This window comes from Nocardia sp. NPDC058519 (assembly GCF_042719755.1).
In the GTDB taxonomy this organism is placed as follows: Bacteria; Actinomycetota; Actinomycetes; order Mycobacteriales; family Mycobacteriaceae; genus Nocardia.
The window spans coordinates 146,750-204,420 of the sequence record NZ_JBHXNK010000001.1 but is presented as its reverse complement, the minus strand read 5'-3'; the positions used below and the strand labels follow the sequence as shown (position 1 = coordinate 204,420).

Here is a 57,671-nt window from a genome sequence, read left to right as displayed (position 1 = left end):
TGCACGGCAGGCTGCCGTCCGACGAAAAAGACCACGTGATGCGCCAATTCAACGACGGCGCGATCGACGTCCTGGTCTGCACCACCGTCGTCGAGGTCGGTGTCGACGTGCCGAACGCGACCGTGATGGTGATCGTCGACGCCGATCGATTCGGCGTGAGTCAGCTGCACCAGTTGCGCGGGCGCATCGGCCGCGGCAAGCATCCCGGCCTGTGCCTGCTGGTCACCGATGCCGCGCCCGGCGGGACGGCGATGGCGCGGCTCGAAGCGGTGGCGGCGACCACCGACGGCTTCGAACTGTCGGTGCTCGACCTGCGGCAGCGTCGCGAAGGTGATGTCCTCGGCTCGGCGCAGTCCGGTACCGCGCGGTCGCTGCGTCTGCTCTCGCTGCTCGACGACCTCGAGGTGATCACCGCCGCACAGGAACTCGCCAGGCAGGTCGTCGCCGAGGACCCGGGTCTGGTGAACCACCCGGGCCTGGCGGGCATGATGCACGCCGCTGTCGACGGCGAACGCATCGAATACCTCGCCAAGTCCTGACCGGCCACGCGACCCGTCAGCGCGGTAGGCGCGGGTACGGCAGGTCGGTGCTGGTGTGTTCGGTCACGGCCAGGGGGCGCCCGATCTGCGGGAACGCGCGCTGTGGGCACCCGGGCCGCTCGCACACCTTGCACCCGGCCCCGATCGGCACCGCCACCTGCGGATCGTCCAGCTGCAGCCCCTGCGAGTACACCAGCCGGTCGGCGTATTCGATATCGCAGCCGAGCCCGATGACGAAGTTCTTCGACGCCGTCCCGAACCCCTGCGCGGCCGCGGGCGTGGTGCGAGCGATCCACAGGTACCGTCGCCCGTCGGGCATCTCCGAGATCTGGGTGAGAATGCGGCCGGGATGCGCGAACGCCTCGTGGGTGACCCACAGCGGGCAACTGCCGCCCACTCGGGAGAAGTGGAACGCGGTGGCGGACTGCCGTTTCGAGATATTGCCCGCCCGGTCGGTGCGTACCAGGAAGAACGGCACACCGCGCTGACCCTGCCGCTGCAGGGTGCTGAGCCGGTGGCAGACCGTCTCGAAACCGACCTCGAAACGCAGCGCGAGCAGGTCGGCGTCGTAGCGCAGTTCCTCGGCCGAGCGCAGGAACCGCCCGTAGGGCAGGATCAGCGCACCGGCGAAGTAGTTGGCCAGCCCGACTCTGGCCAGCGTGCGGGATTCGCCGGTGAGCGCCCGGGACTCGGCGAGCACGTTGTCGATCTCGCGGCCGTAGAGCAGCAGGCCGAGAGTGGTCGCGATCTGGAAGGCGCGCTGCCCGGGACGCAGCCGCCTGGCCAGGGTGAGGGTTCGCGTGTCGGGGTCGTAGTGCCGTTTCGGGATGGCCGGGTCGGCGCCGTCGCCGCGCACCAGCACCGTGACGCCCGCGCGTTCCTCGGCGATCCTGGCCAGCTGACGATCCAGCGAGCCGATGCTCAGACCGGATTCCTCGAACAGCTGCTCGGCGGCGTGGTCGAGGGTCGAGATGTGGTTGCGATGGTCGTAGAAGAAGTCGCGCACATCCTCGTACGGCATGGGTGTGCCCGGGGCGCCGGCGGGCGTGTCGACGCGCGAGGACAGCAGGTCGAGCTGGTCGGTCGCCGCGCGCAGCCGCCGGTGCATCGCGATCACGATGCGCGCCACCTCGGGCAGCCTGGTGGCCAGTTCCTCGACCTCGGTGATCGGTGCGGTATCGCCGCCGCCCGCGGCCTCCACCAGCACCTCGTGCAGGTCCGAGACCAGCCGCGCATCGGAGTCGGCGGCGAAGAACTGCACGTCGAGGTCGAAGGTCGAGTTGAGTTTCAGCAGCACGGGAATGGTCAGTGGACGCTGATCACGTTCGAGCTGATTGAGATAGCTGGGTGAGAGGTCCAGCGATTTCGCGAGCGCTGCCTGGGTCATCCGCCGTTCTTCGCGCAGCCTTCGTAGCCTGGCCCCCGCGTACATCTTCCGCACGCCGCAGATCTTAACGCGACCTGTTCGCAATGTTTGCTGAAAGTGGCGAATGACTCGGGAGAAGTCCAGTCCTGCAAGGGATTTTACCCGTGGCTACCCGTGCGTAACATGCGAAGGAGCAGGCCGGGCCGACCACACTGCCCCGGACGGAATCTCCGTCCGGGGCAGTGGTCTTCATGCTCGGATCCGCTAGGTCAGCGCAGTGCCGCGGCGGCCGTCACCAGATTCCGCAGCGACGCCTCGACCTCCACCGGTCCGCGCGTCTTCAGACCGCAGTCCGGGTTCACCCAGAGTCGTTCGGCCGGAACCGCTTTCAGCGCGGCGGACAGGGAGACGGTGATCTCCTCGACCGACGGCACCCGCGGCGAGTGGATGTCGTAGACGCCAGGCCCGACGCCGAGCGCGAAACCGGCCGCGTTCAGATCGTCGAGGACCTCCATGTGCGAGCGCGCCGCCTCGATCGAGGTGACATCGGCGTCCAGCCCCGCGATCGCCGAGATGACCTCGCCGAACTCCGAGTAGCACAGGTGGGTGTGCACCTGGGTGGTGTCGGCGACGCCCGCGGTGGCCAGGCGGAACGAATCCACTGACCACTGCAGGTACGCGGGCTGTTCGGCGGCACGCAGCGGCAGCAGCTCGCGCAGGGCGGGTTCGTCGACCTGGATGATCCGCGCGCCCTGGGCTTCCAGGTCGACGGTCTCGTCCCGGATGGCGAGCGCGACCTGGCGGGCCGAGTCACCCAGCGGCTGGTCGTCGCGGACGAACGACCACGCCAGGATGGTCACCGGGCCGGTGAGCATGCCCTTGACCGGCTTGGTGGTCAACGACTGGGCGTACCCGATCCAGGACAGCGTCATCGCCTCGGGGCGAGTGACGTCGCCGAACAGGATCGGCGGGCGCACGCAGCGAGTGCCGTAGGACTGCACCCAGCCCGCCTCGGTGACGGCGAAACCGTCGAGCAGTTCGGCGAAGTACTGCACCATGTCGTTGCGTTCGGGTTCGCCGTGCACCAGCACGTCGAGCCCGAGCTTTTCCTGCAGGGTGATCACGTCGGCGATCTCGGCCCGCATCCGCCGCACGTACTCGGCCTGGTCGATCTCGCCCTTGCGCAGCGCGGCGCGGGCCAGCCGGATGGTCGAGGTCTGCGGGTAGGAGCCGATGGTGGTGGTCGGCAGCACCGGCAGGTCGAGGTGATCGCGCTGCAGGGCGCGACGCTCGTCGGCGGGGGAGCGGGTCAGGTCGTTCTCGTCGAGCGCGGCCAATCGGCTCCGGACCTGGTCGTTGTGCAGGCGCGGGTCGGTCCGGCGGGATTCGGCGGCGGCGCGGGCCGCGGCCAGTTCGCCGGCGACGGTGTCGACACCCGCGGTGAGGGCGGTGGCAAGGATTCGTACCTCGGCGACCTTCTCGGTGCCGAAGGCCAGCCACGAGCGCAGCCGCTCGTCCAGGCCGGTCTCGGGGGTCAGCGAATACGGCACGTGCAGCAGCGAGCACGAACTCGACACCGCCACCGCGTCGGCGCTGCCGAGCAGGGTGCCCAGGGTGCCGAGGGCAGCGTCGAGGTCGGCGCGCCAGATATTGCGGCCGTCGACCACGCCCGCCACCAGCAGTTTGCGAGCAAGGGCGGGCAGCGCCGCGACCGCCGAGATATCGGAGCCCGCGGTGAAATCGAGCGCGACACCCTCGATCGCGGTCTCGGCCAGCGCCGCCAGAGCGGCGTCGGGGTGCCCGAAGTAGGTGGCGACCAGGATCGCGGGCCGGTTCTGCGCGGCAGACAGCGCGCTGTAGGTCTGGCCGACCAGGGCGATCTCCGCCTCGGTCAGGTCGGTGACCAGCACCGGTTCATCGATCTGCACCCATTGCGCGCCCGCATCCGCCAGCTGGGCCAGCAGGTCGAGGTACAGCGGCAGCAGTTCGGGCAGCCGCTCCAGCGCGGCGCCGTCGGCGGCCTTGGCCAGCTTCAGGAAGGTGATCGGACCGATCACCACCGGACGTGCGGGGACACCGAGTTCGATCGCCTCGTCGAGTTCGGTCAGCAGCTTGCCGGGATGCAGCGAAAAGGTGGTGGCCGCGTCGATTTCGGGCACCAGGTAGTGGTAGTTGGTGTCGAACCACTTGGTCATCTCCAGCGGAGCGACCGTGTCGGTGCCACGCGCGGCCGCGAAATAGCGGTCGAGCGGGTCGGCGATCCCGGCCACCCGCGGCGGCAGTGCGCCGAGCAGTTCAGCGGCATCGAGCATCTGGTCGTAGTAGGAGAAGGTGCCCACCGGCACCGAATCCAGTCCCGCCGCGGCCAGTTCGGTGAGCTGGGCGCGACGAAGCTGACGGCCGACCGCGTGCAGGTGCGCGGCATCGGCACGGCCGGCCCAGTAGGACTCGGTGGCGCGCTTGAGTTCCCGGTTCGGGCCCACTCGCGGAAGGCCGAGAACCGTTGCGGTGAACGGTGTGTGTGAAACAGTCACGGAGATTCTCCAGTGTCGTGCAGGGAGAGCCGTCGCCTTTTCGCGGGCACACGCCACCCGGCCGGACCATGTCGCGAACGGTACGACGGGTCGGCATCGGTGGTCCGCGCGCCCGATCCACGAGGCGGTGGCCGCCGGATACGGCGTATCCGGCACAGTCGGCAGGTCTTCGGACTCGCGGGCACCGGTCGTGTGATCGACCGACCTACTGGCCGTCGCTTCCCAGGCATGATGCCCAGTGCTGATGACGGCGGTCGTTCCTGCTCACCGCTGCGGGACAGTCCCGGATTCTCACCGGGTTCCCTCTCACCCGGTGCGGAACATGATCCGCACCCGGGTTTCGACGCCTACGCGGGAGGTCGGGGCTCCGACTCTTCCACCGCGCAGGCGAACCAGCTGCGCCCCCAGCATAGGCCCTCAACGGGGGCCCGGGGCACCGCCCGGTGGCGAACAGTGCCGTGACCTGCGGTTGCGCCCACATTGTCCACGCGCACCGCTGACCGCTCCTCGCGGTGAGATGTGACGGCCTGATGAACGCAACTTCGCAGGTAGGCGGGTGTGCGGTGTGAAGAATGCTGCGAAGCCACCTTGCGTGTCCGGCCCCGGCTCGCGGCCGGGTACCGTAGGCCAATGTTCTCGAAAGTCTTGGTCGCAAATCGTGGTGAGATCGCTATCCGTGCCTTCCGCGCGGCCTACGAACTCGGCATCGGAACGGTCGCGGTGTTCCCGTACGAGGATCGCAATTCCGTCCATCGCCTGAAGGCGGCCGAGTCATATCAGATCGGTGAAGAGGGTCACCCGGTTCGGGCGTATCTGTCGATCGAGGCGATCATCGACGCCGCGGTGGCCGCCGGCGCCGACGCGATCTACCCCGGCTACGGATTCCTGTCGGAGAACCCCGACCTCGCCGCGGCCTGTGCCGCCGCGGGCATCACCTTCATCGGACCCACCGCCAAGATCCTCGAGATGGCGGGCAACAAGGCCACGGCGATCGCCGCGGCCAAGGCGGCCGGGCTGCCGACGCTGAAGTCCAGCGAGCCCTCGGCCGATATCGACGAATTGCTCACCGCCTCGGCCGAACTCGAATATCCGATCTTCGTCAAGGCTGTCGCCGGTGGTGGTGGTCGTGGCATGCGCCGGGTCGCTACGCCCGAGCAGTTGCGTGAGTCGATCGAGGCGGCGTCGCGTGAGGCGGAGTCGGCGTTCGGTGATCCGACGGTGTTCCTCGAGCAGGCGGTGGTGAACCCGCGCCACATCGAGGTGCAGATCCTGGCTGATCAGCACGGCAATATGATGCATTTGTTCGAGCGGGATTGTTCGCTGCAGCGTCGTCATCAGAAGGTGATCGAGCTCGCGCCCGCCCCGAATCTGTCTCCTGAACTGCGCGAGCGGATCTGCGCCGACGCGGTGGCGTTCGCCCGCCAGATCGGCTACATCAACGCGGGCACTGTGGAGTTCCTGCTCGACGAGCGCGGCAACCACGTGTTCATCGAGATGAACCCGCGTATCCAGGTGGAGCACACGGTCACCGAGGAGATCACCGATGTCGACCTGGTGCAGTCGCAGCTACGGATCGCTGCCGGTGAGAGCCTCGCGGACCTGGGCCTGAGTCAGGAGACGGTGCAGATCCGTGGCGCCGCGCTGCAGTGCCGCATCACCACCGAGGACCCGGCCAACGGGTTCCGCCCCGACACCGGCCGCATCACCGCCTACCGCACGCCGGGCGGCGCGGGCATCCGTCTCGACGGCGGCGCGAACCTGGGCGCGGAGATCGGCGCCTACTTCGACTCGATGCTGGTCAAGCTCACCTGCCGTGGTCGCGATCTACCCGCCGCCGCCGCGCGCGCCCAGCGCGCGCTGGCCGAATTCCGTATTCGTGGCGTGACGACCAACATCCCGTTCCTGCTCTCGGTGCTCGACGATCCCGATTTCCAGGCGGGCCGGGTGACCACCTCGTTCATCGACGAGCGTCCCGAGCTGCTCACCTCGCGCGGCTCGGCCGACCGTGGCACCAAGATCCTGACCTATCTGGCCGACGTCACCGTCAACAAGCCCAACGGCGACCGCCCGACCACGGTGTACCCCTACGACAAGCTGCCCGCCGTCGACCTGACGCTGCCGCCGCCGGACGGTTCGCGCCAGCGACTGCTCACCCTCGGGCCGGAGGGTTTCGCGCGGGCCCTGCGCGAACAGAAGGCGCTCGGCGTCACCGACACCACCTTCCGTGACGCGCACCAGTCGCTGCTGGCCACCCGCGTGCGCACCAACGGTCTGCTCGGCGTGGCGGGCCACGTCGCGCGGCTGACCCCGGAGCTGCTCTCGATCGAGGCATGGGGCGGCGCGACTTACGATGTGGCACTGCGGTTCCTGCACGAGGACCCGTGGGAACGCTTGGCGGCCTTGCGTGAAGCCGTGCCGAACATCTGCCTGCAGATGCTGCTGCGCGGCCGCAACACCGTCGGCTACACGCCCTACCCCGAACAGGTCACCCGCGCTTTCGTTTCCGAAGCCGCCACGACCGGTATCGATATCTTCCGTATCTTCGACGCCCTCAACAATGTCGACCAGATGCGTCCGGCGATCGACGCGGTCCGCGAAACCGGTACTGCCATAGCCGAAGTCGCCCTGTCCTACACCGGTGACCTGCTCGACCCGAACGAGTCGCTCTACACCCTCGACTACTACCTGAAGCTGGCCGAACAGATCGTCGACGCGGGCGCGCATGTTCTCGCGATCAAGGACATGGCCGGTCTGCTGCGTGCACCCGCGGCCGCGAAACTCGTTACCGCACTGCGTAGTAACTTCGATCTGCCGGTGCACGTGCACACCCACGACACCCCCGGCGGCCAGCTGGCCACCTACTTGGCGGCCTGGCAGGCCGGTGCCGACGCGGTCGACGGCGCGTCGGCGGCCATGGCGGGCACCACGAGCCAGCCCGCGCTGTCGGCGATCGTGGCCGCCACCGCGCACACCGAGCACGACACCGGTCTGAACCTGCAGAACGTGTGCGATCTGGAGCCGTACTGGGAGGCGCTGCGCAAGGTCTACGCGCCGTTCGAGTCGGGTCTGCCCGCGCCGACCGGTCGCGTGTACACCCACGAGATCCCGGGTGGTCAGCTGTCGAACCTGCGTCAGCAGGCGATCGCGCTCGGCTTGGGCGACCGGTTCGAAGAGGTCGAGGCCAAGTACGCGGCCGCCGACCGGCTGCTGGGCCGCCTGGTCAAGGTGACCCCGTCGTCGAAGGTCGTCGGTGACCTCGCGCTCGCCCTGGTCGGCACCGGTGTCGACATCGAGGACTTCGCCGCCGATCCGGGCCGCTACGACATCCCCGATTCGGTGATCGGCTTCCTGCGTGGCGAACTCGGCACCCCCGCGGGCGGCTGGCCGGAGCCGTTCCGCAGCAAGGCACTGGCCGGGCGCAACGAACCCAAGCCCGAGACCCCGCTGAACCCGGCCGACCAGAAGGCACTCGACGGCTCGTCCGCGCAGCGCCGCGAAACGCTGAACCGGCTGCTGTTCCCCGGCCCGACCGCCGAGTTCAACTCCCATCGCGAGAAGTACGGCGACACCACCGGCCTGTCGGAGAACCAGTTCTTCTACGGCCTTCGCCGCGGCGAGGAACACCGCGTGCAGCTGGAGAAGGGTGTCACCCTGCTCATCGGCCTCGAGGCGATCTCCGAGCCCGACGAGAAGGGCATGCGCACGGTGATGTGCATCATGAACGGGCAGTTGCGCCCGGTCGCGGTGCGTGACCGGTCCGTCGCCTCCGAGGTGCCGGCGGCCGAGAAGGCCGACAAGAACAACGCCGGTCACATCGCGGCACCGTTCGCCGGTGTGGTCACTCTCGCGGTGTCCGAAGGCGACGAGATCCACGCCGGTGACACCGTCGGCACCATCGAGGCGATGAAGATGGAAGCGGCCATCACCGCGCCGCGCGGTGGCGTGGTCGGCCGGATCGCGACCACCAAGGTGGCCCAGGTCGAGGGCGGCGACCTGCTGGTGGAACTGGTCGCGCGCGAGTCGGAATGACACGCATCGTCGCGGGTGTGGCGGGCGGGCGGCGCTTGAAGGTGCCGCCCGCCGGCACCCGGCCTACCTCCGATCGGGTGCGTGAAGCCCTGTTCAGCGCGATCGACGCGCGCCTCGATCTGGACGGGACGCTGGTCCTCGACCTGTACGCGGGCTCGGGTGCGCTGGGCTTGGAAGCGCTCTCGCGCGGAGCCGAGCGCGCGTTGCTGGTCGAATCCGACCGCAAGGCGGCCGAGGTGGTGCGCGCCAATATCGCCGAGCTGGGTCTGCCCGGCGCGGAACTGCGGCTCGGCAGTGTGTCCTCGCTGCTGAAGCACGCCGCGCCGCGGGCCTACGACGTGGTGTTCTCGGATCCGCCCTACGAGGTGAGCACCGAGGACGTGATCGCCGACCTCACCGCCCTGGCGAGCAACGGCTGGCTCGCCCCGGAGGCGCTGGTGGTGGTGGAGCGGTCGAGTCGTTCACCCGAAATCACCTGGCCCGCTGGCTTTGTGGCGCTGAAGGCGCGCAAGTACGGGGAGACCAGAGTCGAGTTCGCCGAGTTCGGTGCTAGCGTCTGAGCTATGGCTGCAGCACTGTGCCCCGGCTCCTTCGACCCGGTCACCAACGGTCACCTCGACGTGTTCGCTCGCGCGGCCGCGCAGTTCGACGAGGTGATCATCACCGTCAATGTGAACCCCAAGAAGCAGGGGATGTTCACCGTCGAGGAGCGCATGGAGCTCCTGCGCGAGTCGGTCTCGCACCTGCCGAACGTGCGCGTCGCGTCCTGGCAGGGTCTGACGGTCGATTTCGCCAAGCAGGAAGGCATCAGCGCGATCGTCAAGGGTCTGCGTGACGCGGGCGACTTCGGCTACGAGCTCCAAATGGCCCAGATGAACCACAAACTGGCCGGCGTCGACACCTTCTTCATCGCGACCAACCCGTCGCTGAGCTTCCTGTCCAGTTCCTTGGTCAAAGAAGTCGCGGCCTACGGCGGCGACGTGAGCGACATGCTCCCGCCTGCGGTCCACAAGCGTCTGCTGGACCGCCTCGCCGAACGAAAGGGCTAGCTGGTCGCGGGGAGGCGGAACAAGCCTCTCAGTGCGAGGAAGCGCATGCCGCCGACTGCGGCGGTGATGGCGAGGACCGTCAGCGCCTGCGTGATGTCACCCAAACCGGGCGCCCAGAAATCCAGTCCGGCCAAGCACGCGGTCGTGATCGCGAGTCCGATCAACGCGATCCCGCCACCTTCCCACTGCGCGGTGAACCAGGTGACCCGGTCGGTGGCATGGAAGGTGAGCTGACGGTGGAATTCGTTGGCGATGACGGTGCTGACCACCGATCCGGCCACATTGGCGACCAGCGGGCCGATGCCGTGCATCGCGAAGAACAGCAGCACATAGGCGATATTGCTCGACCCGCCGACGAGGGCGAATCGGAAGAGCTGGGGCAGGGCGCGGTCGCCGCGCAGGTAGGTGAGCGCGCCCTCGAGCTGCGGGCGCAGCGCGGGTGCGACTTCACTCGGCGTCACCACGGGGAACGGACCGGTCCAAGGAGTGAACATGCCCGCCACGTGCGACACCGGACTCCTAGGAGTTTCCAGGAGGGTCATGTTCGACTCCGATCCCAAATGAACAGACGTCGAGGAGTACAACAGCGAAAAGGTTGCGGTGCTTCCCGGCGGACGGCGTTGTCGTGCCTACCGATGGTAGCCGAAGTGGAGGGCCGCACTCCACTTGATATCTGTGCGATCTAGGACACTGTCGCGACACACCGCGACGACATTCGGCACAGCTGCCGACGACAGGCACACTGGGCGTCGGCGGTAGTGGTTTCGCCGTGAGTCCGCAGGAGGGTAGTGAGCATGTATCGCGTATTCGAAGCACTCGACGAACTGGTCGCCATCGTCGAAGAGGCGCGCGGCATCCCGCCGACCCGCAGCTGCATCGTGCCGCGCGGCGATGTCCTCGAACTTCTCGACGACGTCCGCGACGCACTGCCCGGTGAACTCGACGATGCCCAGGACGTGCTCGATCACCGCGACAAGATCGTCGGCGATGCCCGCAGCGGCGCCGAAACGACGGTCACCACGGCCAACGAGCAGGCGCGCACCACCATCGACAAGGCCCGCGCCGAGGCCGATCGCATCCTCGCCGACGCCAAGGACCACGCCGACCGGATGGTCGCCGAGGCCACCGCCCATGCCGACCGCCTGGTGACTTCGGCCCAGGCCGAGGCCGATCAGGTCGTGGCCGAGGGCAACGCCGAATACGACGAGCTCACCGGCCGCGCCCAGATCGACGCCGACCGGGCCATCGACGCGGGCAAGGCCTCGTACGAGCGCTCGGTCGCCGACGGCAAGGCCGAACAGGCCAGGCTGGTCGCGCAGACCGAGGTGGTGCGGGTCGCGCACGCCGAATCCGCCCGCCTGATCGACGAGGCGCACGCCGAGTCCGACCGGGTGCGCACCGAATGCGACGACTATGTCGACGAGCAGATGGCCGATTTCGGCGGCAAGCTCGCCGCCGTGGAGGAGACGCTCAACACCACCCGGCGCTCGATCACCCGTGGCCGCCAGCAGATGCGCGGCGGACCGGCCGCCGAATACCCCGAATACGCTGCCGACCACCGCCGCTGAGGCGAGTGCGCGTTTTGAGTTCGGGCGGGGTCCTGCCGTACTGTTGAGTGGTTGCCCATTATCCCCTCAACGGTAAGTGAGTCCGCGATGTCGGCCGGTTCCGGTTCGCCTGCGCGTCCACGCAAGACCAGTGGTCCTGTGTCCGACGCGGGTTTTGTGCTGGATGTCCGCAATCTCGGCCGCAGGCCGGGAACCATGCGGGAGCTGCGTCGCACGGTCACCGACCACGAGCGGCTGGGTCTGGACCTGATCGCCATCCCGGCCGACGCCGCGGTGGAACTCGACCTGCAACTGCAGGCGGTCTCGGAGGGTGTGCTGGTTACCGGCACGGCGTCCGGTCCGACGGCCGGGGAGTGCTCGCGCTGCCTCGAACCGTTCGACGACCAGGTGCAGATTCGTCTGACGGAGTTGTTCGCGTATCCGGACAGCACCACCGAGCAGACGACCGAGGACGCCGAGGTCTACCGCATGGAAGACGACCTCGTCGACCTCGAGCCGGTGATCCTCGACGCCATCGGGCTGGAGCTTCCGCTGCAGCCGCTGTGCTCGCCGGACTGCGCGGGCCTGTGCCCCGAGTGCGGTGTGCGGATGGCGATTGCGGGTCCTGATCATGGGCATGAGATACTGGACCCTCGCTGGGCGAAGTTGGCGAAGTTCGCCACTGATGAGCCCGGTAACGGCGACCCCGCCTGAGGGTTCCACCACCAAGACCAAACCGCTGCCGCGGCATCTGATGCCGGTGTAGTCAGCGAAAACCAAGAGGAGAAGTAGCCGTGGCTGTTCCCAAGCGTCGGATGTCGCGTTCCAACACCCGGTCGCGGCGCAGCCAGTGGAAGGCCACCGCGCCGACCCTGGTCACCTGCCCGAACCGCGCGTGTGGTGAGAAGACCCTCCCGCACATCGCGTGCCCGTCCTGCGGTACCTACAAGGGCCGCCAGGTCACCTCTGCAGTCTGATCGTTGTAGATCATTCCTAGCAACGTGACAGCCAGTAAAGACAATGTAGGCGCGGCGGATCACGCCAGCCTGCTCACCGCCCTCGGTGTCGACGTACGACCGGAGCTTCTGCGCCTAGCGCTGACGCACCGGTCGTACGCGTACGAGAACGGCGGTTTGCCGACCAACGAGCGCCTGGAATTCCTCGGCGACTCGGTACTCGGCCTCAGCATCACCGAGCGCCTGTATACCGAGCATCCGGAGAAGTCCGAGGGTGAACTCGCGAAACTGCGCGCCAGCGTGGTGAACATGCACGCGCTCGCCGAGGTGGCGCGTGGTCTCGGCGACGGCGGACTCGGTCAGTATCTGCTGCTCGGTAAGGGCGAAGAGCTCACCGGCGGCCGCGACAAGCCGAGCATCCTGGCCGACGGCATGGAGTCGCTGCTCGGTGCGGTGCACCTCGAGCACGGCATCGAAACCGCGCGCGGCGTGGTGCTCCGGCTGTTCGCCGAACTGCTCGAGCGTGGGCCCCGCATGGGCGCAGGCCTCGACTGGAAGACCAGCCTCCAGGAACTCACCGCCGAACGCGGTCTCGGCGTGCCCGCCTACGAGATCACTTCCACCGGGCCGGACCACAACAAGGAGTTCACCGCCACCACGGTGATCGCCGGGCGTCCGTACGGTTCGGGTATGGGCCGTTCCAAGAAGGAAGCCGAGCAGAAGGCAGCCGGTACGGCTTACAAGGCCTTGACCGACGAATCCGCGGCAAAAGCCTGATCTGTGCCCGAGCTGCCGGAGGTCGAAGTTGTTCGGCGCGGTCTTGTCGACCACGCGGTCGGCCGGGCGATCGAAACTGTCACCGTCACCCACCCGCGTGCCGTGCGCAGGCATGCCGCGGGTGGCGCTGATCTGGCCGCGAGACTCAAAGGGTTGCGGATCGACTCCGCACAGCGGCGCGGGAAGTATCTCTGGCTCACTTTCGACGAGCCCGATACCGCACTGATCGTGCACCTGGGTATGAGCGGTCAGATGCTCGTGCAACCCGCCGGCGCGCCCGTCGAGAAACACGCGCACATCCGGGCCGTGCTCGGTGACGGTGCCGAATTGCGATTCGTCGATCAACGCACCTTCGGTGGCTGGGCACTGGGCGAACTCGTCGAGGTGGACGGAACCGTGGTGCCCGATTCCGTGGCCCATATCGCGCGTGATCCGCTCGACCCGCTGTTCGACCGCGAGGCCGTGGTCGCGGCCATCCGCGCCAAGAACACCGAGATCAAGCGCGTACTGCTCGATCAGACGGTGATCTCCGGCATCGGCAATATCTACGCCGACGAGGCGCTGTGGCGGGCCGGTCTGCACGGCACCCGCGTCGCCGCCGAACTCACCCGCCCGGTCCTGCGCACCCTGCTCGACGGGGTTACCGCGGTCATGACCGAGGCGCTGGCCGTCGGCGGTACCTCCTTCGACGCCCTGTATGTGAATGTGAACGGCGAATCCGGCTATTTCGCCAGGTCATTGGCCGCGTACGGGCGCGAGGACGAACCGTGCGATCGGTGCGCGACGCTGCTGGTACGGGAACAATTCATGAATCGGTCGTCGTTTTCCTGTCCGAAGTGTCAACGGAAGCCGCGCCGCCGCTGATCCGGGCACGCTAACGTTTCCCCTGACAGGTCGTGACAGACCGGGTCCGTGCAGGGAGGACGTTATGCGCAAGCTGACCTATTTCGTGGCATCGACAATCGACGGCTTCATCGCCGCCGAAGACGGAACGCTGGATTTCTTCCCGGTAGGCGGTGACCACGGGCCGGCGATCATCTCGCAGTACCCGGAAACCCTGCCGACCAAGGTGCGCGAGGCGCGGGGGATCTCGGCGGGCAACATCTACTTCGACACCGTGATCATGGGCCGCAAGACCCACGACTTCGGGGTCCGCACCGGCACCGCAAGCCCGTATGAGCACCTCCGCCAATACGTGGTGTCCACGACGCTGCCCGAAGCGCCCGCGCCGGGGGTGGAACTGATCGCCGAGGATCCGACCGCGGCGGTGCGTGAACTCAAACGCGAAGACGGACTGGGTATCTGGCTCTGCGGCGGCGGGCAACTGGCGCAGACGCTGCTGCCCGAGATCGACCAGGTGTTCCTGAAACTGCACCCGGTGGTACTGGGTACCGGCAGGCCGCTGTTCGGTGGTGGGACGAAACTGCCCGCGCCGGAACGGTTTCGGGTGATCACCAGCCGGGTGTACGCCGACGGCGTCGCGTTCCTCAAGTACGGCCGGATCAAGTAGTCGCGATGACATCGGCGGCGAGTCCGGGTCCGGTGGCGGCACTGCGCGAGGTCGGGTTCTGGCTCGAACGTAGTCGTGCCGAAACGCACCGGGTGAAGGCTTACCGCCGCGCCGCCGATGTCGTCGCCGGGCTGTCGGAGAGCGAGTACGCCACTCGCGCCGCGGAACACAGTTGGCGTGAGCTTGCCGGTATCGGGCCGAAGACGGCAGCCATCATCGAACAGGCTTGTGCCGGTGAGGTTCCCGACTATCTGGCCGAGCTCCGCAAGGACGCACGGCCGATCGCGCCCGCGGGCGAGGAGCTGCGCGGTCTGCTGCGCGGCGACCTCCACACGCATTCGGACTGGTCCGACGGTGGAAGCCCGATCGCCGAGATGATGGGGGTCGCGGCGGCGCTGGGACACGAATACTGTGCGCTGACAGACCATTCGCCCCGTCTCAAGGTCGCCAACGGCCTGTCCGCCGACCGGCTGCTGCGCCAGCTCGACGTGATCGCCGAACTCAACGAGCAGATGGCACCGTTTCGCATCCTCACCGGCATCGAGGTCGACATCCTCGACGACGGCACCCTCGACCAGCGTGCCGACCTCCTCGAACGCCTGGATGTCGTTGTCGCCAGCGTGCATTCACATCTGCGCGACGACAGCGCCACGATGACCAAGCGGATGGTCTACGCCGTCGCGAATCCCGATGTCGACATCCTCGGCCACTGCACCGGACGGCTCGTCGAAGGGGCTCGCGGGACCCGCCCGGAGTCGTCGTTCGACGCCGAACTCGTCTTCGAGGCCTGTCGGAGATACGGCACCGCCGTCGAAATCAACAGCCGCCCTGAGCGTCGTGACCCACCCGGACGACTGATCGAGCTGGCCGTGGAGATGGACTGCTTGTTCAGTATCGACACCGACGCCCACGCACCCGGCCAATTGGCTTGGCAGGGCTATGGATGCGAGCGGGCGCTGGCCCACGGCGTCACCGCCGCGAGAGTGATCGACACCTGGCCGGTCGACGAGCTCCTCGCATGGTGTCGAGAATCGAGTGGGTGAAGTCTTGCCCAACAACTGACTTCGCCTCCGATCGGCCGACTCCCGCCTGGTAGATATCAACTCGCCGATAGTGGCTGAGTGTGGGGGATCTGATGAGCGTTCCGATCGAGATGGTGCTGTCCGGGGCAGGTATCGCGGTCGCGTCGGCGGCGTTCGTGCGCGAGTTCGTCCTGGTCGGGCGTCGCCGGCTCGGCTACCGCGTGCAGATGGATACGCCGGTCACCGGTGAGACCGAATCCGCTTCACTGGTGGGTGCGCTGCGGAATCTGAGCACCCCGGATATCCCCGGGATGCCGCTGGATCTGTCGAAGCTGTCGGTGGTGCTGGTTCGCGTCGAGAACAGCGGCACCCTTGCCATCGACGCCGACGACTACCGGATGCGCAGCCCCGAATCCGCGTTGATCGGGCTGCACGTCACCTTCCCCGGCCGCGAGGTGATCGGCATGGCGGTGACCGAACTCGAGGGAGTACTGCCCGACAATCTCGGTCCGGGTTCTGGCATCGGCAAGCGGGTGCGGGGTGAGGGCGCGCGCTTCGAGGGCATCATCGATCTGCCGAAGGTGCCGCTCGAACGAGGCCAGCACTACAAGATTCTGGCGGTACTGAAGCGGGAACACGGCACGGGAGCGCCCGCGGAGCCGATCCTGACCGGTGCCGTCAAGGGCGGCAAGGTTGTCGAGACCAAGAGCAAGACGGGCCCGTCGCGAAAGTTGATGGCGCTGTGCGGATTCCTGGTAGCGCTGATCACGGTCCAGGCTGTTCTCGCGCTGCAACCGGACCCGCCGCCGCGTGATTGCGCCGCGGGCGAACTCACCGTCGTCGGGTCGACCGCGATGGCGCCGATGATCCGCAAAGCCGCCGGGGACTACGAGCGGACCTGCACCGACGCGAAATTCACCTTCGCGTTCGCGGGCACCGAACCCGGCCTGCGCACGCTGACCCGCGGCGGTGAGACGCAGAACACGCTCGCGATCGGGGACGGCTCCAAGGGCAATTCCTTCGAAGCGCTGACCGAACACCCGCTGGCGCTCGGCTCGTTCTCGATGGTGGTGCACCCCGGTATCGGCCTGACGAACCTCACGACTCAGCAGATCCGGGACCTGTACCGGGGAAATGTGAAGAACTGGAACCAGATCGGCGGACCTGACCTCCCGGTGGTGCTGATCGACCGGACCGCGGGCTCGGGCACCCGGCGCGCGCTCGAGTCCCGCCTGCTCGAGGACAATCGCAAGGTGTTTCCCTACACCAGCTGCATCGGGATGGCGGCCGGTGGCGTGCAATGCGAGGTCGACGTCACCGAGGAAGTGGCAATATTCGTTGCCAAAATTCCTGGTGCAGTGGGCTATATGGAGACCTCGGCGGTCGGTTCCGAGGTCAGGGCCGTGTCGATCGACGGAGTCAGCGCTTCGGCGGACTCGATGCGCGCGGGCCGGTATCCCTTCGTCGGAGTCGAGTACGCCCTCACGCACGGACCGGTCGCCGGTGATTCGCTGGTAGCCCAGTTCATCGACTATCTGGTCCGTGGTAAGGCCAGGCTCACCATGATCGAGTACGGAAATATTCCATGCGTTGATCCGGTAGAACCCGCCTTCTGTACGCCGTAGACCGAATCTGACCGCGTAATCTCCTGTCAGGCTGCAGGAATCGATACCGAACATTTCCAGCAACACGCTGGTTTACTCTCCGGTAGCGGGGTACGTTCCATGACGGCCCCTCTGTTCAGGCGGGCACCCGAATCGGTGCGTATCGCGTCTGGCCAGGCCAACCATGCCCCATGGACGGCGGTGAAGCTCTCGTCTCCACCTCCGCCGAGGCGGCCATCTCTTGTTCGCGCAAGTGTTGCGAGGTTGCGTCCCTGGAAGGAAGGTCATGAGTACAGACACGTCGGCAATGTCGCCGACCGGTTTGTCCGCGTCCGATCTCTACTCGATCGATCACCACGGTGGTCCACTGCGGATCGCCATGGTTGTTCCACCGTATTTCGACGTTCCACCCAAGGCCTACGGCGGCGTCGAGGCCGTGGTCGCCGATCTGGTCGACTCACTGTGTGAGCGTGGCCATCACGTCACCCTGTTCGGCGCGGGCGTAGACGGCACCCAGGCGAATTTCGTCCCGCTGTGGGACCGGATCCAGCCCGAACGGCTGGGTGACCCGTTCCCGGAAATCGTGCACGCGCTGCGGGTGCGCCGCGCCATCGAGCGGCTGGCCGATACCGAAGGCATCGATCTGGTCCACGACCACACTTTCGCGGGCCCGCTGAACGCGCCCGCCTATGCCAATCTCGGGTTGCCGACGGTGGTCACCGTGCACGGCCCGGTGCAGGACGACTGCTACCGCTATTACAAGGAACTGGGCCAGGAGTGCTCGCTCGTCGCGATCAGCGACCGTCAGCGCGCGCTGGCGCCCGATCTGCCATGGGCGGGCCGGGTCCACAACGCGCTGTGTCCCGATCAGTGGCCGTACGAGACCGAGAAGCAGGACTACGCGCTGTTCCTCGGTCGTTTCAGCAACGACAAGGGCCCGCATCTGGCGCTCGACGCCGCCCACGCCGTCGGCATGCCGCTGATCTTGGCGGGCAAGTGCAGTGAGGCGCCCGAGAAGGCCTACTTCGAGGAGTTCGTGCAGCCGCGGATGACCGACCAGGATCAGATGTTCGGTCTCGCCGACGCGGCCGCCAAGCGTAAGCTGCTCTCCGGAGCTAAGTGTCTGCTGTTCCCCATTCGATGGGAGGAGCCGTTCGGCATGGTGATGATCGAGGCGATGATCTGCGGCACGCCGGTGGTCGCGTTGCGCGGCGGTGCGGTGAGCGAAGTGGTGGTCGACGGGGTCACGGGGCGGATCTGTGACGATCCGGCCGAACTGCCCGCCGCCATCGCCGAAGTGCAGACCTACGATCCGGCCCTGTGCCGGAAACACGTGGTCGACAACTTCAGCGCCGACACCCTCGGCCGCGGCTACGAACAGGTTTATCGGGAGCTGCTCGCCCGCACCACGATCGGGTACGACACCGCCTATGCGATGCCGATGCCCTTCGGGGTGGCGGCCAACGGGCGCGCATGAGCACCGACAGCGCCTCGGCGCCGAGCCCCCTCAACGCGGGGGAACCCGCGGGGCTCGGTGGCGGCGGCGGCAACATCACCCTTGTCGAAGGCGGCACGTTCTGCCTGTCCGACCGGCTCGGCGATATCGAGCCGGGCAAGCCGCAGGGCCTGTTCTTCCGTGACGCCAGGGTGATTTCGCGCTGGGAGCTGATGATCGACGGCAAACGGCCCGAGGCGCTGTCGGTGCTGAGTCCGGAGGCTTTCGCGGCACGGTTCGTGCTGCGCAGGCCTCCCCAGCAGGGTCGGGCCGACAGCACCCTGCTCGTGGTGCGTGATCGGCTCGTCGCCGAGGGCATGCACGAGGTGATCACCCTGGAGAACATGAGCCGCGAGGCGACGGCGGTGGTGGTGGAACTACACGTCGACGCCGATTTCGTCGATCTGTTCGCGGTGAAGGAAGGCCGCACGAACGGGCGCCGGGCGGAGATGACGACCGCCGACGGTGAACTGCTGCTGCACGACCGCGCCGATCTGTCCCGTGGACTCGCGCTCACCTCGACCGTCGAGCCGATGGTGCTGCCAGGCACCATGATCTGGCGGGTCGTCGTCCCGGCGGGCGGGCGCTGGCAGACCGAGATCACCGCGCAACCGGCAGGCGCGGCGCAACGCCCGCAGACCTCCGGCTCCGTGGGCGAGCGTTACCGGGCCAGCGAGCCGGTACGCAAGATCCAGGCGTGGCGGGCCACCGCCACCGACATCTCCGCCGACTCGGGCCTGCTCAACCAGATCCTGCGCCGCAGCGAAAGCGATCTGGGCGCCTTGCAGATCCACACCGATTCGGGCACCAACCGGCCCTTCGTGGCGGCGGGCGCGCCGTGGTTCATGACGCTGTTCGGCCGGGACTCGCTGCTCACGGCATGGATGTCGCTGCCGCTGGAAACCGATCTGGCACTGGGCACTTTGCAGCAGCTGGCCGAATTGCAGGGCCAGACGATCGACCCGCTCGTCGAGGAGGAGCCGGGCCGGATCATGCACGAGATGCGGCGCGGGCCCTCGGTCGGGCAGGTGCTCGGTGGGCAGATCTATTACGGAACTGTCGACGCCACACCGCTTTTCGTGATGCTGCTCGCCGAATGTCTTCGGTGGGGCGCGGATCCGGCATCGATCGCCACCCTGCTGCCCGCGGCCGACGCCGCGATCAGCTGGATCACCGATTTCGGTGACCGCGACGACGACGGTTTCGTCGAGTACGTGCGCGCCACCGACCGCGGCCTGATCAATCAGGGGTGGAAGGACAGTTTCGACGGAATCAACGACGCCGCAGGGCATATCGCCGAAGCGCCGATCGCGCTGGCCGAGGTGCAGGGGTATGTGTACGCGGCGTTCCTGGCCCGCGCGGAACTGGCCGACCAGTTCGACGACCCCGAGCTGGCCGTGCGGATGCGGGAGCGGGCCGACGAGTTGCGAACCAAGTTCGCCGAACAGTTCTGGCTACCCCATTACGGCTGGTACGCGGTGGCATTGGACGGCCGCAAGCGGCAGGTCGACGCGCTCACCAGCAATGCGGCGCACTGTCTGTGGTCGGGCATCGCGACCGACGAGCATGCCGAGATCCTGATCCGGAATCTTGCTCGGGCAGAGATGGATTCGGGATTCGGGCTGCGCACGTTGTCTTCGGATATGGGCGCCTACAACCCGATGAGTTACCACTGCGGGTCGATCTGGCCGCACGACACGGCGATCGCTGTCGCCGGGTTGATGCGGTACCAGCATGTGCCGGGCGCGGTGGAACTGGCGACGAAGCTGTCGGGCGGGCTGCTCGACGCGGCCGCCGCGTTCGACGGGCGGTTGCCCGAGCTGTTCTGTGGTTTCCCGCGGTCGAGATTCGCCGCACCCGTGCCGTATCCGACATCGTGCTCCCCGCAGGCATGGGCGAGTGCGGCGCCGTTGCTGCTGGTTCGGTCGTTCCTCGGGCTCGATCCCGATGTGCCTGCCAAGACTCTGACGTTGCGGCCGCAGGTGCCTCCAGCGTGGGGGTGTGTGCGGATGTCGGAGTTCCGGCTGGGCGAAGGGGTGACGGTGGATCTCGAGGTGTGTGGGTCAGCGGTAACTGTGACCGGTCTACCGGATGGCTGGGCTTTGGTCACAGACGAGGATTAGCGCAGAAAGACGAAAAAAGGGGCCGGATCCGTGGTGGATCCGGCCCCTTTCGCTGTGTTCAGCCCAGGAACGGGTAGCGGGCGTCGAGATCGAGGTTGAGTTCGACGACGTTCACCCGCGGCTCGCCGAGGAATCCGAGCGTGCGGCCGTCGGTGTGCGCGTCGAGCAGTTCGCGCACCTGGGTGGCGGTGATACCGCGCGCCTTCGCCACCCGCTCGACCTGGATGGTCGCGTATTCGGGGGAGATGTGCGGGTCGAGTCCACTGCCGCTCGCGGTGACCGCGTCGGCGGGGACGGCGGCCTCGGCCGGTGCGTCACCGAGGATCGGGATGATCCGGCCGACGGAATAGTCCTCGCCCTCCTTCGCGCACTCCACGGCGACGCCTCGGAACGTGCTCAGGAACGGCTGTGTGGGGCAGAGTTCGTTGACGCTGACCACCTGCACCGGCTGCGACACATCGCCGTCGGCATCACGCGGCCCGATCACCGAGAGCACCGCGCCCACACCGTCTTTCGTGCAGAACTGCCGGGCGCCGTCGACCCCCTCACGGTCGCCGACCTCCTTCGAGCGAATACACACGGTGGTGAGCAGGCTGGTGCGGTCGGCGGTGTCGACGATGTCCTCCGGGCCGAGATTGCTCGCGGCGGTGGACAGCGGGTCGTAGCCGTCGCCCGCGGCCGACGGGCGGCTCTGGAAGTACTGCGCCATGGCATTGCCGTCGGCGTCGGTGAACGACTGCCCGATCAGGCTGGAGCCCACCACTTTTCCGTCCCGCTCGATGAGCGACCCATCGGCTCGCTCGCTGAGCCCCGGCAGCTGGGCGATCGCGAATACGGCTACGGGATAAACGATTCCGGTGATCGCGGTCAGCACCAGCAGGGCGCGCAGGGCGGCCAGGTGCTGACGGATCCAGGTTGACATTCGCATTTCAGGACATCCCGGGGAGGAGTTGGACGAACAGGTCGATGATCTTGATGCCGACGAACGGGGCGATGATGCCGCCGAGGCCGTAGATCGTCAGGTTGCGGCTCAACAGTTTCGAGGCATTGCTCGCCCGGTAGTTGACGCCGCGCAGCGCCAGCGGAATGAGCGCCACGATGATGATCGCGTTGAAGATGACCGCGGACAGGATCGCCGACTGCGGACTGGCAAGGCGCATGATGTTCAGCGCGTCCAGGCCGGGGAACAGCACCACGAACAACGCGGGAATGATCGCGAAGTACTTGGCGATGTCGTTGGCGATGGAGAACGTGGTGAGCGCGCCACGGGTGATCAGCAACTGCTTGCCGATCTCGACGATCTCGATCAACTTGGTCGGGTCCGAGTCCAGATCGACCATGTTGCCCGCCTCTTTGGCGGCCGAGGTGCCGGTGTTCATGGCCACGCCCACGTCGGCCTGTGCGAGCGCGGGGGCGTCGTTGGTGCCGTCGCCGGTCATCGCTACGAGGCGGCCGCCGTCCTGTTCGGACTTGATCAGGGCGAGCTTGTCCTCCGGTGTGGCTTCGGCGAGGAAGTCGTCCACGCCCGCCTCGTCGGCGATCGCCTTGGCGGTCAGCGGATTGTCGCCGGTGATCATCACGGTGCGGATGCCCATGCGGCGCATCTCGTCGAAGCGTTCCCGCATGCCTTGCTTGACCACGTCTTTGAGGTGGATGACACCCACGAGGCGTGGGGTGCCGTCCTTGACCTCACCGACCACCAGCGGCGTGCCGCCGGAGGCGGAGATGCCGTCGACGATCACCGCCGCCTGCTCGGGGATCGAACCGCCTTGGGCGCGAACCCATTCCGTCACGGCACCGGCTGCCCCCTTGCGCAGCTGGTGCCCGTCGGCGAGGTCGACACCCGACATGCGGGTCTGTGCGGTGAACTCCACCCAGGTCGCGCCCGGCAGTTCACCCGCGCTGCGTTCGCGCTTGTTGAACACCTCCTTGGCGAACACGACGATCGAGCGGCCCTCCGGCGTTTCGTCGGCGAGGCTCGACAGCTGTGCCGCGTCGGCCAGTTCGTCGTCGAGAACGCCCGGCACCGGGATGAACTCGGCGGCCTGCCGGTTGCCGAGGGTGATGGTGCCGGTCTTGTCGAGCAGCAGGGTGTTCACATCGCCCGCGGCTTCCACCGCACGACCCGACATCGCCAGCACATTGCGCTGCACGAGGCGGTCCATGCCCGCGATGCCGATGGCCGAGAGCAACGCCCCGATGGTGGTCGGGATGAGGCAGACCAGCAGCGAGACCATCACGATGCCGGTGATGCCGTGCGCGTCCAGTGCCGAGGTATCCGGCACGCCGGGGTTGTTCGACTTGGCGAAGATGGCCAGCGGCTGCAGGGTGGTCACCGCGAACACGAAGATGATCGTGAGCGCGGCCAGCAGGATGTTGAGCGCGATCTCGTTCGGCGTCTTCTGCCTGCTCGCACCCTCGACGAGGGCGATCATCTTGTCGATGAAGCTGGCGCCGGGTTCCTGGGTGATCCGCACGACGATCCGGTCCGAGAGCACCGTGGTGCCGCCGGTGACGGCCGATCGGTCGCCGCCGGATTCCCGGATCACGGGCGCGGATTCACCGGTGATGGCCGATTCGTCCACCGAGGCGATGCCTTCGACGACGTCACCGTCGCCGGGGATGATCTGGCCCGCTTCGACGACGACGTAGTCGCCGCGACGCAGCTCGGGGGCCGCGACGCGTTCCTCGACGATGCGCCCACCCGGTGTCCAGTCGGCCAGGCGCCGGGCGATGGTGTCGGTCTTGGCTTTGCGCAGCGAGTCGGCCTGCGCCTTGCCGCGCCCCTCCGCGACGGCCTCGGCCAGATTCGCGAAAACGACTGTGAGCCAGAGCCAGAGCACGATCGCCCAAGCGAAGAAGCTCGGGTCGGTGATGGCGAGGATGGTCGACCACACGGCGCCGATCTCGACGATCAGCATCACCGGGTTCTTCCACAGCGTGCGCGGATCGAGCTTGCGCACGGCGTCGGGAAGGGAGGTGAGCAGCAGCTTCGGGTCGAGGACGCCGCGTTGTACGCCCTTGGTGCGGTGTTCGGGCCGCGGTGCGGTTTCTAGTGTGGGAGTGGTCATTTCAGTGGATTCCTTCGGCGAGCGGCCCGAGTGCGAGAGCGGGCAGGAAGGTGAGCGCGACCAGGATCACCGTCACACCGACGACCATGCCGATGAACTGCGGCCGGTGCGTCGGCAGCGTGCCGATCGACGCGGGAGTGGTGCCCTGCTGGGCCAGCGAACCGGCCAGTGCCAGCACGATGATGATCGGCAGGAACCGGCCGAACAGCATCGCGAGGCCGAGGGCGGTGTTGTACCACTCGGTGTTGCCGGTGAGACCGGCGAAGGCGGAACCGTTGTTGTTGGCCGCGGAGGTGAAGGCGTACAGCACCTCCGACATGCCGTGTGGCCCGCCGTTGAGCATGCTCGCTCGTTGTCCCGGCATGGCCATGGCCACCGCGGTGCCGACCAGCACGATCAGCGGGCTCACCAGGAAATACGTCGCGGCCAGCTTGATTTCGCGCGGGGTGATCTTCTTGCCCAGGTATTCCGGGGTGCGTCCGACCATCAGGCCCGCGACGAACACCGTGATCACGGCGAGGATCAACATGCCGTAGAGACCGGAGCCGACACCGCCGGGCGCCACCTCGCCGAGCTGCATGTTGAACATCGTCATCATGCCGCCGAGGCTGGTGTAGGAATCGTGGAACGAGTTCACCGCCCCCGTCGAGGTGAGGGTGGTCGCGCCGGCGAAGGTGGCCGAATCGGCAACGCCGAAGCGGGTTTCCACGCCTTCCATCGACGCGCCGATCGCGGTCGGGACCGTGCCGTGGTGCTGCAGCTGGAACAGGTTGGTCAGTGAGATGCTGGCCAGGGCGATCGTGCCCATCACCGCCACGATCGCGAAGCCCTGCTTGGTGGAACCGACCATCCGGCCGAAGGTGCGCGGCAGCGAGAACGCGATCACCATGAGCAGGAAGATCTCGATGAAGTTCGTCCAGGTGGTCGGGTTCTCGAACGGGTGCGCGGAGTTGGCGTTGTAGAAGCCGCCGCCGTTGGTGCCGAGTTCTTTGATGACTTCCTGGCTCGCCACCGGACCGCCGGTGATCGTCTGTTCGGCGCCGCCGATGGTCTGCGCGATCTGGTCGTGCAGGTTGAAGTTCTGGATCACGCCGCCCGCGACCAACACGATCGCGAAGACGAACGACAGTGGCAGCAGAATCCGCAGGGTGCCGCGGACCAGGTCGACCCAGAAGTTGCCCAGGTCACCGGTGTGGCGACGGGCGAACCCGCGCACCAGTGCCACCGCCACCGCCATGCCGACGGCCGCGGAGACGAAGTTCTGCACCGCCAGACCGGCCATCTGCACCAGGTGACCCTGGGTGGACTCACCGGAATAGTTCTGCCAGTTGGTATTGGTGACGAAGCTGACCGCGGTGTTCCACGCGAGCGCGGGGGTCATCTCGGTGCCGGGATCGTTGAGGTGCAGTGGCAGTGCGCCCTGAACCAGCTGGAAGAAGAAAAGGAACAGCACGCTGACCGCCGAGAACGCCAGCACACTGCGGGCGTAGACGGGCCAGGTCTGCTCGACCTCGGGTTTCGCGCCGATGGCGCGGAAGATCAGCCGCTCGACGCGGGAGTACTTGTCGCTGTTGTATACCCGGTACATGTAATCGCCGAGCGGCACATGCACCAGGGCCAGCGCGATAACCAGGGCCGCCACGAAGACGATCCCCGCAGTAGTCGTGTTCACCTAGAACCTCTCGGGGAAGAGCAGCGCCGCGATCATGAAGACGGCGACGAGGACAGCCAGCGCGAGACCGACAAGGTTCGCGATCACAGCTTCTCCACCCCCCGCTGGACCAGGCCCAGCAGCGCGAAGATCGCCACGGTGAGCACCGTGAACACCACGACAGACATTTCCAACCTCCTTGTGCTCCGAGGTGGAGCACCTAGGTGAGTGAAACGCCGGATCGCGACTCGGCGTGGCTTCCTTACGACTCCTTAGCGCCCGGCGGCCATGCCTTTGCGGAATGTTGACGCGGTGGGTGGGCGATGGGTGTGAGGATGCCGTCAAAGCACGCCCGATAGCCGTCAACACACCGTAAAGATCGAGATCAGGCGTTTGTTCGGACGGTAGAAAGTGGGCACCGGTACGCGAACGGCGCCGCCGGTTCCCTTGTGCACGGAAAGTGAGATCGCGGTGTCGGTAGTGACCCTTGCGGTGATCTTCGGTTTTGTCGGATCGCTGCTGCTGATCCGGGTGCTCGGTCGGCTGAACACCTCGCATACGCCGATGGTGTCGGTCGGCGTGTTGCCGGTGCGCCCTACAGTCGAGGCTCGGCGACACGCGATGATGGACAGGTGAAACGCGGACAACTGCGCATCTATCTCGGTGCGGCGCCGGGCGTGGGCAAGACCTACGCCATGCTCGGCGAGGCGCACCGGCGGCTCGAGCGCGGCCGTGATGTGGTGGCCGCGCTGGTGGAGACGCACGGTCGCGCGAAGACCGCGCAACTGCTCGACGGCATCGAACGGATCCCGACGAAGCTGGTCGGCTATCGCGGGACCGAGCTGCCCGAACTCGACGTCGACGCGGTGCTCGCGCGCAAGCCCGCCGTGGTGCTCGTCGACGAGCTCGCGCACACCAACGCGCCGGGCAGCGTGCACGAAAAGCGCTGGCAGGACATCGAACAGCTCCTCGACGCTGGTATCGACGTCATCTCGACGGTGAACGTGCAGCACCTCGAGAGCCTCAACGATGTGGTCGCCCAGATCACCGGGATCGAGCAGCGCGAGACAGTGCCCGATGCGGTGGTGCGTGCGGCCGATCAGGTGGAGCTGGTCGATCTCACGCCGGAAGCATTGCGGCGCAGGCTCTCGCACGGAAATGTGTATGCGGCGGACAAGGTGGATGCCGCACTGCGTAACTACTTCCGGCCCGGAAATCTCACCGCGCTCCGGGAACTGGCACTGCTCTGGCTGGCCGATCAGGTCGACGCCGCGCTCGCCAAGTACCGGGCCGATCACAAGATCACCGAGCTGTGGGAGGCGCGCGAACGAGTCGTCGTCGCGGTCACCGGCGGGGCGGAATCGGAGACGGTCGTGCGCCGGGCGGGGCGGATCGCGTCCAAGTCCAGCGCCGATCTCGTGGTGGTGCACGTGGTTCGTGGTGACGGGCTCGCCGGTGTGTCGACCGAGCGGATGGTTCGGCTGCGTGAACTCGCGGCCGGGCTCGGTGCCTCGCTACATACCGTGACCGGCGACGATGTGCCCGGCGCGCTGCTGGAATTCGCGCGGGAGGTCAACGCTACGCAGTTGGTGCTCGGGACCTCGCGACGGTCGCGGTGGGCGCGGATGCTCGACGAGGGCATCGGGTCGACGGTGGTGCAGCGTTCGGGCAAGATCGACGTCCACATGGTGACCCATGAGCAGGCCAACCAGGGTGTGCGCCGCAACCCGCTGCGCGTCCGTCAGCCGCTGTTCGCCTGGATCGCCGCACTGCTGGTGCCGGTGCTGGTGAGCGTGGTCTGCTGGGCGACGCTCGACGGATTCCTCGAACTCGGCGGGCTCAGCGCGATGTTCTTCGTCGGTGTCGTCGCGGTCGCGCTGCTCGGCGGTGTCGTGCCCGCCTCGGTGTCGGCGCTGCTGTCGGGGCTGTTGCTGAACTGGTTCTTCACCTCACCGCGCTACAGCCTCACGATCGCCGAACCGGACAACTTCGTCACCGTGGTGGTGCTGCTGATCGTGGCGGTCGCGGTCGCCGCGCTGGTCGATGTCGCGGCCAAGCGAACCAGGCAGGCGCGCAAGGCGTCTCGTGAAGCCGAACTGCTCACCCTGTTCGCCGGTGCGGTGCTGCACGGCGCCGACCTGCCGAATCTGCTGGAACAGGTGCGTGAGGCCTATGGGCAGCGGGCGGTGAGCATGCTGTGCGGTGACGTGGTGGTCGCCGAGGTCGGTACGAATCCACCGCGACGTTCCGACGATGCCGAGACGGTCATCGAAGCGGGTGACGCGACGAGCCTGCTGTTGCTGGCCGGGCACCCACTCGACCCGGGGGAACGGCCGGTGCTCAACGCGGTGGCCAATCAAGCCGCCGGACTGGTCCGGCAGGAACGGCTCGCCGAGGAAGCCAGTGCCGCGGCGGCGTTGCTCGAGGCCGATCGATTGCGCCGGGCACTGCTCTCGGCAGTCAGCCACGACCTGCGCACGCCGTTGGCCGGTGCCAAGGCCGCCGTGTCGAGTCTGCGCAGCGACGATGTGGAGTTCTCCGCCGAGGACACCGGCGAACTGCTCGAAGCGATCGAGGAATCCGTCGACCAGCTGACCGCGCTGGTCGGCAACCTGCTCGATTCGTCGCGCCTGGCCGTCGGTGTGGTGAGCCCGCAATTGCGGCAGGTCTACATGGACGAGGCGGTGCACCGCGCGCTGGTGAGCGTCGGGATGGGGGCGCGGGGATTGCGGCGCGCGGCGATGGACCGGGTGAAAGTCGAGGTCGGCGAGGTGTCGGTACTCGCCGACAGCGGTCTTCTCGAACGCGTGCTGGCGAACCTGCTCGACAACGCCCTGCACCACTCCGGCCGTGACACACCTGTTCGTGTCACCGCCGAACACGTTGGCGACCGGGTGTCGATCGCGGTCGTCGACACCGGACGCGGCGTTCCCGCGGGCACCGAGGAGGACCTGTTCGAGCCGTTCCAGCGACTCGGCGACCGGGACAACACCACCGGCGTCGGCCTCGGCCTTTCGGTCGTGCGCGGTTTCGTCGAGGCGATGGGCGGTACCGTCCACGCCGAACCCACACCGGGCGGCGGTCTGACCATGCTGGTAGACCTGCCCGCCCCCTTCACAGGAAACAACGATGCCGACAAGTGAGCACATGGGTAACTCCGGCGGGACCGGAGAACCCACTGCTACGCCGAAACCGCCGCCCGCCCGGATGCCGGTCGCCCCACCTGAGTCCGGCCAAGATACGCGCAGTGGCGGAGCCGTGAAAGTTCTGGTGGTCGATGACGAGCCGCAGATCGTGCGGGCGTTGCGGATCAATCTGTCGGTGCGCGGCTACGAGGTGATCACCGCGGGCAATGGTGCCGCCGCGCTGCGTGCCGCCGCCGAGAAGCATCCCGATGTGGTGATTCTCGATCTCGGGCTGCCCGATATGGACGGCATCGAGGTGCTCGCGGGGCTGCGTGGCTGGAGTAGCGCGCCGGTGCTCGTGCTCTCGGCGCGCACCGACTCCGCCGACAAGGTCGAGGCGCTCGACGCGGGGGCCGACGACTACGTCACCAAGCCGTTCGGGATGGACGAGTTGCTGGCCCGGTTGCGTGCGGCGGTTCGGCGTGGGGCCGCCGACGCCGGGAGCGACGACCCGGTGGTGGTGACCGATTCCTTCACCGTCGACCTGGCCGCGAAGAAGGTCACCAAGCAGGGCGTGGCCGTGCACCTCACGCCCACCGAGTGGGGAATGCTCGAGATGCTGGTGCGCAATCGCGGAAAACTGGTGGGGCGCAAGGAACTCCTGCGCGAGGTATGGGGTCCGGCCTATGCCACCGAGACCCATTACCTGCGGGTCTACCTCGCACAGTTGCGGCGCAAACTCGAGGACGATCCGGCCAACCCGCGCCACCTGCTCACCGAGGCGGGGATGGGCTATCGCTTCCAGGAGTGAGCGTGCGCCGGGTCACGTGACCGGAATGCCGGTGGCGGCGGTGGCGTTCCCAGGCGTGGATCGTCCTCGAGCGAATGGCAGGATCAAGGCATGGCTGAGCAGACCGCACCCGTGAACAACGCGCCCACCGAACTGTGGGTCGAGCGCACCGGAACCCGTGCCTACACCGGGCGCAGTAACCGTGGCGCGGAGGTTCTGATCGCGTCCCAGGGTGTTCCCGGCGCCTTCACTCCCGGTGAGCTGCTCAAGATCGCACTCGCCGGGTGCACCGGGCTCAGTTCGGACCTGCCGTTGTCGCGTCGACTCGGCGACGAGTTCGACGCCACCATCCGCGTCTCCGGCGACGCCGACCGCGAGAACGAGCTCTACCCGCAGCTCGACGAGGTCCTCGAACTCGATCTGTCCGAACTCGACGAGGCCGCGCGCGAACGACTACTGGTCACCGTGCAGCGCGCCGTCGACAAGGTGTGCACCGTGGGCCGCACGCTCAAAGCGGGCACGAAGGTGACACTGACGTTCAACATCGACGCATGAGCGAGGAGCCGGTTCGGCTGAGTGCGTGGGTGCACGGGTACGTGCAGGGCGTGGGGTTCCGGTGGTGGACGCGGTCGCGCGCACTGGAACTCGGGCTGGTCGGCTACGCGCGCAATCACCGCGACGGACGCGTCCACGTTGTCGCCGAAGGGCCACGAACGGCGGGCGAGAAATTGCTGGAACTGCTACGGTCCGGCGAGGCGCCCGATAGTTCGCAACCCGTCGGGCACGTGAGACATGCTCTGTCCGGGCCGGCACCCGGGCGGGTAGACCTGGTTGTGGAAAGCTGGGAGCCCGCGCGGGGCGACATGACGGGATTCGAGGAGCGCTAGTGGTGACTTCGGGGGCTAGGGGGCGGCAGCGGTGAGCACACAGAACCCTGGACCGCCCGATCGACCGGAACAACCCTCGAACGGCGAGCCGGACAGGTCCCCGTGGACGCCACCCGATCCCGGCGCCGGATGGTCCGCACCGGATGCGAGTTCGACACCATCCGATCCGAACGCAGGGCCGACGCCGCCGGTGTTCGGCGCGGGCGGGCATCCTGTCGATCAGCCGCGTCCCGGTCGGATGGCCAGGCAGGAACCCGGCGTCACCCAGCCGCGTCCGCCGACGGTCGGCGAGGCGCGCGCCAGAGACAAGGCCCGCAGGCAAGCCGAGGAAGCTGAGCGGGCGGCGGCCGCGGCGGCAGAGGAGAAGCGGCGCAACCGCAAACGCGTGATGATCGGTGGTGTCGCCATCGTCGGCGTCGCCGCGCTGGTCGGCGGTGGCTACCTCGCTTACCGCGCGGTCACCGCACCCGACCAGGTGACGGCCTCGTGCGTGCAGATCGACGAGAACGGGCAGGAAGTCGTTGTCCCCGATGAGAACTGCGGCGACGGCAAGACCAATTTCCGCAGTGACGGCTCCGGTGGCGGCCACGGCGGCGGACTGCTGATTCTGGGCTGGCCGCAGTACCGCTACCACTACGGCGGCACACCGACGATCGGCAAGCCACCCACGGGCGGCACGTCGGTGAAACCGCGCAATGCCGAGATCAAGACCAAGAGTGGCACCACGGTGCAGCGCGGCGGACTCGGCAGCAAGTCGACCGGGGGGAGTGGGACGTAGATGCGGCGCAACAAGAGCACACCGCGCCAGGACTGGCAGCAGATCATCGAAAAGCAGGGTCTGGTCTACGGCGCACCGGGCCGCGACGCCAGCGGTCAGCCGCGGCCGTACTGGGACGAGTCGGTGCACTACGAGTTCTCGATGGACGAGATCCTCGCGCTGGAAGCCGATGTGGAACTGCTGCAGTCGATGTGCCTGCACGCGGCCGAACACGTGGTACTCACCGAGCGCTTCGCCGATTTCGGTCTGCCGGAATGGACGTGGGGCCCGATCGCCGAATCGTGGCGTCGCAGTGACCCTTACGTGTACGGCCGCTTCGACCTGCGCTACGACGCGCGGCGCCCGGCCAAGCTGCTGGAATACAACGCCGACACCCCCACCTCGCTGCTCGAGGCCGCGATCATCCAGTGGCACTGGTTGCAGCAGGTGTATCCCGGTGGCGACCAATGGAATTCGCTGCACGAGAAACTGGTGGAGCGCTGGACCGAACTGCGCGGCGTGCTGCCCGGTACCGAACTGCACTTCACCTGGTCGGGCGCCGACGCGACCGGTGAGGACAACGTCACCACCGCCTACATGCAGGAGACCGCGGCCGAAGCCGGTTTCGACACGGTCGCGCTGCCGATCGAGGAAGTCGGTTTCGATACCGAGCTGAACCGGTTCGTCGATCTGGCCGAGGCGCCGATCGAGGCGATGTTCAAGCTGTATCCGTGGGAGTGGATCATCGACGACGATTTCGGCAAGCGCGTCGTCGGCAGCCTGCCCGCGACCGCGTGGATCGAACCGCTGTGGACCACGCTGCTGAGCAACAAGGCGATCCTGGCGATCCTGTGGGAGATGTATCCCGGCCACCCCAACCTGTTGCCCGCCTACCTCGACAACCCGCACGAGCTCACCGAATACATTCGCAAACCCAAGCTCGGCCGCGAGGGCGCGAATATGACCATCGTCGGCCCCGGCATGGAGACCGCGACCGGCGGCGTCTACGGCGCCGAGGGTTTCGTCTACCAATTGCTCGACCCGCTACCGGAATTCGATGGGATGCGCCCGGTGCTCGGCGCCTGGGTCGTGGGTGACACCGCGGCCGGGCTCGGCATTCGCGAGACCGCCGGCCTGATCACCGATGACGGCGCCGCGTTCGTGCCACACCGCATCGTCGACTGACACCTGACCTCACAACATTGTTCGAAAGGACCACGATGACCGCCCTCGCCCTGGAATCGGGTTATTGGAGTGCGCTCGGTGAAGGCGTCGGCGCCATCATCCTGTACTGCCTGATCGGCCTTGTCCTGATGCTGATCGGCTTCTTCGCCATCGACCTGACCACGCCCGGCAAGCTGCGCGACCTGGTGGTGGCGGGCAAGCCGAACGCGATCATCGTCTCGGCGGCCGGGATGATCAGCATGGCGTTCATCGTCGTGTTCGCGGTGCTGGCCACCGGCGGCAGCGGCAAGCTGTCGGAAGGGCTCATCGCGGCGATCGTGTACGGCCTGGTCGGCATCATCGCGCAGGTGATCTCGGTGCGGGTGATCGAAAAGGTCACCGGCGTCGACATCGGCCGCACGCTGCACGCCGAGACCTACACCCCCGAGGTCCTCGTCGTCGCCGCCGCGCACTTCGCGCTCGGTCTCGTGGTGGCGTTCGCCATCCTCTGAGTGAGGGTGAGCGGTTGACATCGCACTGTGGAGGGTGGACGCTGGAAACCAGCACTCCATCGTGGATGTGACCGAGAGGACGTCGGCATGGATATCACCCCGGGTACGCGCGCGTCCGACGCCGAACGCAACGCGATCGTCGCCCAGTTGGGTACGCATCTGGCCGACGGCAGGCTCGACCTGGGCGAATACGACCTGCGCGTGGCCAAGGTCTACGCGACCACCACGCGCGACGACCTCGCCCTCGTCCTGTCCGACCTGCCGCCGCTGACCACACAGCAGCAGGCCGCGGCGCCCACCGAACGCAAGTCCGGTACCCGCTTCCCGATCTGGCAGCGCATCGAGGCGGGTAGCTGGCTCGGCGTCAGCGTGATCGTGCTGGTCATCTGGGGCCTGATCTCGCTGACCGCGGGCGAGCTCACCTACTTCTGGCCGATGTGGGTGATCGGCCCGTGGGGCGCAGTCCTGGTCTTCCGGGTGATCACCGGCTGGGAAGCGAGCCCTGGCACCGAGACCCACCTGCGCCAACTGCAGAAGCAAGCCAAGCACATGAACCCCCACGGCCCGCACTGACTGTTCCGCTTCCCCGCGATTCTGGCCAGACCTAGGCGCGGCCTGCTATCGGTCGGCGGCCGCGCGTGACGAGGGAGTGAGCTCAGCCCGTCCCCGGTGAGTTACCCATGTGCTCGCTTGTTGCTGGCGTGCGTTCCGATACGCTGGCCCACGTCGAGGCTTGGCCCAATTTCGGAGAGGTGGCAAAGCTTGCATTTGAAGAGCTTGACGTTGAAGGGGTTCAAGTCCTTCGCGTCTGCGACCACTTTGCGTTTCGAACCGGGGATTACCTGCGTCGTCGGGCCGAACGGGTCTGGTAAATCAAATGTCGTGGACGCGCTCTCCTGGGTGATGGGTGAGCAGGGTGCCAAAGCGTTGCGGGGCGGGAAGATGCAGGACGTCATCTTCGCCGGGACCGTCGGGCGGGCACCTCTCGGGCGTGCCGAGGTGACGCTGACCATCGACAACTCCGACGGTGCGCTGCCCATCGACTACGCCGAGGTGTCGATCACCCGGCGGATGTTCCGCGACGGCGCGGGCGAGTACGAGATCAACGGCAGCACGTGCCGGCTGATGGATGTGCAGGAACTGCTGTCCGACTCCGGTATCGGGCGCGAAATGCATGTCATCGTGGGTCAGGGCAGGCTGTCGGCGATCCTGGAATCGCGGCCGGAGGACCGGCGCGCGTTCGTCGAAGAGGCCGCGGGTGTGCTCAAGCACCGCAGGCGCAAGGAGAAGGCGGTCCGCAAGCTCGACGCGATGCAGGCCAACCTCGCCCGGCTCACCGACCTCACCACCGAACTGCGCCGCCAGCTCAAACCGCTCAGCCGCCAGGCCGAGGTCGCCCGCCGCGCGCAGACCGTGCAGGCCGACCTGCGCGACGCCCGGCTGCGCCTGGCCGCCGACGACCTGGTCACCCGCCGTGGCGAACTGGAGTCCCAGCTCAGCAAAGAGGCCTACGCCCGCGAACAGCAGATCAACGTGCAGACCGAACTCGACGCCGCCAACGCCGCGCTCGCGCAGCAGGAGTTCCAGCTGTCGCGGCTGAGTCCCAGTGCCGAGGCCGCGGCGCAGACCTGGTTCCAGCTCTCGGCACTGGCCGAACGGGTGAACGCCACTATCCGTATCGCCAGTGACCGAGCCAGGCACCTGCACACCGAGGCTCCGGTCGGCACGGGACGCGACCCGGATCAGCTCGAGGTCGAGGCCGACCGGATCGAAGCCGAAGAGGCCGAACTGCGGTACGCGGTCGAGATGGCGACCGAGACCCTCGAAGCCGCGCGTGAAGCCCTCGCCGAGCGCGAACACGCCGCCAAGGCCGCCGAGCAGGCGCACCTGGCGGCCGTGCGCGCGATCGCCGACCGGCGCGAAGGCTTGGCCCGGCTGTCCGGCCAGGTCGACACGTTGCGCACCCGAGCCCAGTCCGTGGACGCCGAGATCGCGCGCCTGTCCGTGGCCATCGCCGACGCCCGCCATCGCGGTGAGACCGCGCAGGTCGAATACGACTCGGTGCAGGACGAACTCGGCGAGCTCGACGCGGGCGAAAAGGGACTCGACGCCCAGCACGAACACGCCGTCGCCGCGCAGGGACTGGCCGACGAGCGGGTCCGGGAACTGCGTGAACTCGACCGTGAGGCGAGCAAGCTCGTCGCCCGGCTCGGTGCCCGCATCGAAGCGCTCGGCATGAACCTGGCCCGCAAGGACGGCGCGGCCTGGCTGCTCGAACACGGCGTGAGCGGGCTCGGCGGACGGCTGTCGGGTCTGTTGCGCGTGCAGCCCGGATTCGAGGCCGCTGTCGCCGCGCTGCTCGGTCCGCTCGCCGATGCCATCACCGCCGAAACCGCGACGACCGCCGACTCGGCGGTGCGGGAATTGCGCGGCGGTGACGGTGGTCGGGTGGCGTTCGTCTTCGCGACCGGCGCGACGATTCCGGCCGAGCGTTCCGCGTTGCCCGCCGGTGCGCAGTGGCTCGCCGACGTGCTCGATGGCGACGACCAGGTGAGACCCGCGCTGGCCGCGCTCACCGCCGACGTGGTGGTCGTGGACGATCTGGCGACCGCCACCGAGCTCGTCGCGCTGCGCCCGGAACTACGGGTGGTCACCCGTGACGGTGATCTGGCCGGTGCGGGCTGGATCGTCGGCGGTTCGGAACGGATGCCGAGCCAGCTCGAGGTCCAGGCCGATATCGACACCGCCACAGCGGAACTGGCAGCCGCGCAACGGCGGGCCGAGGAGCTGGAGGCGGCGCTGGCCGGGGCGCTGGCCGAACAGGCCGACCGCAAGGACGCCGCCGACCACGCGCTGATGGCGCTGCACGAATCCGACCAGGCGCTGCTGGCGATCTACGACCGGCTGGCCCGCGTCGGGCAGAGTGCGCGCGCCGCGCAGACCGAGGGGGAGCGGCTGGCCACCCAGCGCGCGGAAGCCGAAGCGGCGCGGGAGAAGTCGCTGGCCTCGCTGGCCGAACTCGAGGACCGGTTGCGGCACGCCGAGATCGAGCACGACGGCAGCGACGACAGTTTCGGCGCCGCGAGCACCGAGACCGCGGGGTACGCCCGCGAAGAAGCCGCCGCCGCGCTCGCCGAAGCCCGGACCATGGAGGTCGAAGCACGCCTGTCCGTGCGCACCTCGGAGGAACGCGCGGAATCCGTTCGCGGCAAAGCGGATTCGCTGCGCAGGGCCGCCCGTGGTGAACGGGAGGCCAGGGCCCGCGCCGAACGTGCGCAGGCCGCTCGGCGCCAAGCGGCGGCCGTGGCCGCGGCGGTCGCCGAATCGGGTACCAAGATCAAGCACGAACTCGAGCAGGTGGTAGCCACCGCCGCGGCACGACGTGACGAATTGGTCCGTCGCCGTGGCGAATGCGCCGCGGCGCTGGAACAGGTGAAGGAACGCGCCCGCGCGCTGAACACCCAGCTGGCCCAGCTCACCGATGCCGTGCACCGCGACGAAGTCGCCAAAGCCCAAGCGGCACTGCGCATCGAACAGCTCGAGACGACCATCTCCGAACAGTTCGGCATCGCACTCGCCGATCTCGTCGCCGAATACGGGCCCGACGTGGTGCTGCCGCCCTCGGCGCTGGAGATACACGAGTACGAGCAGGCCAAGGAACGCGGCGAACAGGTCAGCGCACCGCAACCGATGCCCTACGACCGGCCCACCCAGGAGCGGCGCGCCAAACGCGCCGAGAAGGACCTCACCACTCTCGGCAAGGTGAACCCCCTTGCGCTGGAGGAGTTCGCGGCACTCGAGGAGCGCTACACCTTCCTCGCCACCCAGCTCGAAGACGTCAAGAACGCGCGCAAGGACCTGCTCGACGTGGTCGCCGAGGTCGACGCCCGCATCCTTCAGGTGTTCACCGAGGCCTACGCCGATGTGGAACGCGAATTCGTCGGCGTGTTCGGGAAACTGTTCCCCGGTGGCGAGGGCAGGCTGGTGCTCACCGACCCGTCGGACATGCTCACCACCGGCATCGAGGTCGAGGCCCGCCCGCCCGGCAAGAAGGTCAAACGCCTCTCGCTGCTCTCCGGCGGCGAAAAATCGCTCACCGCGGTGGCTTTGCTCGTCGCGATCTTCCGCGCCCGCCCTTCACCGTTCTACGTGATGGACGAGGTCGAAGCCGCGCTGGACGACACCAACCTGCGCCGCCTCATCGGCCTGTTCGAGCAGCTGCGCGAGAAGAGCCAGCTGATCGTCATCACCCACCAGAAGCCGACCATGGAGATCGCCGACGCCCTCTACGGGGTGAGCATGCGTGGCGACGGCATCACCCAGGTGATCTCCCAGCGGCTGAACCGAGCCGAGGTCACCGACCCCGACCCGGTGTCGGCCTCGGTCTGAGATCGTCGGTTCGGCGGAGTCGCCCAGGTCAGTTCGCGGGGGCCTGCGCCCCGATCCGTTCGAGGATCCGCTGGGTGCCACCGCGTGCCAACCAGTCGCGCAGCGAGGTCAGCCCCGGGTGCAGTGAGCGCAACGCGGGCAGATCGGCGTGCCAGCCGCCGGTTTCGCGGATCAGGCGCCAGGTGTTGCCGAGCTGGGGTCCGATCGCGTCGGCCTCGTCCTCGGTGACCTCGCGGTAGTGGATGGGGTGGCCGATCGCGGCGCTGATCGTGGCGGCCGCCTCGACGGGGGTGATGGCCTCGCCCGCGAGCTCGAGGATGCGGGCGTGCCAGGTGTCCGGGTCGGCGAAGGCCAGGGCGGCGAATGCGGCGATATCGTCGACGGCGATCATCTGGAGCGGGCGATCGGCGGGGAACAGGTGCCGGTGCTCGCCGCCTTCGCGGATGCCGTCTACAGGGGAGCCGTGGAGGAGGTAGTTCTCCATGAACCGCACGGGGCGCAACACGGTGTAGCGCAAGCCGGCTGCGGGCAGGGCCTCTTCGATCTGCCGTTTGCCCTGCTGGCCCCACGATTCCGCGGCGCCCATCGTGGCGACGCCGGTGAACACGATCTGCTCGACACCGGTGGCGCGGGCCGCGTCGATCATGGCGATGCCGCGGCGGGCCTCGGTGTCTTCGCCCCAGCCCTTCGCGCTGTAATCGGCTGGCGGAACGAGGAATACGGCTCGGGTACCGGTGGTCGCGGCACGCAGCGATGCGGGGTCGTCGAAGTCGCCGACCGCCAATTCGGCGCCCAGGGCGGCCAGTGCGCGGGCAGCGGGGGAGTCGGTGTCGCGCACCAGAGCGCGGACCGGGTGTCCTTCGGTGAGCAACCGGCGGGCGGTCGCGCCGCCCTGCTTGCCGGTGGCGCCGGTGATCAGGACGGGAAGTGCTGACGTCATCGCGGAGGAGCTCCGTTTCGTGATCGATCGTGTGCCTACAATCGGGTCGGTCAACCCGTATGCCGGACGTTACGGGCGGTAGCACCCGGTTGGCGAGGTCACGTACAGGGAAGGCGTAACGAAATGGCGGTCGGCAACAGTGCGGAACCCGCGATCCGATCCGACGCGCGCCGCAATCGCGCACAGATCCTGGCCGCCGCCCAGCGTGCGCTCGCGGAACGCGGGACCACGGTCTCGCTGGCCGAGGTGGCCCGCCGCGCCGGTGTCGGCGCAGGCACCGTCCACCGGCACTTTCCGACGAAAACCGATCTGCTGGAAGCGGTGATGCAGCAGCGTGTCGACGGATTGGCCGCGCTGGCCGCCGAACATCTCACCGATCCGGACCCGGGCTCGGCCTTCTTCGCCCTCTGCACCCACGTCATCGTCACGACGCCCGGCAACAAAGATCTCTGCGACCTGGTGCAATCCGACGACGGCTGGCCGCGCGCCCTGCTCCGCGGCGCGGGCAACCGATTCCATCGCGCACTGGGCGCCCTGCTCGCCTCGGCCCAACGTCAGGGCGCGGTCCGCCCCGACGTGGTCGTCACCGACGTGCTCGACATCTTCACCGGATGCGTTGCGATCCAACGACATCGACGCGCGGAAGACCCCCTCGCCCCGGCCGTCGCCCTCATCCTCGACGCCCTGCGAACCCGACCGTTATCTGTAACGGAACCCGCGAGAATCGACCGTAACGAAACGCTGGAAAGTAACGAAATCCCCGCACCCTGCCCCGTCTGCAGCGCACCCGTCCGCCGACCGGCCACCGGGAGACCGGCGCGCTACTGCTCGCCGGCTTGCCGCCAAAAGGCACACCGCCAACGCAGCTCCCCGCGACTTTTCGCCGGGTCGTGACGGCTGGCAGGGTTTCGCGTCGGGCCGGGGGACTTCGAGTAGTCGGGTGTTGGGCCCTTCGGGCGGAAACTACCGGAACTCTCGCATCTGACGCAGTGTGAACCGGTGGACCGGCTATTTGACCTCGGAGCGGCGCAGCAGCACCATGCCGATGACGAGCGGGATGATGATCCAGATCATCGTGGTCGATCCGAGCTGGGCCCACTCCTGTGCCGAGGACGTCTGACCCGCGAACAGCGCGATCTGCGTGTGGTTCCAGTCGATCCAGGGCTGGAGGTCGGTGAACCATTCCCTCACCCGGGCCAGCAGCACCAGGATGCCGGAGAGAACAAAGGACAGCGCGAAGTAGCCGACGATGGCGCCTGCGGAGTTGCGCAGCACCACGCCCAGGGTGAAACCGATGGCCATCCCCACCAAGTTGCCCAGGACGATCTGAGCCGCGTGAGCCGGTCCGATGTTCCACACCGTGTCGACCCCGGCGAGGACGGAGCCGACCGAGTTGCCGACGGCGCCGATCGTGAACGCCACCAGCATCGAGACGATCCCGACGATGATGGTCGCGATCGCCTTGGCGCCGATGACCCGCCCCCGGCTCGGTACGAGCGTGAACGTCGTCAGTCCGGTGCGCTGACTCCACTCGCTGGTGACCGCGAGGATCGCGATCATGGGGAGGATCAGCGTCATCGGGAAGCCGAGCGCGGTGGCGAAGGTCTGGTAGCTGAGCGCGCTGGCGGGGGCGAAGATGATGGCGGCCGCGGTCGCCACGACCGAGAGGACGCCGATGCTCGTGAGCAGCCAGAAGCCCGAGCGCGTGTCGAACATCTTGCGCAGCTCGACGCCGATGATCCGGCTGGTCGGGATCGGATGTACGGCGCGGTCGGCGGTCGTTGCGGTCTGGGTGGTCATGCTGCTGCCCCTTCTTCGGGAAAGTTGCTGTCGCGCTGGGATTCCGCGGTGAGCTCGAGGAACATCTCCTCCAGACCAGCGCCGTCCGCGGGGCGCAGTTCGGTCAGGGCGATGCCGGCCGCGAGGGCGACCCGGCCGACGTGGTGTGGGTCGGCGTGGGTGTGGAGCGAGCCTGCGCCCGAGGGTGCGGCGCCGATGCCGGCGTCCGCGAGGGCGCCGGCCAGCCGGGTGTTGTCCGCGGACGAGACGACGGTCCCGGCCGTCGACAGCAGATCCTGCTTGGACCCCTGCGCGACGATCCGGCCGTTCCCGATCACGACCAGGTCGTCGGCGATGACCTCGATCTCGTGCAGGAGGTGTGAGGACAACAGCACCGTGCCGCCCTGGTCGGCGAACTCGCGCAACAGATCGCGCATCCAGCGGATGCCGGCGGGGTCGAGGCCGTTGGCGGGCTCGTCGAGGACCAGGACGGCGGGGTCGCCGATGAGAGCGGTCGCGATGCCGAGCCGCTGCCGCATGCCGAGGGAGTAGTTGCGGATCCTGCCGTCGCCCTCCTTCTCCGTCAGCGACACCCGGCGCAACATCTCGGGCACCCGGCTGGTCGGCAGCCCCATGGTGCGGGCCGCGACGGTGAGCACCTCGCGGCCGGTACGGCCGGCGTGCTGGGCCGAGGCATCGAGGAGTACGCCGATCTCGATGCCCGGGTTCGGCAGGTCGGCGTACCGGCCGCCGAGGACCTCCACGTGGCCGGAGGTGGCCGGGCTCAGGCCGACCATGATCCGCATCGTGGTCGACTTGCCTGCCCCGTTGGGGCCGAGGAAGCCGGTCACGCGGCCCGGTCGGGCGGTGAACGAGACGTCGTCGACGGCGGTCACGCCGCGATAGCTCTTGGTCAGGTGGTCGACAGTGATCATGACGGAAGTCTCGCTGCGACAGGCCTTCCGCCACATCGGCGTCGAGGCCGGACCCGCCTCGACTGATGGGAGGGGAAACGTGTCGTTCTTTCGGCGGATCTCCGACGCCTCGGCAGTCTCTAGGCTCGGTGTGTGATCCCTACCGCCCTGCGCTCGCTGTGGGACGAGCCCCGCGCCGCCGACCCGCCCGAACACCCGTGGCGCGACCGGGTGCTGGTCGGTGTGGTGATAGTGGCGGCGCTGCTCGAAGGAACCCTGCGCGAGGACGTCACCTGGCGGCTGGTCGTGACGATCGTGACGGTCGGACTCGCGCCGGTGCTGCTGTGGCGGCGTACCCACCCGTTGGTCTGCGTCGTGGTGGGCTTCGGCACCGGCATGGCGTTGGGACTGGCGAGCCGGCTGGCCGGGATCCAGGGTGTGGGCCTGCACACGATGAGCTTCATCCTGGTGCTCGTCTACGCGCTGGTCCGCTGGGGTTCAGGGCGTCAGATCGTGATCGGGCTGGCGGTGGTGGCCGTCGCTACGGTATTCAGCATTGCGACCGACTACACCGGGCCGTCCGAGCTCTTCGGCGGGCTCGCCGTCCTGGCGGCGGTGGTGGCGGGAGGAGCGGCGTTGCGCTACCGCGCCGAGAGTTGGCGCCGGGCGCTCGACCAGGTCCGCAGCCAGGAGCGCGTCGGCCTCGCGCGCGAGCTGCACGACTCGGTCGCCCACCACGTCTCGGCGATCACCGTGCAGGCGCAGGCCGGCCGGGCGATGGCCGGGCAGCGACCTGAAGCGGCGCTCGAGGCGCTTTCGGTCATCGAAGGGGAAGCGTCGCGGGCACTGGCGGAGATGCGGGCGATGGTCCGGGTGCTGCGCGACGGAGCACCGGCGGAGTACGCTCCCCAACCCGGCGTCGCCGACCTGGTGTCCCTCGCCCGCCGCGACCCGGACCCCGTCGTCGACGTCGAATTGGCAGGTGATCTGGCCGGACTTCGGCCCCCGGTCGACGCAGCCGTGTACCGGATAGCGCAGGAGGCGCTGACCAACGCGCTGCGGCACGCCCGAAACGCCTCACGTGTCGAGATCCGGGTCGCCGAGGGCGCGGGAAGGCTGCGGATCCGCGTGACCGACGACGGCCGGATCGACCCGGCGCGGCCTGCGACCCACGGCTTCGGGCTGCTGGGGATGACCGAGCGCGCACGGCTGCTCGGCGGCACGCTGCGCGCCGGGCCGACGCCCGAGGGCGGGTGGACGGTCGACGCCGAGCTGCCGACGGAGATACCCCGATGACGGTGCGCGTGCTGGTGGCCGACGACCAAGACCTGGTGCGCACCGGCCTGTCGATGATCCTTGACGCCCAGCCCGACATCGAGGTCGTCGGCCGAGCCGCCGACGGCAAGGCCGCCGTCGAGCTGGCGCGTCAGCTCCGCCCCGACGTGTGCCTGGTCGACATTCGGATGCCAGGGCTGGACGGCATCGAGGTGACCGAACTCCTCGCAGGGCGCGACGTCCCTGACCCGATCGCGGTGGTGGTGATCACGACATTCGACCTGGACGAGTACGTCCACGGCGCGCTTCGGGCCGGCGCCCGAGGATTCCTCCTCAAGGATGCCGGGCCCGAGCTGCTGGTGCAGGCCGTCCATGCCGCCGCCGTCGGCGATGCCCTGATCGCGCCGAACATCACCCGAAGGCTGCTGGCGACCCTCGCCGCGGGGGCCTCACCGAAACGCCGTACCCAACCGATCGAGCCACTCACCCCGCGCGAGGAGCAGGTGCTGAAACTGGTCGCTATCGGCCGCACGAACGCCGAGATCGCCGCCGAGCTGTTCATCAGCGTGACGACCGCCAAGACCCACGTCGCGAGCCTGCTGACCAAGATCGGCGCCCGGAACAGGGTCGAGATCGCTATGTGGGCCTACGACACCGGCCGGGTGGGGCACTGAACCCGATGTTCTTGCGTGATCAGGGGTTACTCCTACAGCAGGTCGCTGACGTCGTCGGGGACGTCTACCGCGTATTTGCGCAGGATGTCCACCGAGATGACCTCCAGCGCGTTCTCGTGGGTCGCGGCCAGCACCACGGGAGCGGCTACGCCGTCCTCGTGGGCGTGCAACCAGCGGACCGCCACCACGCACCAGCGATCGCCCGGTTGCAGGCCGGGGAAATTGTTCTCTGGACGGGGGGTGCTGAGGTCGTTGCCGATGGAGGCCTGATGCTCCAGGAATTCCGCCGTCACGACGGTGCACACGGTGTGGCTGCCGAGATCCTCCGGACCGGTGCTGCAGCAGCCGTCCCGGTAGAAGCCCGTGAGAGGATCGGTGCCGCACTCTTCCAGCGGCCCCCCAAGCACGTTTCGATCGGTCACTCCGCCGATCCTATGGGGCAAGCGCCAGAAGTTCCGCAGGACAACGAATCTGTAGTGTTTCCGCCACACCGCGACGCGCCCGGATACGGCTCGCCGACCTGCCCCGCAGACGCCGCCGACGTGCGGTAACTGCCCGCACGAATAGACTCGCCGGGTGAGTTCGCAAGCGTGGATCCTGATCGCCGCGATCGCCGCCGTCCTGTTGGTGGCGCTCGTCGCGGGTTTCGTCCTGTACAAGCGACGCCAGATTTCGCTGGCCCCGCCCGAGCCGGACAAGGAGTTGACGGACCGCTCCGGTGGTTACACCGCGTCCGGTGGGTTCAACTTCAGCCAGGGCGGCTCGACGGCCACCTTGCCCAAGCCCGAGCCCGTCCCGGAGCGCACCGACACCGACGGCCAACCGCACGTCGGCGACGACGCGGCGGTCCCGCGTGACGCCCCGCGCCGCGGCATCACCGATGTTCCGCTGCCAGAGGGTGATGTCGTCGTCGACGAGACGGTGGTCGTACCCGACGACGCGTCCACCCTCGACACGGTCGCACCGGCCGAGCCCGACACCGAGATCGCGCCCACCACCACCGCGCCCGCTGACACAGCGCCCGCCGAGGCCGAGCCCACCGCGGCGCCGATCCCGGCCGACGCCACCACCACCGCGATCGAAGAGATCGACCCCACCACCGGCCGCCTCGTCCGCCTGCGCGGCCGCCTGGCGCGTTCCCAGAACGCGGTCGGCAAGAGTCTGCTCGGCCTGCTCGGCGGCGGCGACCTCGACGAGGATTCGTGGGAGGAGATCGAAGACACCCTGGTGCTGGCCGATATCGGTACCGCGAGCACCGCGAAGATCGTCGAACGCCTGCGCGAGGAGATGGCCTCGCGCAGCGTGCGCACTCCCGAGCAGGCCCGCGGCGCGCTGCGCGACGTGCTCATCGAGGCGCTGCGCCCCGAGCTCGACCGTTCCATCCACGCCCTCCCACACGGCGACAAGCCCGCGATCCTGCTCGTCGTCGGCGTCAACGGCACCGGAAAGACCACCACCACCGGCAAACTCGCCCGCGTGCTCGTCGCCGACGGCCGCCGCGTGCTGCTCGGCGCCGCCGACACCTTCCGCGCCGCCGCCGCCGATCAGCTGCAGACCTGGGGCGAACGGGTGGGCGCCGAGACCGTGCGCGGTAAAGAGGCCGCCGACCCGGCCGCCGTCGCCTTCGACGCGGTCACCGCGGGCATCGACGGCGGTGTCGACGCGGTCCTCATCGACACCGCGGGCCGTCTGCACACCAAGACCGGCCTGATGGACGAGCTGGGCAAGGTCAAGCGGGTCGTGGAGAAGAAGGGTGAGGTCGACGAGGTGCTGCTGGTCCTCGACGCGACCGTCGGCCAGAACGGCCTGATGCAGGCGCGGGTGTTCGCCGACGTCGTCGACATCACCGGCGTGGTGCTCACCAAGCTCGACGGCACCGCCAAGGGCGGCATCGTGTTCCAGGTGCAGCACGAACTCGGCGTGCCGGTGAAACTCGTCGGCCTCGGCGAGGGCGCCGACGATCTGGCCCCGTTCGAGCCGGGTGCGTTCGTCGACGCCCTGCTCGGGGGCGCCGCGTAGCGATTCCCATCGATGCCCGCCCGATCCAGCGATCGGGCGGGCATCGCTGTTTTCCGGGGCTGACATCACAGTTTCCCTGAAACGGCGCCGCGGCGAATCGCCGCGCGAACTCGCGGCGAATCCCACCTCCGTACCAACCTCACCGTGAGCTGACAGGCTCATGCCAACCACACGAAACGTGGATGCAACACAACAGCGCTATCCGTTCACTCAGGCGAAACACCACAGCTCAACGGATGAAACACCGAGTGGCGACCCTTCTGTACAGGTCCTTTTGCCGTCATCGGCGAGGCCCGAGATGAGGAGGAAGACAAGGTGGCATTTCCACTGATCGGTACACCGGATACCGGTGATACCGCTTGGATGCTGGCGTCGGCAGCGCTCGTGCTGTTGATGACGCCGGGTTTGGCGTTTTTCTACGGCGGCATGGTCCGTGGCAAGAACGTGCTGAACATGATCATGATGAGCGTCTCCGCGATGGGCCTGGTCACCATTCTGTGGTGTCTGTACGGCTTCTCGATGACGTTCGGCGAGGACAAGGGCAACCTGATCGGTGATCCTCTCCAGTACTTCGGTCTGAAGAGCATCTTCGGTGGCACCGCCGCGGATTCGGCGGGCATCCCGCTGTTCACGGCGACCCCGGAGGACCCGACGGCCCCGATCACCGCGGGTATCCCGCTGACGGTCTTCGTCGCCTTCCAGCTCATGTTCGCGATCATCACGGTCGCACTCATCTCGGGCGCGGTCGCCGACCGCCTGAAGTTCGGCTCGTGGCTCGTATTTGCCGGAATCTGGGCCACGGTCGTCTACTTCCCCGTCGCGCACTGGGTCTTCGCCTTCGACGGTTACACCGCTGAGGCCGGTGGCTGGATCGCCAACAACCTCAAGGCGATCGACTTCGCCGGTGGTACCGCGGTCCACATCAACGCCGGCGCCGCCGGTCTGGTCCTTTGCCTCATCCTCGGCAAGCGCAAGGGCTGGCCGAAGACGCCGTTCCGTCCGCACAACCTGCCGTTCGTGATGCTCGGCGCCGGTCTGCTGTGGTTCGGCTGGTACGGCTTCAACGCCGGTTCGGCGCTGGGCGCCAACGGCATCGCCGGTGCCACCTTCCTCACCACCACGATCGCCACCGCCGCCGCGATGATGGCCTGGCTGCTCGTGGAGAAGATCCGCGACGGTCACCCGACCTCGCTCGGCGCTGCCTCGGGCATCGTCGCCGGTCTGGTCGCCATCACCCCGGCTTGTTCCTCGGTGAACGTGGTCGGCGCCCTGGCCATCGGTGTGGTCGCCGGTGCGCTGTGCGCCCTGGCCGTCGGCCTGAAGTTCCGCTTCGGCTTCGACGATTCGCTCGACGTGGTGGGCGTGCACCTGGTCGGTGGTCTGGTCGGCACCGTGATGGTCGGTCTGGTCGCTGCGAGCGAAGCTCCGGCGGGCGTCACCGGCTTGTTCTACGGTGGTGGGATCGAGCAGTTGAAGCTGCAGGCTGTCGGTGCCTTCGTCGTCCTGGCCTACTCGCTGGTCGCCACGGCCGTCATCGCGTACGCGATCAAGTTCACGATCGGCCTGCGCGCCAGCGAAGAGTCCGAGTCGGCGGGCCTGGACGAGGCCGAGCACGCGGAAACCGCATACGATTTCGCTGCTGTGGGTGGCACGGCACGCTCGCTCGTCAAGGAGGCATGACGAACATGAAACTGGTTACGGCAATCGTCAAACCGTTCACGCTCGAAGATGTGAAGACCGGGCTGGAACAGGCAGGCGTGCTCGGCATGACCGTCAGCGAGGTCCAGGGATACGGCCGGCAGAAGGGCCACACCGAGGTCTACCGCGGTGCCGAGTACTCGGTGGATTTCGTTCCCAAGGTCCGGGTCGAGGTCGTCGTCGACGATGCGTCGGTCGAGAAGGTCGTCGAGGTGATCGTCGAAGCCTCGCGGACCGGCAAGATCGGTGACGGCAAGGTGTGGGTGACCCCGGTGGACACCATCATCCGTGTCCGTACCGGCGAACGCGGAAGCGACGCACTGTAATTCGGTAGGGAACGCACGACAATCGATCGAGTGGCGGCCCCGCTCCCACCGGTGAGAATCTCAACCGGTCGGGGCGGGGCCGCCCGCATGAAATGGTGGTGTGGGCTGTGGCACAGCGGAACGGCGGTACTCAGAACAACGGAGCGGCGGATCTGGTCAAGGCCAGGGCGCAACTGCTCGACGGAGCGGGCACCCGCAATCCACGGCTCGATCCGGAATCGCTGCGCGAAGCCTTGGTCGACCTGTTCGAACTGTGGCTCACCGGCAAGGGCAACGAACTCGGCATCACCGCCGACAGCGGCCTCGCGGTCGTGGCGGTCGGCGGACTCGGCCGCCGCGAGATGCTGCCGTACTCCGATCTCGACCTCGTGCTGCTGCACGACGACGTCGACCCCAAAGTGGTCTCCGAGGTCGCCGATCAACTCTGGTATCCCCTCTGGGACGCCCACATCAAGCTCGACCACAGCGTGCGCACCGTGCCGCAGGCGCTGCGGGTGGCCGCCGACGACATGATCGCCGCGCTCGGCCTGCTCGAAGCCCGCCACATCGTCGGCGACGAAGATCTCAGCAATCTGCTCATCGGCGGCGTGCGCCGGGAATGGCGCACCGGAATCCGGTCCCGCTTCGACGATCTCATCGCCCAGACCGGCGCACGCTGGCAGCGCAGCGGCGAGATCGCTCACCGCGCCGAACCCGATCTCAAGAACGGTCGCGGCGGGCTGCGCGATATCCAGCTGCTCGACGCGCTCTCGATCGCCCAGCTGACCGACGCCATGCCGGGATTGGGCCCCGAGGTCCCCGGCGGCGGCCTGAAACAGGCCCACCGCAGACTCCTCGACGTGCGCACCGAACTGCACCGGGTCGCGGGCCGGGCCCGTGATCAACTGCGCGCCCAGGACGCCGACGAGATCGGCGCCGCGCTGCGCATCGGTGACCGCTTCGATCTCGCCCGGACATTGACCGATTCGGCGCGTACGGTGAGCTATTCGTGCGACGTCGGTCTGCGCACGGCCGCCAACGCGCTACCGCGGCGCGGCCTGGCCAGACTGCGCCGGATGCCGGTGCGCCGACCACTCGATGAGGGGGTGGTCGAGCACTCCGGCGAGGTCGTGCTGGCCAGAGACGCACGCCCGCAACGCGATCCGGGGCTGATCCTGCGGGTGGCGGCGGCGTCGGCGCAGACCGGGTTGCCGATGTCGGCGACCACGCTCAACCGCCTGTCCGAGGACGCGCCCGAACTGCGCGAACCGTGGCCCAAGGACGCGCTCAACGATCTGCTCGTGCTGCTCGGCGCGGGCCGCGGCAGCATCGACGCGGTCGAGGCGCTCGATCGAACGGGCTTGTGGGGCAGGCTCTTTCCCGAATGGGGCGCGGTCCGCGATCTGCCGCCGCGCGACGCACTGCACACCTGGACCGTCGATCGGCACCTGATGGAGACGGTCGCCTTCGCCAGTGGCCTGAGTACCAGGGTCGCCCGGCCCGACCTGCTCGCCCTCGGCGCGCTGCTGCACGACATCGGCAAGGGCCGAACGGGCGACCACAGCGTCGTCGGCGCCGAACTGGCCACCCACATCGGCCGCAGGCTCGGCCTGTGGCCCTCGGATGTGCGCACCCTCAGCGCGATCGTGCGCCACCACCTGCTGCTGCCCGACACCGCTACCCGGCGTGACCTCGACGACCCGGCGACCGTGCAGCACGTCGCCGACGCGCTCGGCGGTGACGTTGGCCTGCTCGAACTGCTGCACGCGCTGGCCGAGGCCGACTCGATGGCCACCGGCCCGGGGGTCTGGGGCGACTGGAAGGCCTCGCTGATCGGCGAACTGGTGCGCCGCTGCCGGCTCGTCATGGCGGGCGAGCCACTGCCGCAACCGGAACCGATCGACCCGGAGCTCTTGGACAAGGCCGCGGCGGGCGGTGTGCACGTCACCCTCGCGCCCGGCGACGGCAAACACACCTTCGTGGTGACCGTGATCGCCCCCGACGAGCCCGGCCTGCTCTCCGACGCCGCCGGTGTCCTTGCGCTGCACGCGCTGCGCGTGCTCTCGGCCTCGCTGGGTAGTGCGGGGGATGCGGCGATCAACACCTTCGTGGTGATGCCGAAATTCGGTGACCCGCCGGACGCGGGTCTGCTGCGTCAGGAACTCATCCGAGCCACTACCGGCGCGCTCAACCTGCCCGAAGTGCTGGCCAAACGCGAAGCCGAGGCAGCCGGGACGGGGCCCGGCCGGTACGCGCGTGCCGCGCCGCGACTGATCTGGTCATCTGTCAGCACACCCGGACAGGTGATCCTGGAGCTGCGCGCCGACGATCGGGTCGGTTTGCTGAGCAGGCTGGCCGGTGCCTTCGCCGCGACGGGAGCGAATGTCCGGTGGGCCAAGGTGGTCACGATGGGCTCGGCCGTGGTCGACGCCTTCTGCCTCGATCTGGGCGACGCCGACAGCCCCGCACTGCGCGACCGCATCGAAAAGGCCGTCCTCGACGTCGTTCCCAGGCCTGCGCCCGCCCCGCCGCCTGCCGAAACCGACGAAACCGCTTGACATCGTAAGGACACGGTTTACTCACTGATTGCTATCAGGTTGCTACACAGCGCGCTCGCGGCCCGATAAGTCGAGATAGGACCTATAGCATTTCCCTGGTCTGGCTGTCACTCGTACGAGGGGAGCTGTTCCGTGGCTATCGAAGTCGTTTCCGCGTCAATGATGACCAGCGACGCGACCGCGCACATCGCGCGCTGCGTCGGTGGTGACCTGTGGGTGGTTTCGTGGTTACCGGGTCGCACCCTCAGTGGTGCGCAGGCGTTAGCCGCGATGACCATCGCCTCGACCGCCGCCCGCCACGCCGACAGCGCCGATTCCGAATGGCTCCGGATCGAGGCGCTCTCGCGGGAACTCGGCCTTACCGGCAGAGAAGCGGTGTACCTGGTGAACATCGAATCCCACGAGTTACGCCGCACCGCGCCACCGCACGTGCAACATACCGAATAACCTCCATTACCCTGGGAGGGCAATAGACGTCCGACTTCGGTCAGACGATCTGAGACCCTTTCAGATCAGGAGCGCGATCGGTGTTCGAATCCCTGTCCGACCGGCTTACCGGTGCACTGCAGGATCTGCGCGGTAAGGGGCGTCTGTCACCGGCCGACATCGACGCCACCGCGCGCGAGATCCGCCTCGCACTCCTCGAGGCCGACGTCGCGCTGCCCGTGGTGCGCGGCTTCATCGCCAACGTCAAAGAACGCGCCAAGGGCGCGGAGGTCTCCGGCGCGCTCAATCCCGCGCAGCAGGTCGTCAAGATCGTCAACGAGGAACTCGTCGCGATCCTCGGTGGCGAGACCCGTCGCCTCAACCTCGCCAAGAACCCGCCGACGGTCATCATGCTGGCCGGTCTGCAGGGTGCGGGTAAGACCACCCTCGCGGGCAAGCTGGCCAAATGGCTCAAGGGCCAGGGACACCAGCCGTTGCTGGTGGCCTGTGACCTGCAGCGTCCCGGCGCGGTCACCCAGCTGCAGGTCGTCGGTGAGCGCGCGGGCGTGCCCGTGTTCGCCCCGCACGGCGGCACCTCCATCGGCGGTGGCGAGAACCCGCTCGGGATCACCGCGGCCGACCCGGTCGCCGTCGCCGCGGCCGGTATCGAAGAGGCCAAGGCCAAGCAGTACGACGTGGTCATCGTCGATACCGCCGGTCGCCTCGGTATCGACGCCGAACTGATGCGCCAGGCCGCGGGCATCCGCGATGCCGTGCAGCCGGACGAGACGCTGTTCGTGCTCGACGCGATGATCGGTCAGGACGCGGTCAGCACCGCGGAGGCCTTCCGCGACGGTGTCGGGTTCACCGGCGTCGTGCTCACCAAGCTCGACGGTGACGCCCGCGGTGGTGCGGCGCTGTCGGTGCGCAATGTCACCGGCGCGCCGATCATGTTCGCCTCCACCGGTGAGAAGCTCGAGGACTTCGACGTCTTCCATCCCGACCGGATGGCCTCGCGCATCCTCGGCATGGGCGATGTGCTCACCCTCATCGAGCAGGCCGAACAGGTCTACGACGCCCAGCAGGCCGAGGAGACCGCGCGCAAGATCGGCAGCGGCGAACTCACCCTCGAGGACTTCCTCGACCAGATGCTGGCCATCCGCAAGATGGGCCCGATCGGCAACCTGCTCGGGATGCTGCCCGGCGCGGGTCAGATGAAGGACGCCCTGGCCGCGGTCGACGACAAGCAACTCGACCGGGTGCAGGCGATCATCCGGGGCATGACGCGCGCCGAGCGGGACAACCCGAAGATCATCAACGCCTCGCGGCGCTTGCGCATCGCCAATGGTTCCGGAGTCCAGGTTTCCGAGGTCAACCAGCTCGTCGACCGCTTCTTCGAAGCCAAGAAGATGATGGCGATGATGGGTCGGCAGATGGGGATGCCCGGCGCACGTCGCAGCAGCACCAAAAAGGGCGGTAAGAAGGGCAAGAAGGGTGGGCGTGGGCCTACCCCGCCGAAGGTCCGTGGTGGGTTCCCCGGGATGCCCGCCGGAATGCCGGGGTTGCCGCCGGGCATGGACCTGTCGAACATGCCGCCCGGTCTCGATCAGCTGCCGCCCGGCCTGGACGGAATCGACCTGTCGCAGCTGAAGTTCCCCAAGAACTGAGTTTTCGGCGCGCTGGCGCGCGCGTGTCCGCGGCCCCGAGGGGCCGCCGGTCAGACACCGTTGCTTGCTCCTTCGTCGCGTACGCAACGGCGTCTAACCGGCGACCCGGCCGCGGACCGGCCACTTCGTGGCCGCCGCTCCCTAGGGGTCGCGGGTGCGGGTCGGTGTGTCAGATCACGCCGGGGATCAACGCCTTGCGGGTCGCCGGGTAGTCGGCGAACTTCTCGCGGTACCACCGGTGGGTAGCGAAGGCGCGCGGCACCAGGTTCCCCGCGGTGATCAGGAAGATCACGACACCGGCCAGCGACCAGGTGAGCAGGGCGAATCCGGCCCAGGCGATCAGCTCGCCGAGATAGGCCGGGCTGCTGACGAACCGGAAGCCCGCGCCGTGCGGGACGCGGTACTCGGCGGCGCCGGGGTTGTTCTTGTCCCGCAGATTGCGCACGATCGCCTCGGATCGCACCAGCAGGCCGAAGCCACACAGGTACACCACCAGTCCGATCAGGAAGCGCGGATCGGTGAGCCAGTCGGTGCCGTACTGGTTCTTGTAGTCGTTGCTGAAGAACGCGCCGTTGAGATAGCCGTGCAGGGCCGTCACGAACACGCCCGCCGCGACCACCGAGACGTTGAAACTGCTCTTCTTGCCCGGCACCTGCCGGATGGAGAGCGGGAAGAACCAGCCGCGGTTGCTGTAGTGCAGCAGCCAGATGGCGGCCAATATCAGCGGCACCGGTTCGAAGCGATCGGGGCCGCTGAGATAGAACACCGCGAACACGACGGTCGCGGGCAGCTCCATCAGCCACCAGCCCAGCTTGGGGTTGAGATTGAAGCCGACCTTGTTCGACGCGAAGCGGCCGTAGGGGCTCTGGGCGAACAGTCCGCCGACGATCACGAACGCGGCGAAGGCGAAGGCGATGGTCAGCACTGTGTCGTAGGTGGTGTTCCCGGTGTACCAGTCCATCGAGATCCTCTTGTCCAACAGGCGCCGGGCACGATCGCCGACGCAAAACTAGAACACGTTCTATCATGGATCGCGCAGGGGGAGCGTGAGTATGGAGGACCTACATGCCGTTGGACCGGACCGACGAAGACCTGCTGGCGGCGGTGCGGGCGTCACCGCGTGCCGTGGCCGCGCACGACAAGACCGCCTGGGTCGGCCTGTTCGCCGAGCAGGCCGCGGTGCACGACCCGTACGGCTCGCGCGAGCACATCGGCCCCGACGCGATCTCGCGCTTCTACAACGTCTTCATCGCGCCGAATTCCATCGCCTTCCGCGTCGATCGCGATCTCGTCGCCGGGTACACGGTGGTGCGTGATCTGAACATCGAGACCACGATGTCGACCGGCGCCACCGTCACCGTGCCGATGCATCTGCGCTACGACCTGGTCGGCACCGACGGCGGCTGGCGAATCGCGCGGCTCGCCGCGCACTGGGAGCTGGGGGTGATGATCGCGCGACTGCTGCGCACGGGGCCGTCCGGACTGCTCGCGGGCGCGAAGCTCGGGCCGCAACTCGTCGCCGAGCTCGGTGTGGGCGGTGCGATGGGCATGATGCGGGCGCTGCGCGGGGTGGGTGGCTCCGGCAAGCGCATCGTCGGCAGGCTGTTCGCCGCGGCCGCGTCCGGCGACTCGGGTGGCGTGCGGGCGCTGCTCGATGAGCGGACGGTGGTCGAGCTGCCCGCCGGGCACCCGATCTCGGTGGCGGAGTTCGCCGAACGCGCGCGAGGCATGAAGTGGGACAAGATGATCGCCGCCGGGCGCACGGTCAGCGTGAGCGTGCGGGTCGGTGCGGCACCGGGCGTGGCGTTCGTCGACTTCGCGCCCGACTCTGCGCGTATCGCCAAGGTGACTGTCTTTCTCGACGGGAATCCGTCCGAAAGCTAGCGACGCGGCCGGCTCTGCCCTGATGGCCGTCCTCGGCCCGGCATTCACCGCGCCGACGCCCGGGCAACCGGCTCCGGCGCGGCGTCACCGGCGGTAGGTTGGTGGCGTCGACGGCGAGGAGGTCTTCATGCACATGCGCGGGGTGGTTCTGCCCGGTGACGAGGAGCGCGACCTGTGGGTCGTCGACGGCCATGTGACCTTCGAGCCGGTCGCGGACGCGGACACGCTGTGCCGGACCGGCTGGATCGTGCCCGGCCTGGTCGACGCCCACTGTCATGTCGGCATTCGCTACGGCGGCGGGGACGAGACCCACGAGGGCGCGATCGAGCAGGCCGAGACCGAACGCGACGTGGGCGCGCTGCTCCTGCGCGACGCGGGCTCGCCGATCGACACCCGTTTCATCGACGAGCACGCCGAGCTGCCGCGGATCATCCGCGCGGGCCGCCACATCGCCCGCCCCAAGCGCTACATCCGCGAACTCGGCATCGAACTCGACGACGAACGCGACCTGCCCGAGATCGTCGCCGAGCAGGCCCGCTTCGGCGACGGCTGGGTGAAGATCGTCGGCGACTGGATCGACCGGGCGGTCGGCGACCTGCGGCCGCTGTGGAGCGACGACATCCTGAAGCAGGCCATCGACGCGGCCCACGCGAACGGGGCCAGGGTCACCGCGCACGTGTTCGGTGAGGACGCGCTGCCTGGTCTGATCAACGCGGGCATCGACTGCCTCGAACACGGCACCGGCATCACCGACGACACCATCGAGCTGATGGTGGCCAACGGCACCGCCCTCGTCCCCACCCTGATCAACATCGACACCTTCCCCGGCATCGCCGACAGCGCCACGAAGTTCCCGGTCTACGCCGCCCACATGCGCGATCTGCACCGGCGCGTGCGCGACACCGTCGGCAAAGCCCACGAGGCGGGCGTCCCGATCTACGCCGGCACCGACGCGGGCGGTTCCATCCGTCACGGCCGCATCGCCGACGAGATCACCGCCCTGTCCGGCGCGGGCCTGTCACCCCACGAGGCCCTCGGCGCCGCCTCCTGGAACGCCCGCACCTGGCTGGGCCGCCCCAGCATCGAAGAGGGCGCCCCGGCCGACTTCGTCGTCTACGCCCACGACCCTCGCGTGGACCCCCAATCGCTCACCGACCCACAATGGGTTGTGCTGCGTGGTCTGGTGGTGAAGACCCCCGACCCCGTCACCGGGCACCGCTGAATCGGCGTTGCGCGGCGATAGCGGAGGCGATTTCCGGCCGCGGCGGGTCGTCTGGCAGAATGAACCACCGTCCTTCCTGGACAGTGTCAGCCCGTCTCCGGTTACGTACCGCGCGGCGGTCACGCACGCATGCGCGAAACCGGACCCGCAGACCATGCGGGTCGCCGAATCGCGTGGTGACCAAACTACTGAAAGAAGACTGACCAGCATGGCTGTCAAGATCAAGCTCACTCGTCTCGGCAAGATCCGCAACCCGCAGTACCGCGTCGTCGTCGCCGACGCCCGCACCCGTCGTGACGGCCGGGCCATCGAGTCCATCGGCCTGTACCACCCGAAGGAAGAGCCTTCGCTGATCCAGATCGACGCCGATCGCGTCGCGTACTGGCTGTCCGTCGGCGCGCAGCCGACCGAGTCGGTGCAGCGTCTGCTCGAGATCACCGGCGACTGGCAGAAGTTCAAGGGCCTGCCGGGCACCGAGGGCACCCTGAAGGTCAAGGCCCCGAAGACCTCCAAGCTGGACCTGTTCAACGCCGCGCTCGCCGCCGCCGACAACGCGCCCACCACCGAGGCCGTCACCCCGAAGAAGAAGGCCGCCAAGAAGGACGAGGCTGCCGCTGAGGAAGCCACCACCGAGGCTGCCGAGTAATGACTGCTGTTGTTGCCGATGCCGTCGAACATCTGGTTCGCGGCATCGTCGCCAACCCTGACGACGTCCGTGTCGAGCTGCTCACCGGACGTCGTGGACGCACCGTCGAGGTACACGTCCATCCTGAAGACCTGGGCAAGGTGATCGGGCGCGGTGGTCGTACCGCGACCGCGCTGCGCACCCTGGTCGCCGGCATCGGCGGCCGTGGGATCCGGGTCGACGTGGTCGATACCGACGCCTAGATGGAACTCGTCGTAGGTCGGGTCGCCAAGTCGCACGGCGTGCGCGGCGAACTCGTCGTCGATGTTCGCACCGACGAGCCGGACGTCCGGTTCGCGCCGGGCGTCACTTTGCGCGGCAGGATGCCGAAGTCCTCGGCGACCCGTGACTACACCGTGAAGTCGGCCCGAGAGCACTCGGGCCGGCTTCTGGTGTTCGTCGACGGTATCGACGACCGCACCGCCGCCGATGCCCTGCGCGGCACCTTGTTCGTCGTCGACAGCGAGTCGCTGCCGCCGTCGGAGGATGACGACGCCTTCTACGACCACGAACTCGAAGGCCTTCGGGTCGAGTTCGCCGACGGCACCGAAGTCGGCACGGTCACCGAGGTGCTGCATTCGGCCGCGGGTGAACTGCTGTCGGTGCGTGCCGCCGACGACGGTCGCGAAATTCTCATTCCCTTTGTCACCGCCATCGTGCCGACGGTTTCGCTCGCCGATGGACTGGTGGTCATCACACCGCCCGAGGGCCTGCTCGATCCGGAGTAATTCGTGCAACTCGACGTCGTCACGATCTTCCCGGAGTATCTCGAGCCGCTGCGCACCGCACTGCTCGGCAAGGCCGTCGACAAGGGCCTGATCTCGGTCGGTGTGCACGACCTGCGTCACTGGACGCACGACGTGCACAAGTCGGTCGACGACTCGCCCTACGGTGGTGGTCCCGGCATGGTCATGAAGCCCACTGTCTGGGGCGACGCCTTGGACGAGGTATGCCCCGACGACGCGTTGCTCGTCGTCCCCACCCCGGCCGGTGTGCCGTTCACCCAGGCCACCGCGCAGCGCTGGGCCACCGAGAAACACCTCGTCTTCGCCTGCGGGCGCTACGAGGGCATCGATCAGCGCGTGTTCGACGACGCCGCCCGCCGCGTGCGCGTGGAAGAGGTGAGCATCGGCGACTACGTGCTCATCGGCGGCGAGGCCGCGGTGCTCGTGATGACCGAGGCCGTGGTGCGCCTGATCCCCGGCGTGCTCGGCAATCAGCAGTCCCACCAGGAGGATTCGTTCTCCGACGGACTCCTCGAGGGCCCCAGCTACACCCGGCCGGTGTCGTGGCGGGGCCTCGATGTGCCTCCGATCCTGCTCTCGGGCGATCACGCCAAGGTAGCTGCGTGGCGCCACGAACAGTCACTGGAACGGACGGCGCGGCGTCGTCCCGATCTGCTGCCCTGAACTATCCCGTGATCACACGGGTGGTGATGCAGAACGGATGCCCGGCGGGGTCGAGCAATACGCGCCAGCGCGGATCCGGTTGCACCGGTGCGGGTTTCGCGCCGATCGCGAGGGCGTGCTGTTCGCATAGGTCCAGGTCGGCATCGGCGGCGAGGTCCAGGTGTACCGCGGCTGTACCGGGCCACTGCGGCGGATAATAGTCCTCGACGCGTTGCGCGGCGACCGTCAGTCCCGACGGGATACGGATCCCGACGCTGTGCGCGTCGTTCCACAGGACACGGCCACCGAGCAGCCCGAGATAGAAGCGGGCGAGGGACTCGGGGTCGTCACAGTCCAGTGAGAGGCCGGCCAGTTGAAAAGGCTCCGTCATCGGACCGACGGTACCGGGCCGGATGCGCGCCGAGATTGTTTTGCCCAAAGACAGTTGGGTATCCATTGCGGTCATGCGTTGTGCGATCGTCCAACCTGAGACTTGCTGGTTCCATTCGGAATAGGTTCGGTACCTGCGTCTTTCGGTGCGATCGGGTCCGGAGCGGTGAATCCGAGCGGGCTGCGCGCCGATGCTCCCAGTACAGGCATTGCGTCCGTGGGTGATTGGCTGTTATCGACGTGCGTGTGATGCGAGTTCCGATGCCGGTGTGTCGCGCCGCCGCGGGCGATCGAGTGCGCCCGCGTGACTGTTCCAGGGCATTGGAACACCCATGGCGGCCGAACGAAAGTGATATATCGCACATATCAGACAGGGGTGTGAACGGGGCTGTGTGACGGCGGTTCAGGGCAGCAAGCCGTGCCGCCGTGCCAGCACCACGGCCTCGTGTCGAGTGCTCGCATCGAGCTTGCTCATCGCCTGCCGCAGATAGCTCTTCACTGTTTCGGCGCCGAGCGAGAGCCGAAGCGCCGCTTCCTGATTCGTGCAGCCGAGCGCGATCTGAGCGAGCACATCGAGCTCGCGCCGTGACAGTCGCGGCGCATCGCCGCCGGGGCCGCCGGTCATTACCCCGGTCAATCGTTCGCACACCCCGGAAAGCCGGTCGCGCAGTGCGGGATCGCCGGTCTCGGTCGCGAGGGCGCGCAGTTCGGCGTGGATCTCGCGCAACTCCTCGGTCACCGCGGGCGTGGACGCGGGCGGCGGCGTCGCGAGGTCGAGTAGCCGGACCCGCCGGTCCACCTCATCGCGGACGGCGATCTCGGCGGCCAGCCGTCGACCCGCCTGCAGGATCACCTCGGCGGTGCGGTCGCCGAGGGGGGTCGCGCCACGCGTGGCCGCGTAGAGCACCGCGCGCGGCCGGTCGGCGACCAGGACCGGCACGGCGAGCACC

General features: G+C 68.0%; 53 protein-coding genes and 1 riboswitch (2 of these 54 running past the window's edge). Of the genes, 39 read left to right on the top strand and 14 right to left on the bottom strand.

Annotation, left to right across the window (positions count from 1 at the left end):
* A protein-coding gene (gene recG, locus ACFWPK_RS00960; protein WP_378912453.1) for an ATP-dependent DNA helicase RecG crosses the window boundary here: on the top strand, positions 1-539 show its 3' portion. It extends 1,720 nt beyond the left edge of the window; 539 of the gene's 2,259 nt are visible here — the last part of the coding sequence; the start codon falls outside the window, past its left edge; its stop codon occupies positions 537-539.
* Positions 540-555: 16 nt separating this feature from the next.
* Here recG and ACFWPK_RS00955 read toward each other — a convergent pair whose 3' ends face one another.
* Both ACFWPK_RS00955 and metE read right to left on the bottom strand, forming a co-directional pair.
* Positions 556-1,980, bottom strand: a complete 1,425-nt coding sequence (locus ACFWPK_RS00955; RefSeq protein WP_378912452.1) for a short-chain fatty acyl-CoA regulator family protein — start codon at positions 1,978-1,980, stop codon at positions 556-558.
* A gap of 194 nt (positions 1,981-2,174) precedes the next feature.
* The gene (gene metE, locus ACFWPK_RS00950) at positions 2,175-4,439 is read right to left on the bottom strand and encodes a 5-methyltetrahydropteroyltriglutamate--homocysteine S-methyltransferase (RefSeq protein WP_378912451.1); all 2,265 of its coding nucleotides are present in this window, start codon (positions 4,437-4,439) and stop codon (positions 2,175-2,177) included.
* Positions 4,440-4,581: 142 nt separating this feature from the next.
* Positions 4,582-4,779: riboswitch (cobalamin riboswitch) on the bottom strand.
* Between the two features lie 290 nt (positions 4,780-5,069).
* Between metE and ACFWPK_RS00945 the strand changes: the two genes are divergently transcribed.
* From ACFWPK_RS00945 to coaD, 3 genes are read left to right on the top strand one after another with little or no spacing between them, the layout of a single operon-like run.
* A complete protein-coding gene (locus ACFWPK_RS00945) occupies positions 5,070-8,468 on the top strand; it encodes a pyruvate carboxylase (RefSeq protein ID WP_378912450.1) in 3,399 nt (1,132 codons plus the stop codon).
* Entirely contained in the window at positions 8,465-9,028 is a 564-nt protein-coding gene (gene rsmD / locus ACFWPK_RS00940; protein WP_378912449.1) for a 16S rRNA (guanine(966)-N(2))-methyltransferase RsmD, read from the top strand. The genes ACFWPK_RS00945 and rsmD overlap by 4 nt, the downstream gene beginning before the upstream one ends.
* Before the next feature lie 3 nt (positions 9,029-9,031).
* Complete coding sequence (gene coaD / locus ACFWPK_RS00935; RefSeq protein ID WP_358187554.1) at positions 9,032-9,517, top strand: pantetheine-phosphate adenylyltransferase; 486 nt, start codon at positions 9,032-9,034, stop codon at positions 9,515-9,517.
* Here the strand turns inward: coaD and ACFWPK_RS00930 are convergent.
* Entirely contained in the window at positions 9,514-10,059 is a 546-nt protein-coding gene (locus tag ACFWPK_RS00930) for a GtrA family protein (RefSeq protein WP_378912447.1), read from the bottom strand. The two genes, coaD and ACFWPK_RS00930, sit on opposite strands and share 4 nt — an antisense overlap.
* Positions 10,060-10,311: 252 nt before the next feature.
* Between ACFWPK_RS00930 and ACFWPK_RS00925 the strand changes: the two genes are divergently transcribed.
* From ACFWPK_RS00925 to ACFWPK_RS00880, 10 genes are all read left to right on the top strand, one after another.
* Entirely contained in the window at positions 10,312-11,085 is a 774-nt protein-coding gene (locus ACFWPK_RS00925) for a DivIVA domain-containing protein (RefSeq protein ID WP_378912446.1), read from the top strand.
* A gap of 87 nt (positions 11,086-11,172) precedes the next feature.
* A complete protein-coding gene (locus ACFWPK_RS00920) occupies positions 11,173-11,778 on the top strand; it encodes a YceD family protein (protein WP_378912445.1) in 606 nt (201 codons plus the stop codon).
* Between the two features lie 80 nt (positions 11,779-11,858).
* A complete protein-coding gene (gene rpmF / locus ACFWPK_RS00915) occupies positions 11,859-12,041 on the top strand; it encodes a 50S ribosomal protein L32 (RefSeq protein WP_040708879.1) in 183 nt (60 codons plus the stop codon).
* 24 nt (positions 12,042-12,065) lie between these two features.
* Entirely contained in the window at positions 12,066-12,797 is a 732-nt protein-coding gene (rnc, locus tag ACFWPK_RS00910) for a ribonuclease III (RefSeq protein ID WP_378912444.1), read from the top strand.
* Positions 12,798-12,800: 3 nt separating this feature from the next.
* The gene (mutM, locus tag ACFWPK_RS00905; protein ID WP_378912443.1) at positions 12,801-13,661 is read left to right on the top strand and encodes a bifunctional DNA-formamidopyrimidine glycosylase/DNA-(apurinic or apyrimidinic site) lyase; all 861 of its coding nucleotides are present in this window, start codon (positions 12,801-12,803) and stop codon (positions 13,659-13,661) included.
* Between the two features lie 64 nt (positions 13,662-13,725).
* Entirely contained in the window at positions 13,726-14,307 is a 582-nt protein-coding gene (locus ACFWPK_RS00900; protein ID WP_378912442.1) for a dihydrofolate reductase family protein, read from the top strand.
* Between the two features lie 5 nt (positions 14,308-14,312).
* On the top strand, positions 14,313-15,350 hold the full coding sequence (locus ACFWPK_RS00895) for a PHP domain-containing protein (RefSeq protein ID WP_378912441.1): 1,038 nt from the start codon (positions 14,313-14,315) through the stop codon (positions 15,348-15,350).
* Positions 15,351-15,442: 92 nt separating this feature from the next.
* On the top strand, positions 15,443-16,954 hold the full coding sequence (locus ACFWPK_RS00890; RefSeq protein ID WP_378912440.1) for a PstS family phosphate ABC transporter substrate-binding protein: 1,512 nt from the start codon (positions 15,443-15,445) through the stop codon (positions 16,952-16,954).
* Positions 16,955-17,240: 286 nt separating this feature from the next.
* The gene (locus ACFWPK_RS00885; protein ID WP_378912744.1) at positions 17,241-18,410 is read left to right on the top strand and encodes a glycosyltransferase family 4 protein; all 1,170 of its coding nucleotides are present in this window, start codon (positions 17,241-17,243) and stop codon (positions 18,408-18,410) included.
* Complete coding sequence (locus ACFWPK_RS00880) at positions 18,407-20,551, top strand: glycogen debranching N-terminal domain-containing protein (protein WP_378912439.1); 2,145 nt, start codon at positions 18,407-18,409, stop codon at positions 20,549-20,551. The genes ACFWPK_RS00885 and ACFWPK_RS00880 overlap by 4 nt, the downstream gene beginning before the upstream one ends.
* Before the next feature lie 58 nt (positions 20,552-20,609).
* Here ACFWPK_RS00880 and ACFWPK_RS00875 read toward each other — a convergent pair whose 3' ends face one another.
* From ACFWPK_RS00875 to ACFWPK_RS00860, 4 genes are all read right to left on the bottom strand, one after another.
* Entirely contained in the window at positions 20,610-21,479 is an 870-nt protein-coding gene (locus ACFWPK_RS00875) for a potassium-transporting ATPase subunit C (protein WP_378912438.1), read from the bottom strand.
* Between the two features lies 1 nt (position 21,480).
* Complete coding sequence (gene kdpB, locus ACFWPK_RS00870) at positions 21,481-23,622, bottom strand: potassium-transporting ATPase subunit KdpB (RefSeq protein ID WP_378912437.1); 2,142 nt, start codon at positions 23,620-23,622, stop codon at positions 21,481-21,483.
* Between the two features lies 1 nt (position 23,623).
* On the bottom strand, positions 23,624-25,294 hold the full coding sequence (gene kdpA, locus ACFWPK_RS00865) for a potassium-transporting ATPase subunit KdpA (protein WP_378912436.1): 1,671 nt from the start codon (positions 25,292-25,294) through the stop codon (positions 23,624-23,626).
* 83 nt (positions 25,295-25,377) lie between these two features.
* On the bottom strand, positions 25,378-25,461 hold the full coding sequence (locus tag ACFWPK_RS00860) for a potassium-transporting ATPase (protein WP_267890436.1): 84 nt from the start codon (positions 25,459-25,461) through the stop codon (positions 25,378-25,380).
* A 283-nt stretch (positions 25,462-25,744) separates the two neighbouring features.
* On the opposite strand from ACFWPK_RS00860, the gene ACFWPK_RS00855 reads away from it, so the two are divergent.
* The 10 genes from ACFWPK_RS00855 (at position 25,745) to smc (ending at position 36,897) form a co-directional block, all read left to right on the top strand.
* Positions 25,745-25,909, top strand: coding sequence for a hypothetical protein (locus ACFWPK_RS00855; RefSeq protein WP_378912435.1), 165 nt, complete (start codon positions 25,745-25,747; stop codon positions 25,907-25,909).
* On the top strand, positions 25,906-28,416 hold the full coding sequence (locus ACFWPK_RS00850) for an ATP-binding protein (RefSeq protein ID WP_378912434.1): 2,511 nt from the start codon (positions 25,906-25,908) through the stop codon (positions 28,414-28,416). Before ACFWPK_RS00855 ends, ACFWPK_RS00850 begins: the two co-directional genes overlap by 4 nt.
* A 64-nt stretch (positions 28,417-28,480) precedes the next feature.
* Positions 28,481-29,209, top strand: a complete 729-nt coding sequence (locus tag ACFWPK_RS00845) for a response regulator (protein WP_378912743.1) — start codon at positions 28,481-28,483, stop codon at positions 29,207-29,209.
* A 90-nt stretch (positions 29,210-29,299) separates the two neighbouring features.
* Positions 29,300-29,743 carry an OsmC family protein gene (locus ACFWPK_RS00840; protein WP_378626344.1) on the top strand — a complete coding sequence of 148 codons (444 nt, stop codon included), beginning with the start codon at positions 29,300-29,302 and terminating at the stop codon, positions 29,741-29,743.
* Positions 29,740-30,075, top strand: a complete 336-nt coding sequence (locus ACFWPK_RS00835; protein ID WP_378912433.1) for an acylphosphatase — start codon at positions 29,740-29,742, stop codon at positions 30,073-30,075. Before ACFWPK_RS00840 ends, ACFWPK_RS00835 begins: the two co-directional genes overlap by 4 nt.
* Positions 30,076-30,106: 31 nt before the next feature.
* Positions 30,107-30,853 (top strand): hypothetical protein, encoded by a 747-nt coding sequence (locus ACFWPK_RS00830; protein ID WP_378912432.1) that lies wholly within the window; start codon positions 30,107-30,109, stop codon positions 30,851-30,853.
* A complete protein-coding gene (locus tag ACFWPK_RS00825; protein ID WP_378912431.1) occupies positions 30,854-32,017 on the top strand; it encodes a glutathionylspermidine synthase family protein in 1,164 nt (387 codons plus the stop codon). It abuts the gene before it with no gap.
* A 35-nt stretch (positions 32,018-32,052) separates the two neighbouring features.
* Entirely contained in the window at positions 32,053-32,508 is a 456-nt protein-coding gene (locus ACFWPK_RS00820) for a DUF350 domain-containing protein (RefSeq protein WP_378912430.1), read from the top strand.
* An 87-nt stretch (positions 32,509-32,595) separates the two neighbouring features.
* Positions 32,596-33,081, top strand: a complete 486-nt coding sequence (locus tag ACFWPK_RS00815) for a DUF1707 domain-containing protein (RefSeq protein ID WP_378912429.1) — start codon at positions 32,596-32,598, stop codon at positions 33,079-33,081.
* Positions 33,082-33,270: 189 nt separating this feature from the next.
* Entirely contained in the window at positions 33,271-36,897 is a 3,627-nt protein-coding gene (gene smc, locus ACFWPK_RS00810; RefSeq protein WP_378912428.1) for a chromosome segregation protein SMC, read from the top strand.
* A gap of 28 nt (positions 36,898-36,925) precedes the next feature.
* Here the strand turns inward: smc and ACFWPK_RS00805 are convergent, their stop codons facing one another.
* Positions 36,926-37,837: an NmrA family NAD(P)-binding protein gene (locus ACFWPK_RS00805; protein ID WP_378912427.1), complete on the bottom strand. Its 912-nt coding sequence runs from the start codon at positions 37,835-37,837 to the stop codon at positions 36,926-36,928.
* A 123-nt stretch (positions 37,838-37,960) separates the two neighbouring features.
* On the opposite strand from ACFWPK_RS00805, the gene ACFWPK_RS00800 reads away from it, so the two are divergent.
* On the top strand, positions 37,961-38,731 hold the full coding sequence (locus ACFWPK_RS00800) for a TetR/AcrR family transcriptional regulator (RefSeq protein WP_378912426.1): 771 nt from the start codon (positions 37,961-37,963) through the stop codon (positions 38,729-38,731).
* A gap of 114 nt (positions 38,732-38,845) precedes the next feature.
* On the opposite strand, the gene ACFWPK_RS00795 is transcribed toward ACFWPK_RS00800, so the two are convergent.
* Both ACFWPK_RS00795 and ACFWPK_RS00790 read right to left on the bottom strand, forming a co-directional pair.
* A complete protein-coding gene (locus tag ACFWPK_RS00795; RefSeq protein WP_378912425.1) occupies positions 38,846-39,637 on the bottom strand; it encodes an ABC transporter permease in 792 nt (263 codons plus the stop codon).
* Positions 39,634-40,551, bottom strand: coding sequence for an ABC transporter ATP-binding protein (locus ACFWPK_RS00790; RefSeq protein WP_378912424.1), 918 nt, complete (start codon positions 40,549-40,551; stop codon positions 39,634-39,636). The genes ACFWPK_RS00795 and ACFWPK_RS00790 overlap by 4 nt, the downstream gene beginning before the upstream one ends.
* Before the next feature lie 132 nt (positions 40,552-40,683).
* Here ACFWPK_RS00790 and ACFWPK_RS00785 point away from each other — a divergent pair, with 132 nt between their 5' ends.
* Entirely contained in the window at positions 40,684-41,826 is a 1,143-nt protein-coding gene (locus ACFWPK_RS00785) for a sensor histidine kinase (RefSeq protein WP_378912423.1), read from the top strand.
* Entirely contained in the window at positions 41,823-42,479 is a 657-nt protein-coding gene (locus ACFWPK_RS00780) for a response regulator (RefSeq protein ID WP_378912422.1), read from the top strand. The genes ACFWPK_RS00785 and ACFWPK_RS00780 overlap by 4 nt, the downstream gene beginning before the upstream one ends.
* Before the next feature lie 32 nt (positions 42,480-42,511).
* Here ACFWPK_RS00780 and ACFWPK_RS00775 read toward each other — a convergent pair whose 3' ends face one another.
* The gene (locus ACFWPK_RS00775) at positions 42,512-42,901 is read right to left on the bottom strand and encodes a DUF2237 family protein (protein ID WP_120041702.1); all 390 of its coding nucleotides are present in this window, start codon (positions 42,899-42,901) and stop codon (positions 42,512-42,514) included.
* A 154-nt stretch (positions 42,902-43,055) separates the two neighbouring features.
* Between ACFWPK_RS00775 and ftsY the strand changes: the two genes are divergently transcribed.
* The 6 genes from ftsY (at position 43,056) to ffh (ending at position 51,152) form a co-directional block, all read left to right on the top strand.
* Complete coding sequence (gene ftsY, locus ACFWPK_RS00770) at positions 43,056-44,498, top strand: signal recognition particle-docking protein FtsY (RefSeq protein WP_378912421.1); 1,443 nt, start codon at positions 43,056-43,058, stop codon at positions 44,496-44,498.
* A 315-nt stretch (positions 44,499-44,813) separates the two neighbouring features.
* The gene (locus ACFWPK_RS00765; RefSeq protein ID WP_378912420.1) at positions 44,814-46,178 is read left to right on the top strand and encodes an ammonium transporter; all 1,365 of its coding nucleotides are present in this window, start codon (positions 44,814-44,816) and stop codon (positions 46,176-46,178) included.
* Between the two features lie 5 nt (positions 46,179-46,183).
* The gene (locus ACFWPK_RS00760) at positions 46,184-46,522 is read left to right on the top strand and encodes a P-II family nitrogen regulator (protein WP_110036141.1); all 339 of its coding nucleotides are present in this window, start codon (positions 46,184-46,186) and stop codon (positions 46,520-46,522) included.
* 92 nt (positions 46,523-46,614) lie between these two features.
* Positions 46,615-49,059, top strand: a complete 2,445-nt coding sequence (locus ACFWPK_RS00755) for a [protein-PII] uridylyltransferase (RefSeq protein ID WP_378912419.1) — start codon at positions 46,615-46,617, stop codon at positions 49,057-49,059.
* Positions 49,060-49,191: 132 nt separating this feature from the next.
* Positions 49,192-49,506: a hypothetical protein gene (locus tag ACFWPK_RS00750; protein WP_378912418.1), complete on the top strand. Its 315-nt coding sequence runs from the start codon at positions 49,192-49,194 to the stop codon at positions 49,504-49,506.
* A gap of 80 nt (positions 49,507-49,586) precedes the next feature.
* Positions 49,587-51,152 carry a signal recognition particle protein gene (gene ffh / locus ACFWPK_RS00745; RefSeq protein WP_378912417.1) on the top strand — a complete coding sequence of 522 codons (1,566 nt, stop codon included), beginning with the start codon at positions 49,587-49,589 and terminating at the stop codon, positions 51,150-51,152.
* A 169-nt stretch (positions 51,153-51,321) separates the two neighbouring features.
* Here the strand turns inward: ffh and ACFWPK_RS00740 are convergent, their stop codons facing one another.
* On the bottom strand, positions 51,322-52,113 hold the full coding sequence (locus ACFWPK_RS00740) for a 3-oxo-5-alpha-steroid 4-dehydrogenase (RefSeq protein ID WP_378912416.1): 792 nt from the start codon (positions 52,111-52,113) through the stop codon (positions 51,322-51,324).
* Positions 52,114-52,217: 104 nt separating this feature from the next.
* On the opposite strand from ACFWPK_RS00740, the gene ACFWPK_RS00735 reads away from it, so the two are divergent.
* From ACFWPK_RS00735 to trmD, 6 genes are all read left to right on the top strand, one after another.
* Entirely contained in the window at positions 52,218-53,036 is an 819-nt protein-coding gene (locus ACFWPK_RS00735; protein ID WP_378912415.1) for a nuclear transport factor 2 family protein, read from the top strand.
* A gap of 127 nt (positions 53,037-53,163) precedes the next feature.
* Positions 53,164-54,258 carry an amidohydrolase family protein gene (locus ACFWPK_RS00730; protein ID WP_378912414.1) on the top strand — a complete coding sequence of 365 codons (1,095 nt, stop codon included), beginning with the start codon at positions 53,164-53,166 and terminating at the stop codon, positions 54,256-54,258.
* A 208-nt stretch (positions 54,259-54,466) separates the two neighbouring features.
* A complete protein-coding gene (rpsP, locus tag ACFWPK_RS00725) occupies positions 54,467-54,904 on the top strand; it encodes a 30S ribosomal protein S16 (RefSeq protein WP_378912413.1) in 438 nt (145 codons plus the stop codon).
* Positions 54,904-55,146: an RNA-binding protein gene (locus tag ACFWPK_RS00720; RefSeq protein ID WP_056811833.1), complete on the top strand. Its 243-nt coding sequence runs from the start codon at positions 54,904-54,906 to the stop codon at positions 55,144-55,146. Before rpsP ends, ACFWPK_RS00720 begins: the two co-directional genes overlap by 1 nt.
* The gene (gene rimM, locus ACFWPK_RS00715; RefSeq protein WP_378912412.1) at positions 55,147-55,671 is read left to right on the top strand and encodes a ribosome maturation factor RimM; all 525 of its coding nucleotides are present in this window, start codon (positions 55,147-55,149) and stop codon (positions 55,669-55,671) included.
* A gap of 3 nt (positions 55,672-55,674) precedes the next feature.
* Positions 55,675-56,352, top strand: coding sequence for a tRNA (guanosine(37)-N1)-methyltransferase TrmD (gene trmD, locus ACFWPK_RS00710; protein ID WP_378912411.1), 678 nt, complete (start codon positions 55,675-55,677; stop codon positions 56,350-56,352).
* Between the two features lies 1 nt (position 56,353).
* On the opposite strand, the gene ACFWPK_RS00705 is transcribed toward trmD, so the two are convergent.
* Together ACFWPK_RS00705 and ACFWPK_RS00700 are read right to left on the bottom strand one after the other, a co-directional pair.
* On the bottom strand, positions 56,354-56,722 hold the full coding sequence (locus tag ACFWPK_RS00705) for a VOC family protein (protein WP_378912410.1): 369 nt from the start codon (positions 56,720-56,722) through the stop codon (positions 56,354-56,356).
* Positions 56,723-57,124: 402 nt separating this feature from the next.
* Positions 57,125-57,671, bottom strand: partial view of a LuxR C-terminal-related transcriptional regulator gene (locus tag ACFWPK_RS00700; RefSeq protein WP_378912409.1) — the 3' portion only. 299 nt of this gene lie beyond the right edge of the window; only the last 547 of its 846 coding nucleotides appear in the window; the start codon falls outside the window, past its right edge — the gene reads right to left on this strand; the stop codon is at positions 57,125-57,127.

Excerpts from the sequence above, each read along its gene's own strand:
- ACFWPK_RS00945 (WP_378912450.1), top strand. The coding sequence starts at position 5,070 with ATGTTCTCGAAAGTCTTGGTCGCAAATCGTGGTGAGATCGCTATCCGT.
- rsmD (WP_378912449.1), top strand. The coding sequence starts at position 8,465 with ATGACACGCATCGTCGCGGGTGTGGCGGGCGGGCGGCGCTTGAAGGTG.
- coaD (WP_358187554.1), top strand. The coding sequence starts at position 9,032 with ATGGCTGCAGCACTGTGCCCCGGCTCCTTCGACCCGGTCACCAACGGT.
- ACFWPK_RS00930 (WP_378912447.1), bottom strand. The coding sequence starts at position 10,059 with ATGACCCTCCTGGAAACTCCTAGGAGTCCGGTGTCGCACGTGGCGGGC.
- ACFWPK_RS00925 (WP_378912446.1), top strand. The coding sequence starts at position 10,312 with ATGTATCGCGTATTCGAAGCACTCGACGAACTGGTCGCCATCGTCGAA.
- ACFWPK_RS00920 (WP_378912445.1), top strand. The coding sequence starts at position 11,173 with ATGTCGGCCGGTTCCGGTTCGCCTGCGCGTCCACGCAAGACCAGTGGT.
- ACFWPK_RS00900 (WP_378912442.1), top strand. The coding sequence starts at position 13,726 with ATGCGCAAGCTGACCTATTTCGTGGCATCGACAATCGACGGCTTCATC.
- ACFWPK_RS00895 (WP_378912441.1), top strand. The coding sequence starts at position 14,313 with ATGACATCGGCGGCGAGTCCGGGTCCGGTGGCGGCACTGCGCGAGGTC.
- ACFWPK_RS00890 (WP_378912440.1), top strand. The coding sequence starts at position 15,443 with ATGAGCGTTCCGATCGAGATGGTGCTGTCCGGGGCAGGTATCGCGGTC.
- ACFWPK_RS00885 (WP_378912744.1), top strand. The coding sequence starts at position 17,241 with ATGTCGCCGACCGGTTTGTCCGCGTCCGATCTCTACTCGATCGATCAC.
- ACFWPK_RS00880 (WP_378912439.1), top strand. The coding sequence starts at position 18,407 with ATGAGCACCGACAGCGCCTCGGCGCCGAGCCCCCTCAACGCGGGGGAA.
- ACFWPK_RS00875 (WP_378912438.1), bottom strand. The coding sequence starts at position 21,479 with ATGCGAATGTCAACCTGGATCCGTCAGCACCTGGCCGCCCTGCGCGCC.
- kdpB (WP_378912437.1), bottom strand. The coding sequence starts at position 23,622 with ATGACCACTCCCACACTAGAAACCGCACCGCGGCCCGAACACCGCACC.
- ACFWPK_RS00860 (WP_267890436.1), bottom strand. The coding sequence starts at position 25,461 with ATGTCTGTCGTGGTGTTCACGGTGCTCACCGTGGCGATCTTCGCGCTG.
- ACFWPK_RS00845 (WP_378912743.1), top strand. The coding sequence starts at position 28,481 with ATGCCGGTCGCCCCACCTGAGTCCGGCCAAGATACGCGCAGTGGCGGA.
- ACFWPK_RS00840 (WP_378626344.1), top strand. The coding sequence starts at position 29,300 with ATGGCTGAGCAGACCGCACCCGTGAACAACGCGCCCACCGAACTGTGG.
- ACFWPK_RS00835 (WP_378912433.1), top strand. The coding sequence starts at position 29,740 with ATGAGCGAGGAGCCGGTTCGGCTGAGTGCGTGGGTGCACGGGTACGTG.
- ACFWPK_RS00825 (WP_378912431.1), top strand. The coding sequence starts at position 30,854 with ATGCGGCGCAACAAGAGCACACCGCGCCAGGACTGGCAGCAGATCATC.
- ACFWPK_RS00820 (WP_378912430.1), top strand. The coding sequence starts at position 32,053 with ATGACCGCCCTCGCCCTGGAATCGGGTTATTGGAGTGCGCTCGGTGAA.
- ACFWPK_RS00815 (WP_378912429.1), top strand. The coding sequence starts at position 32,596 with ATGGATATCACCCCGGGTACGCGCGCGTCCGACGCCGAACGCAACGCG.
- ACFWPK_RS00805 (WP_378912427.1), bottom strand. The coding sequence starts at position 37,837 with ATGACGTCAGCACTTCCCGTCCTGATCACCGGCGCCACCGGCAAGCAG.
- ACFWPK_RS00800 (WP_378912426.1), top strand. The coding sequence starts at position 37,961 with ATGGCGGTCGGCAACAGTGCGGAACCCGCGATCCGATCCGACGCGCGC.
- ACFWPK_RS00795 (WP_378912425.1), bottom strand. The coding sequence starts at position 39,637 with ATGACCACCCAGACCGCAACGACCGCCGACCGCGCCGTACATCCGATC.
- ACFWPK_RS00790 (WP_378912424.1), bottom strand. The coding sequence starts at position 40,551 with ATGATCACTGTCGACCACCTGACCAAGAGCTATCGCGGCGTGACCGCC.
- ACFWPK_RS00780 (WP_378912422.1), top strand. The coding sequence starts at position 41,823 with ATGACGGTGCGCGTGCTGGTGGCCGACGACCAAGACCTGGTGCGCACC.
- ACFWPK_RS00760 (WP_110036141.1), top strand. The coding sequence starts at position 46,184 with ATGAAACTGGTTACGGCAATCGTCAAACCGTTCACGCTCGAAGATGTG.
- ACFWPK_RS00755 (WP_378912419.1), top strand. The coding sequence starts at position 46,615 with ATGGTGGTGTGGGCTGTGGCACAGCGGAACGGCGGTACTCAGAACAAC.
- ACFWPK_RS00740 (WP_378912416.1), bottom strand. The coding sequence starts at position 52,113 with ATGGACTGGTACACCGGGAACACCACCTACGACACAGTGCTGACCATC.
- ACFWPK_RS00735 (WP_378912415.1), top strand. The coding sequence starts at position 52,218 with ATGCCGTTGGACCGGACCGACGAAGACCTGCTGGCGGCGGTGCGGGCG.
- ACFWPK_RS00730 (WP_378912414.1), top strand. The coding sequence starts at position 53,164 with ATGCACATGCGCGGGGTGGTTCTGCCCGGTGACGAGGAGCGCGACCTG.
- rpsP (WP_378912413.1), top strand. The coding sequence starts at position 54,467 with ATGGCTGTCAAGATCAAGCTCACTCGTCTCGGCAAGATCCGCAACCCG.
- ACFWPK_RS00720 (WP_056811833.1), top strand. The coding sequence starts at position 54,904 with ATGACTGCTGTTGTTGCCGATGCCGTCGAACATCTGGTTCGCGGCATC.
- rimM (WP_378912412.1), top strand. The coding sequence starts at position 55,147 with ATGGAACTCGTCGTAGGTCGGGTCGCCAAGTCGCACGGCGTGCGCGGC.
- ACFWPK_RS00705 (WP_378912410.1), bottom strand. The coding sequence starts at position 56,722 with ATGACGGAGCCTTTTCAACTGGCCGGCCTCTCACTGGACTGTGACGAC.